General features: G+C 63.4%; 34 protein-coding genes and 1 pseudogene. 20 read left to right on the top strand and 15 right to left on the bottom strand.

Translation table 11 applies throughout. The annotated features are described in order from the left end of the window. The 5 genes from VIZ63_RS04140 to VIZ63_RS04160 all read left to right on the top strand — a co-directional run. A partial coding sequence (locus VIZ63_RS04140; RefSeq protein ID WP_331608237.1) for a TolC family protein occupies positions 1-187 on the top strand: 187 nt, incomplete at its 5' end. Positions 188-423: 236 nt separating this feature from the next. Then, positions 424-741, top strand: coding sequence for a hypothetical protein (locus VIZ63_RS04145; protein ID WP_331608238.1), 318 nt, complete (start codon positions 424-426; stop codon positions 739-741). Between the two features lie 173 nt (positions 742-914). After that, positions 915-3,011 carry a TonB-dependent receptor domain-containing protein gene (locus tag VIZ63_RS04150; protein WP_331608240.1) on the top strand — a complete coding sequence of 699 codons (2,097 nt, stop codon included), beginning with the start codon at positions 915-917 and terminating at the stop codon, positions 3,009-3,011. A gap of 150 nt (positions 3,012-3,161) precedes the next feature. After that, the gene (locus VIZ63_RS04155; protein WP_331608241.1) at positions 3,162-4,655 is read left to right on the top strand and encodes a CHRD domain-containing protein; all 1,494 of its coding nucleotides are present in this window, start codon (positions 3,162-3,164) and stop codon (positions 4,653-4,655) included. A gap of 283 nt (positions 4,656-4,938) precedes the next feature. Beyond that, a complete protein-coding gene (locus VIZ63_RS04160) occupies positions 4,939-6,135 on the top strand; it encodes an HD-GYP domain-containing protein (RefSeq protein WP_331608243.1) in 1,197 nt (398 codons plus the stop codon). On the opposite strand, the gene VIZ63_RS04165 is transcribed toward VIZ63_RS04160, so the two are convergent. Then, positions 6,099-7,244, bottom strand: a complete 1,146-nt coding sequence (locus tag VIZ63_RS04165; protein WP_331608244.1) for a hypothetical protein — start codon at positions 7,242-7,244, stop codon at positions 6,099-6,101. The genes VIZ63_RS04160 and VIZ63_RS04165 overlap by 37 nt on opposite strands. Positions 7,245-7,390: 146 nt before the next feature. Here VIZ63_RS04165 and VIZ63_RS04170 point away from each other — a divergent pair, with 146 nt between their 5' ends. The 5 genes from VIZ63_RS04170 to VIZ63_RS04190 all read left to right on the top strand — a co-directional run bounded on the left by VIZ63_RS04170 (position 7,391) and on the right by VIZ63_RS04190 (position 13,296). Beyond that, complete coding sequence (locus VIZ63_RS04170; RefSeq protein WP_331608246.1) at positions 7,391-7,624, top strand: hypothetical protein; 234 nt, start codon at positions 7,391-7,393, stop codon at positions 7,622-7,624. Between the two features lie 272 nt (positions 7,625-7,896). Further along, positions 7,897-9,021 (top strand): efflux RND transporter periplasmic adaptor subunit, encoded by a 1,125-nt coding sequence (locus tag VIZ63_RS04175; protein WP_331608247.1) that lies wholly within the window; start codon positions 7,897-7,899, stop codon positions 9,019-9,021. Positions 9,022-9,108: 87 nt separating this feature from the next. After that, positions 9,109-12,174, top strand: coding sequence for an efflux RND transporter permease subunit (locus VIZ63_RS04180; protein ID WP_331608248.1), 3,066 nt, complete (start codon positions 9,109-9,111; stop codon positions 12,172-12,174). Between the two features lie 178 nt (positions 12,175-12,352). Next, the gene (locus tag VIZ63_RS04185) at positions 12,353-12,802 is read left to right on the top strand and encodes a GFA family protein (protein WP_331608250.1); all 450 of its coding nucleotides are present in this window, start codon (positions 12,353-12,355) and stop codon (positions 12,800-12,802) included. 53 nt (positions 12,803-12,855) lie between these two features. Next, positions 12,856-13,296, top strand: coding sequence for a GFA family protein (locus tag VIZ63_RS04190; protein ID WP_331608251.1), 441 nt, complete (start codon positions 12,856-12,858; stop codon positions 13,294-13,296). A gap of 119 nt (positions 13,297-13,415) precedes the next feature. Here VIZ63_RS04190 and VIZ63_RS04195 read toward each other — a convergent pair whose 3' ends face one another. The 4 genes from VIZ63_RS04195 to VIZ63_RS04210 all read right to left on the bottom strand — a co-directional run bounded on the left by VIZ63_RS04195 (position 13,416) and on the right by VIZ63_RS04210 (position 16,520). Continuing rightward, positions 13,416-14,102, bottom strand: coding sequence for a glutathione S-transferase family protein (locus tag VIZ63_RS04195; protein WP_331608252.1), 687 nt, complete (start codon positions 14,100-14,102; stop codon positions 13,416-13,418). A 37-nt stretch (positions 14,103-14,139) separates the two neighbouring features. Continuing rightward, entirely contained in the window at positions 14,140-14,850 is a 711-nt protein-coding gene (locus VIZ63_RS04200) for a YceI family protein (protein ID WP_331608254.1), read from the bottom strand. A gap of 134 nt (positions 14,851-14,984) precedes the next feature. Next, on the bottom strand, positions 14,985-15,215 hold the full coding sequence (locus tag VIZ63_RS04205; protein ID WP_331608255.1) for a PspC domain-containing protein: 231 nt from the start codon (positions 15,213-15,215) through the stop codon (positions 14,985-14,987). A 153-nt stretch (positions 15,216-15,368) separates the two neighbouring features. Continuing rightward, entirely contained in the window at positions 15,369-16,520 is a 1,152-nt protein-coding gene (locus VIZ63_RS04210; protein WP_331608256.1) for a LacI family DNA-binding transcriptional regulator, read from the bottom strand. Between the two features lie 145 nt (positions 16,521-16,665). Here VIZ63_RS04210 and VIZ63_RS04215 point away from each other — a divergent pair, with 145 nt between their 5' ends. Beyond that, positions 16,666-17,940, top strand: a complete 1,275-nt coding sequence (locus VIZ63_RS04215; protein WP_331608257.1) for an MFS transporter — start codon at positions 16,666-16,668, stop codon at positions 17,938-17,940. A 120-nt stretch (positions 17,941-18,060) separates the two neighbouring features. Here the strand turns inward: VIZ63_RS04215 and VIZ63_RS04220 are convergent, their stop codons facing one another. Then, complete coding sequence (locus tag VIZ63_RS04220; RefSeq protein WP_331608258.1) at positions 18,061-19,482, bottom strand: amino acid permease; 1,422 nt, start codon at positions 19,480-19,482, stop codon at positions 18,061-18,063. A gap of 103 nt (positions 19,483-19,585) precedes the next feature. Between VIZ63_RS04220 and VIZ63_RS04225 the strand changes: the two genes are divergently transcribed. After that, entirely contained in the window at positions 19,586-19,924 is a 339-nt protein-coding gene (locus VIZ63_RS04225; RefSeq protein ID WP_331608259.1) for a lipid-A-disaccharide synthase N-terminal domain-containing protein, read from the top strand. A gap of 128 nt (positions 19,925-20,052) precedes the next feature. Further along, positions 20,053-21,657, top strand: coding sequence for a DUF2235 domain-containing protein (locus tag VIZ63_RS04230; RefSeq protein ID WP_331608260.1), 1,605 nt, complete (start codon positions 20,053-20,055; stop codon positions 21,655-21,657). Between the two features lie 220 nt (positions 21,658-21,877). On the opposite strand, the gene VIZ63_RS04235 is transcribed toward VIZ63_RS04230, so the two are convergent. Beyond that, on the bottom strand, positions 21,878-22,441 hold the full coding sequence (locus VIZ63_RS04235; RefSeq protein WP_349261122.1) for a TMEM165/GDT1 family protein: 564 nt from the start codon (positions 22,439-22,441) through the stop codon (positions 21,878-21,880). Between the two features lie 553 nt (positions 22,442-22,994). Here VIZ63_RS04235 and VIZ63_RS04240 point away from each other — a divergent pair. Beyond that, a complete protein-coding gene (locus tag VIZ63_RS04240; RefSeq protein ID WP_331608262.1) occupies positions 22,995-24,317 on the top strand; it encodes an efflux RND transporter periplasmic adaptor subunit in 1,323 nt (440 codons plus the stop codon). Between the two features lie 49 nt (positions 24,318-24,366). Continuing rightward, positions 24,367-27,609: an efflux RND transporter permease subunit gene (locus tag VIZ63_RS04245; RefSeq protein WP_331608263.1), complete on the top strand. Its 3,243-nt coding sequence runs from the start codon at positions 24,367-24,369 to the stop codon at positions 27,607-27,609. A 99-nt stretch (positions 27,610-27,708) separates the two neighbouring features. Here the strand turns inward: VIZ63_RS04245 and VIZ63_RS04250 are convergent, their stop codons facing one another. Both VIZ63_RS04250 and VIZ63_RS04255 read right to left on the bottom strand, forming a co-directional pair. Further along, the gene (locus VIZ63_RS04250; RefSeq protein ID WP_331608264.1) at positions 27,709-28,410 is read right to left on the bottom strand and encodes a 16S rRNA pseudouridine(516) synthase; all 702 of its coding nucleotides are present in this window, start codon (positions 28,408-28,410) and stop codon (positions 27,709-27,711) included. Next, positions 28,407-29,471, bottom strand: a complete 1,065-nt coding sequence (locus VIZ63_RS04255) for a class I SAM-dependent methyltransferase (protein WP_331608265.1) — start codon at positions 29,469-29,471, stop codon at positions 28,407-28,409. Before VIZ63_RS04255 ends, VIZ63_RS04250 begins: the two co-directional genes overlap by 4 nt. A gap of 53 nt (positions 29,472-29,524) precedes the next feature. Here VIZ63_RS04255 and VIZ63_RS04260 point away from each other — a divergent pair, with 53 nt between their 5' ends. Next, on the top strand, positions 29,525-30,631 hold the full coding sequence (locus tag VIZ63_RS04260) for an alpha/beta hydrolase (protein ID WP_331608266.1): 1,107 nt from the start codon (positions 29,525-29,527) through the stop codon (positions 30,629-30,631). A 92-nt stretch (positions 30,632-30,723) separates the two neighbouring features. Here the strand turns inward: VIZ63_RS04260 and VIZ63_RS04265 are convergent, their stop codons facing one another. The 5 genes and pseudogenes from VIZ63_RS04265 to VIZ63_RS04285 form a co-directional block, all read right to left on the bottom strand. Next, on the bottom strand, positions 30,724-31,830 hold the full coding sequence (locus VIZ63_RS04265) for a ketoacyl-ACP synthase III (protein ID WP_331608267.1): 1,107 nt from the start codon (positions 31,828-31,830) through the stop codon (positions 30,724-30,726). Positions 31,831-31,929: 99 nt separating this feature from the next. After that, positions 31,930-32,291: pseudogene (locus tag VIZ63_RS25355) on the bottom strand (hypothetical protein). Then, on the bottom strand, positions 32,288-32,965 hold the full coding sequence (locus VIZ63_RS04275) for a response regulator transcription factor (RefSeq protein WP_331608269.1): 678 nt from the start codon (positions 32,963-32,965) through the stop codon (positions 32,288-32,290). Before VIZ63_RS04275 ends, VIZ63_RS25355 begins: the two are co-directional and overlap by 4 nt. Beyond that, entirely contained in the window at positions 32,962-34,698 is a 1,737-nt protein-coding gene (locus VIZ63_RS04280) for a GAF domain-containing sensor histidine kinase (protein ID WP_331608277.1), read from the bottom strand. Before VIZ63_RS04280 ends, VIZ63_RS04275 begins: the two co-directional genes overlap by 4 nt. Positions 34,699-34,769: 71 nt before the next feature. Continuing rightward, the gene (locus VIZ63_RS04285; RefSeq protein ID WP_331608270.1) at positions 34,770-35,987 is read right to left on the bottom strand and encodes a DUF1624 domain-containing protein; all 1,218 of its coding nucleotides are present in this window, start codon (positions 35,985-35,987) and stop codon (positions 34,770-34,772) included. A gap of 148 nt (positions 35,988-36,135) precedes the next feature. Between VIZ63_RS04285 and VIZ63_RS04290 the strand changes: the two genes are divergently transcribed. After that, complete coding sequence (locus VIZ63_RS04290) at positions 36,136-37,278, top strand: fatty acid desaturase (RefSeq protein WP_331608272.1); 1,143 nt, start codon at positions 36,136-36,138, stop codon at positions 37,276-37,278. Positions 37,279-37,289: 11 nt separating this feature from the next. On the opposite strand, the gene VIZ63_RS04295 is transcribed toward VIZ63_RS04290, so the two are convergent. Then, entirely contained in the window at positions 37,290-38,069 is a 780-nt protein-coding gene (locus VIZ63_RS04295) for a polysaccharide deacetylase family protein (RefSeq protein WP_331608273.1), read from the bottom strand. Positions 38,070-38,434: 365 nt separating this feature from the next. Between VIZ63_RS04295 and VIZ63_RS04300 the strand changes: the two genes are divergently transcribed. The 3 genes from VIZ63_RS04300 to VIZ63_RS04310 all read left to right on the top strand — a co-directional run. Next, positions 38,435-38,767 carry a thioredoxin family protein gene (locus VIZ63_RS04300; RefSeq protein ID WP_331608274.1) on the top strand — a complete coding sequence of 111 codons (333 nt, stop codon included), beginning with the start codon at positions 38,435-38,437 and terminating at the stop codon, positions 38,765-38,767. 121 nt (positions 38,768-38,888) lie between these two features. Next, positions 38,889-41,600, top strand: coding sequence for a PAS domain S-box protein (locus VIZ63_RS04305; RefSeq protein WP_331608275.1), 2,712 nt, complete (start codon positions 38,889-38,891; stop codon positions 41,598-41,600). Between the two features lie 129 nt (positions 41,601-41,729). After that, the coding region (locus tag VIZ63_RS04310) for a D-aminoacylase (RefSeq protein WP_331608276.1) at positions 41,730-43,424 on the top strand (1,695 nt) is incomplete at its 3' end.

Genomic DNA, 43,424 nt, shown 5'->3' on the forward strand with positions numbered 1-43,424 from the left:
TGCGCGCGAGAACGCCGACCTCACGCGACGCAGCTATCAGGAAGGCGGAGTCAACGTGTTACAGGTGCTGGATGCAGAACGACGCTACCAGCAGGCACGACTGGGTTTCGTGCGCGCGCAGGCGCAGCGGTATATCGACACGGCTCAGTTGTTCCTCGCGCTCGGCGGATCGACGCCGCAAGGTTGAAGTTACGGAGGTCTCCTTCTGCGGCGCGCGCATCCATGGATGCCTGAGGAATCGCGATCGGCAGCGGCTCTTTGTGACGGGAAGAACAGGGCGAGTGGCTTGGCGGACCCGGATTGTGCCGCGGACAGAAATGCGTGACCAATGGGAGTTGGCAACCTCGCGGGTTTTTCCGCAGCCCTGACTCCTGCAAACAACCCTTGACGGACGCGTAAATCGCAGCTGACACTTGAACCGTCATGCGTGGCACGTTCCCATCCATTCCGGTCAGCTCGCGACCACGGCTCGAAGCCGTTTTCCTCGCGCTTGTGCTCGGGTTATGGCTGGTTGCGTACTCCTCCCATGTGCATGCCAGAGACGATCACGGCTCGCTCGGCGATCCTTCCACCGCATGTTCCTTCTGCGTGTCGCTGCCGGCCGGTGCCACACCGCCGACGCTGCCGGTGCTGCATGCACCGCAGGTCAGTGCCGAGACTGCGATCGTCGATCGAGTTCCTGCGCTGCGGTCGCAGGATGTTCCTTCCTTCTATCTGAGCCGGGGTCCTCCCGCGCATTGATCGACCGACGGGTGTACGTGACCTGGCTGCAGGTCTGCATCCTTTCCTCTGTCGATATCCGTCGTCGCAGCAGCGGTCGAGCGTCTCGAGGCATCGCCTCGATACATCGTTGCTGTGTGCGGTCATCCGCCGCGGGCTGAAGCTCGCGTGGACTTCAATGCATTGAGGCTCCCATGAATTCCCGGATTCAACGCGACCTGCGGCTTGCCGTCAGGTCGATTCTCGCCAGCTCGCTGGCGGCAGCGTGCTGCGCGAGCGCTGCCGATACTGACGATCCGATCGAAACGGTGCGGGTGTATGCCACTGCCGTTGATGAGGATCCCGAAAACATTTCGTCGGCGTACAGCATCCTCGGTGGCCGGCAGCTGCGCGAACGGGCGCAGGCGACATTGGGCGACACGCTCAATGGCCTGCCCGGCGTCAACGCCGACACGTTCGGCGGCGGCTCGGCGCGGCCGATCATCCGCGGCCAGACGGCCCCACGTGTCAAAGTGCTGTCCGACAGCATCGCCATCCTCGATGCCTCGGACATTTCGCCCGACCACGCCGTGGCCGTCGAGCCGTCCCTGGTCGATCGGATCGAAGTGCTGCGCGGTCCGGCAACGCTGCTCTACGGCAGCGGTGCAATCGGCGGCGTAGTGAACGTTCTGGATCGCAAAGTGCCGACGACAGTACCGGACGAGCGCATCACGGGTTCTCTCGCGCTGCGTGGCGGCACCGTTGCCGATGAAAGGGCCGGCGCCGTGGGCATCACTGCACGGGCGACCGATCATCTGATGCTGCGGATTGAAGGCGCGTCGCGCGATGCGAAGAACTACGAGGCGCCGCACTACGCAGAGCCGCGTGTCGACGGTACATGGGCGGAGTCTGCCAGCGGCAGCATTGGTCTGTCGTGGGTCTCCGATCGCGGTTACCTCGGTCTCGCCTACACCTATCGCGACGACGACTATGGCTTGCCGGGTCACCATCACGAGTACGAAGGCTGCCATCCTCACGACAACCTTCTGCATTGCGGCGACCACGAAGCAGAAGGCGAGGGCCACGAGTACGATGAGCACGAACACGGCGTCGCTCCGGGCATTGCACTGCTCAGCAAGACTTTCGAGTTGCGAGGCGAGTGGCATGGGCCGTTTGCCGGCGTCGAACGCATTCGTCTGCGAGCGAGCCAGACCGACTACCGGCATGACGAAATGGAAGAGGGCATCGTCGCGACCACGTTCAGCAACGAAGGCTATGAGGCACGGCTCGAAGTGCAGCACGCCGACGTGCTTGGCTGGCGAGGCGTGATCGGGGCGCAGTACGCGAACACGGAGTTCAGCGCACGCGGCGACGAAGCTTTCCTGCCCACCGTGAAGAGCGAGACTGTCGGAGCGTTCGCCGTCGAACACTTCGAGCTGTCAGACGCCTGGCATTTCGAAGCGGGCGCGCGCCAGGAGTGGCAGCGTCACGTGCCGGTGAATGATCCACGCAACCGACGGGTGTTCAGCGACTCTGCGACCTCGGTGTCAGCGGCAGTCATCTGGGAAGTGGTGCCGGACTATTCCCTGACCTTGTCCGGCGCGCGCTCCGAGCGTCTGCCGCACGCGCAGGAGCTGTATGCGCGCGGCGTCCATCTGGCGACCAGCACTTACGAATGCGGCCTGATTGCGCATCCGCTGACATGCGGTGGTCTGGAGAACAATGCTCCGCTCGCGACGGAGACATCGAACAATGTGGAGTTGCGCCTGAGTTCCGATGTCGGTGCGTTGAACTTCAGCATCGGCGCCTACTACAACAAGGTCGACGACTACATCTATGCCCGCACGCTGGATCGGTTCGAGGATTTTCGCCTGATCAAGTACACACAGCGCGACGCGGAATTCACCGGCGCAGAGGCGGAGGTCGGCTATCGATTCTCGGAGCGTCTGACGGCCACCGTCTTCGGCGACTATGTACGTGCCAGGTTCGATGACGATAGCTATCTGCCGCGCATCCCGGCATCGCGTCTGGGCACGCGTTTGAACGCAACGGTGCGCAACATCGGCGGCGAACTCGAGTACTACCGTGTCAATCGCCAGAGCGATATCGCGGACTACGAGTCGTCGACGCCGGGCTACGACATGGTGAACGCGACCGTGAGCTATCGGACCGGTGGCAAGGCGGGACTCGAAATGTACCTGCGCGGCAGCAACCTGCTGGATGAAAGCGCCTGGAATCATGCGTCCTTCCTGGCCGGTGTCGTGCCCTTGCCGGGGCGTAACGTTGTCGCCGGCGTGACGTTGCAGTTCTGACCGGAATTCCGGTTGCCTGCTTGAACCGGCGCACCGCTCGCATCCACTTACCTCCGCAAGCACGCATTTGACGAGCCCGCTGCACGCAGCGGACCTCGCGTGCGCGCTTCGCAACGCAATGTCGTCATTCGATGCGAAGAGGTTTTGGCCATGCGCTCGTTGCAACGACCCGGTCTCGCGGCGCGCGGGACGATTGCATTCCTGTGGTCCTTCCTGTTGTTGATCGTCGCCGGCTGCGGTGGCGGAGGAGGGTATGGCGGGGGCAACAATCCGCCGCCGGCACCGCCTCCTGCCGCACCCACGGTCAGTCTGGGCGCGTTGCCACCGGGCTCGGTGAATCGGACCGTAGCGCTCGAAGCGGCTGCAACTGCAAGTGCCGGCATCAGTCGCGTGGAATTCGTCGTCGATGGCACCGCCATCGGCAGCGTGACGATGGCGCCGTACCGGATCGACTGGGATACCTCGGCCGTTGCCGATGGCGCGCATTCGCTGACGGCACGCGTCACCGACGCGGCAGGCACTGCCGTCACCTCGGCGGCAGCGACGGTCAACGTGAACAATCATCCGGTCGTGCAGGTCACGCTGTCGCCGGATGAAACACTGCCGCGCCCGACATCGAGCGCCGGCGGCTCGGGAGAATTCACCTTCAATCTCATCGACGGCAGCGTCACGGGCGGGGTCAACACCACCGGCATCGTCGCTACCGCCGCGCATATTCACGATGGCTTCGCGGGCGCGACCGGTCCGGTGATCGTGCCATTCGTTCAGAGCGCTGCGGATCCGACGCGATGGGACGCGCAAGCCGGCGCCGTGCTGACGGGAGACCAGGTGACCGGATTGCTTGCAGGCCGGTTGTACGTGAACGTGCATTCGGCGGCGTATCCGGCCGGTGAGATTCGCGCGCAGCTGCGGTGCGAGAACATCACAGTGGTCTTCACCGCGATGACCGGCGCCGAGGTCGTGCCAGCGGTCACCACCTCGGCGACCGCCACGGCAGCGACCACGGTCGATGCCCAGGGCAGTACCGCGACGATCAACATCATCTCGACCGGAGTGGACGATGCGTCCGCCGCCCATGTGCACAAGGCGGCGGCTGGCGCCAACAATGACACTGCGCTCATCAGTCTCACCCAGGATGGTGCAGCGCCGGGCCGCTGGTCGGCGCAACTGCAACCGATTACTGGGGCAGATCGCACGGAGTTCAACGACAACGGCTGGTACGTGGACATGCACACACCCGCGAATGCAGGAGGCGAATTGCGCGGGCAGATCACGCCGAATCCGTCCGCTCCGCCGCCACCACCGCCGCCACCTCCGACAGTGACGCTGGCGCAGCTGCAGAGCCAGATCTTCACTCCGGTCTGCTCGGGATGTCACAACGGCAACGGTACGGGACTGCCCGGATCGATGAATCTCTCGTCTGCAGTGGCAACGTTCAATGCGCTGGTCGGTGTGGCCAGCAGCGAGCAACCTGCGGTCCTGCGTGTCGCGGCCAACGATGCGGCCAACAGCTACGTCATCCGCAAGCTCGAAGGTACGCCCGGCATCAACGGCAGTCGCATGCCGCTCGGTGGACCCTTCCTCGACCAGGCAACCATCGATCAGGTCAAGGCGTGGATCAACGCGGGCGCCGCGAACAACTGAGGATCCGCAGAAAATTTCACACGGAGGGCACGGAGGACACGGATAGCATCTCGCAGCGTCCCGACCTCCGTGATCTGCGCCCCGCGGGATTTCCGTTGGTCATGCTCTTCTGTGAACTCAGGTTCTTCGGGGCATGCGGCGAATGCCCCGACCTGGTCCCACCGAGACCCAGTTCTCACAATTGACGGCGGGGGCTTCTTCATTTCCAGCTCGCTCCTGCCGATGCAGCAACCACGTACCCGCGAAAGACGCGAGGCCATGGGCTGCCGGTGGTGCAGGATCGATGTTGAAAAAAATCCCGATATCGCAGGTTCGCAGGGGGATGTTCCTGAGTTCGATCGAAGGGTCGTGGCTGAATCACTCCATCTGGAAGCTGCGTTTCGTCATCAATGACGAAGAAACGCTGGCGCGCGTCCGCAGTTGCGGTGCCGCCGAATGCTGGATCGACACGTCCCAGGGCCTGGATGTTGAATCCGCACCCCCGGTCGTGCAGTCCGTTCGTGCACCGGCGCCGACGCCAACGACCGGAGTACGCAAGTCGATGGGCGACGAGCTGCAGAATGCAGCCAATGTGTTGAAGCGCTCCAGAACGGCCGTCAATTCCCTCTTCGCGGAAGCGCGCATGGGCAATGCGGTAAACACCAGCGAATGCAAGCCGCTGGTCGATGACATCGTCGAATCCGTCGACAGCAATGCCGATGCGCTCATCAGTCTGTGCCGCCTGAAACTGGCGGACGAATACACATACATGCACTCGGTGTCGGTGTGCGCGCTGATGGTGTCACTCGGCCGGCAGCTCGGCCTGGATGAAGCGACCTGCCGCGACGCCGGTATGGCCGGACTGCTGCACGATCTGGGTAAGGCTGCGATGCCACAGGACATCCTCAACAAGCCCGGCAAACTCACCGACGACGAATTCACCATCATCAAATCGCATCCCGCAAAGGGGTACGAGATGCTGCTGGAGAGCGGTGTCGACAACGAGCGGGTCCTGGATGTCGCGCGTCATCATCACGAGCGCATGGACGGCACGGGTTACCCGGACAAACTTGCCGCCGACGATGTCTCGCTGATCGCCCGCATGAGCGCGGTCTGCGACGTGTACGACGCCATCACATCGAACCGCCCGTACAAGGCCGGTTGGGATCCGGCCGAGTCCATCGCCAGGATGGCGTCGTGGCAGGGGCACTTCGATCCGACGGTTCTGCAGATGTTCGTGAAGACGATCGGCATCTATCCGGTCGGTTCCCTGGTGCGCATGGCCTCCGGCAAGCTCGCCGTCGTGGTCGAGCAGAACACGAAGAAGCTTACAGCGCCCAAAGTGAAAGTGTTCTTCTCCACCAGGTCCGGCATGCCGCTGCTGCCGAAGCTGCTCGATCTCGCGGACGCGCAGGTTCAGGAAAAGATCGTCGCGCGTGAACCGGCGGAGAACTGGAATTTCAGCTACCTCAACGACCTCTGGTCGAACCACATTCCCTGAGTCCAGGCGCGGGCGCCGTCCGCGCGCTGCTCCCGGTTCTGCGCGGTGGAGTCGAGGCTCTGCAGGATCTTCTGATCCGACGTCGGCTGGAAGCGGATGTAGCCCAGCTCCTGTGCAGCGGATTCCAGGCGCTCTTTCTCGCCGATGTTCAGGGGTTTGCTTCCCCGCAACGTCGCCATCATCGTCTGCGCGAGCAATGAGGTCCGCAGTTTCAGCGTGGCGGTGCAGCGCGTCAGTGGCGCAATGTCGGCGCCTGGCGCGAAGTCATCGAGCAACCGCAGCGAGTACTGGCGCAGATGTCCCACTTCGTTGAGGGCCACGATTGAATCGCTGGCCGGTGGTAGTTGCCAGTCGCGCCGCAGGCGTTCCATGCGCGCGAGATGGATGTCCGCGAGAAAGAGATGAAACCAGCAGCGCTGATAGGCGGAGATGCATTGCATGTCCGCCCGATCGCGCACCACGAGATAGCGGCCGCGCGTCACGTGGTGGTTCACGAGCTGCACCGACGACGTATCCGACAGTCGCATGCTGCCGCCGAATTTCCACGGGCCGATTCGCACCGAGTCGCGTCGCAGATCGACAGCGCACAACACCGTGCCCCGACCGTCTGCCAACTCCGCCCGGCACAGTACGACGTCCGCCACACTGGCGAGCGACATGTAGTCACAGGTCCCATCGATACGGATTCCGTCCGCAGTGGCCGTGGCTATCAACGGTGAGTCGACGGTTTGCGTACGTTCGCCACCGACGTTGGCAAGGATCAGCGATCGCTGGTGAACATCCCGCAACAGCAGGGCCCGCTTGAGTCGTGCCGGGCTCAGCAGCGGTATGGGCACGCACTGCAGGGCACAGAGCGGATACAGATGCATCACCACGGCCGTGGCCAGTGGCAGGCACTGAGCTGCGAGCAGGCGTGCGGGTTGCGCTGCGGACTCGAACAGCAGCGACGGTCTGGATACGGAGCGGGGATGCAGAGACAGATGTGCGCGCAAGCGGAGGAATGCCTTGCGATAGGTGGCGCGGGCGTCCAGTTCGCCGTTGGCGGTATCGACCTGCTTGACCATTGCGGCGATCAGATCGCTCACATCGTCGCGGACGGTAGCTTGCATACCTGGCCCCTGAAGTCGAACAGGAACTGACGATGCCGTAGTGACTGTGCCGGCGACAGAGCGATGGGACGAGTTGCGGTTTGCAGCCGGCCAGCTGCGTCTGCACCGGGCCAATGGCAGTCGAACGGTGCCATCGCCGCGCTCTGTTGACCTTCGAGGTAATCGCCAGCGAGTACGTGCGCCCTGACACTCGCGCGATGCTGCAGAACGCGCGAGAGAGTTCCGAGCAATCCACGCCACACGTTCGCGAGGATCCTGCTCGTCCGATGATGTGGCTGATTTCACGTCATACGTGGACGACCGACCAACCGGTCACGTCGCGCGGTGATCGTTGGCCGGTATTCATCATCGATGGTCCGTTTGCGGAGACGAAGGGTTAGAGGCAGGCTTTGTTCGCGCAAAAAAGTAGATCCCGGAGTGCGGAGTTCGCATACGAAGATCAAGGCCAACGGAAGTCCCGCGGGAATCGCATATCAGCATTCCGGAACTGTCCGATCGTCTCGGGTCAGCGACGCATGGCTGTGTTTGAAATGAGTAACGACGATTCATTCCTGCCGCCGCGGCAACTGTGACTTTCAGTTGCGCGCATTTCTCCCGGTCAACGCCGCCGCTAAGTTATCCGGCAGTTGTCGAATCAATCGGGAGAGTCCGGATGAAACGCAGATGGATCGCGCCGGCGGTGCTGGTCGGAGTCGTCGTCATGGCTGGATCGGCACTCGCCGCATGGAAGCACGCCAGCCTTGCAGAGGCTGATGCGCTCGCTGCGAGTCAACCGGAACCAGCGGAACTGGTGGCGATTGCCGTTGCGCAGCAGCGTCAGCACAGCCGCACGACCACATCGATCGGCACCGTCGTGGCGCTGCGCTCGATCAGCGTACGCAATGAACTTCCTGGAACGGTGAAGCAGGTATCGCTGGTGCCCGGGCAGATCGTGGAGGCGGGCACGGTGCTGGTGGCGCTGGATGTGTCCGTCGAACAGGCCGAACTGCGCGCCCTCGAGGCGCAGGCCGAGCTGGCACGAACCCAGTTCGCGCGCATGCAGCGCATGAGCGAGCAGCGCGCTGCCTCGGAAATGGAAGTGGACACGGCGCGCGCGGAACGCGAAGTGTCGCTGGCGCAGATAGAGAAAACCCGGGCGGTGATTGCGCGCAAGACCATTCGTGCGCCGTTCCGTTCGCGGGTGGGCATCGCCGATGTGCATCCGGGACAGTATCTGAATGAAGGATCGCTGCTGACGACGCTGCAGGGTGTCGACGATTCCGTCTATGTGGACTTCACCGTCGCCCAGCAGGTAGCCGCGGCACTTCGTCCGGGAACCAGCGTCGCAGTGCTGACCACCGGCGATCATGCGATCGAGGCGCACATCCTCGCCATCGATGCGAAGGTCGATCCGACGACGCGTAATGCCATGGTCCGGGCCCGAGTGCGTGATGTCGAAAGCGCGCCAACGCCCGGAGCCTCGGTTCGTGTGCAGGTTCCACTCGGCACGCCCACGGTCGCGGTGGCGATACCTGCCAGCGCACTGCGCAAGGGACCCTCCGGTGACCACGTGTTCGTGGTCGAGCAGGACGAGAAAGGCGACATGCGCGCCCGGACCCGCGCCGTGACCGTGGATGCGATGACAGGCGATGAGATCGTCGTGACCGCAGGGCTGTCGGCAGGCGAGCGCGTGGCAGCGTCGGGGTCTTTCAAGCTGCGTGAAGCGGCGCTGGTCGTCGCCGCGACGCCATCACCGGCGGTCGCCGCAAACACGGTTGCGACGACGACTCTCCAATGAGGGTCTGGTACCCGACTCTTTTCGTCATTCCCGCGCATTCGGATGGATTCCCGCCTGCGCGGGAATGACCACCTGACAGAGGCTGCCATGCGTTCCTTCACCGATATCTTCATCCGGCATCCGGTCCTTGCCGTCGTCGTCAACCTGGTGCTGGTGCTGGTCGGTACCCGGGCGCTGCTGACGTTGCCGGTGCAGCAGTTCCCGAGTGTCGAGAGTTCCTCGATCATCATCACCACCGTCTATACGGGCGCGAGTGCCGAGACGATCCGCGGCTTTCTGACGACGCCCATCGAGCGCGCGGTCTCCGCGATCAGCGGCGTGGACTACATCGAGTCCACCAGCCGCGCCGGTATCAGCACGGTGATCGTACGATTGAAGCTCGATCACGACAGCACCGACGCGCTGGCGGAAGTGACGGCGCGACTGCAGCAGGTCCGGGCTGAACTGCCCGCGGAAGCCGAGCCGCCGGTGGTGGACGTGCAGCGTGCGGACCGGCCATATGCCACGTTCTATCTTGGCTTCACTTCGACGCAACGCGATGTGCCGGCGCTGACGGACTGGTTGTCGCGCACACTGCAGCCGCAACTGACGACCGTCGAGGGCGTACAGCGAGTGAGCTATGAGGGCGCGCGGCCATTGGCGATGCGGGTGTGGATCGATCCGGACCGGCTCGCCGCACACAATCTGTCGCCGGGCGATGTGCAGGCGGCCTTGCAACGGAACAACTACCTGGCAGCGGTAGGCCAGACCAAGGGCAACCTGGTGCAGGTCAACCTGCTGGCCGATACGGATCTGCGTGCGGTGTCGGAGTTCGAGAACCTGATCGTTGCCGATCGCGGGGGCGCGATCGTACGGCTCAGCGACGTGGTGCGTGTCGAACTCGGCGCCGAAGAGGCGACCATGATCGCCAAGTACAAATCGCAACAGAGCGTGTATCTGGGCGTGTGGCCGCTGCCCGGGTCGAACGAGATCGAAGTGGCGCAGCATCTGCGTGATGAAATGCAGCGGATCGAGGCGAACCTGCCTGCCGATATCCAGATGCGCCTGGTCTGGGACGGCACGATGTTCATGCGCAGCGCGCTCAAGGAAATCACCAAGACGCTGGCGGAGACGGTACTGATCGTTGCGCTGGTGGTGTTCCTGTTCCTGGGATCGATCCGCACGGCGCTGGTGCCGCTGGTGGCCATGCCCGTGTCGCTGGTCGGGGCGGCCATCGTCATGCTGGCCTGCGGCTTCAGTCTGAATCTGCTGACGATCCTCGCCATCGTGCTGTCCGTCGGTCTGGTGGTCGATGACGCCATCGTCGTGGTCGAGAATATCGAGCGGCACATCCGCGAAGGAAAAACCCGCATCGATGCGGCGCTGCTCGGCGCGCGTGAGCTCTCGGGGCCGATCATCGCCATGACCATCACGCTGGCGACGGTGTACACGCCGATCGCATTCCAGGGCGGACTGACCGGATCGTTGTTCCTCGAATTTGCGATCACACTGGCCGCGGCCGTGGTGGTGTCCGGCATCGTGGCGCTGACCTTGTCGCCGGTCATGAGTTCGCGTTTCGCTCATGCGCATGGCAAGCAGGCGCGCCTGACGACCGTCGTCAACCGGGTGTTCGACGTGGTGAGCCGGGCGTATGCGCGGGGGCTGGACCGTGCTCTCGACATGCGTGCGGTGGTCGTCGTCCTGGCGTTGTGCGTGACTATCGCCGCCTGGCCGCTGTATCTGTACTCACGTCAGGAACTGGCGCCGGTCGAGGATCAAAGCCATATCAGTCTCTTCTTCGAGGCGGCGCCGGATTCGACGCTGGCGGCGACCGATCGCGATTCGCAACGTCTCGTCGAGGCCATCCAGTCGTTTCCGGAGACGGACTTCATGTGGTCGCTGACGGCCGACTGGGGCGGATTCGGCGGTCTGGTGGCGAAGGACTGGCATGAGCGCGAGCGGTCGACGCAGGAGATGTTTGGCGACGTGTACAACGCGACGTCCCAGGTGCCGGGTCTGCGCGTCTACACCCGGCTCGATCCGCCGTTGCCGACACCCGGACAGTACGACGTCGAGATGATCATCCAGAACGAATCGTCGCTCGAAGAGCTCATGAGCACGGTGCAGACGGTGCAGGAGGCCGGCATGCGCAGCGGCAAGTTCCTGTACGTCGATACGGATCTGAAGTTCGACCTGCCGCAGGCGCGGGTCGTGCTCGATCGAGAGCGGCTCTCTGATCTCGGCCTCGATCTGGCCACGGTGGGTCGTGAGCTCGGCACGATGCTCGGCGGCGCCTACGTGAACCGCTTCAACTACTTCGATCGCAGCTACAAGGTGATTCCGCAGATCGGCGACGCCGATCGCGCGACGCTCGAACCACTGCTGGATCTCAAGATCAAGACGCCGGACGGCAGGCTCGTGCCGGTTTCGACCTTCATGCGCATCGAGTCGGCAACGGGTCCGCGTACGCTGAATCGCTTCCAGCAACGCAATTCCGCACGCGTGTTCGCTGGTGTGCAGCCCGGCGTCACGAAGGATGAAGGACTGCGAGCTCTGGAGGCTGCGGCCGCGGCCACGTCGAATCCACTGATCGACTACGCGGGCGAGTCGCGGCAAATCCGGCAGGAGGGGGCGGCACTGACCGCGACACTCGCATTCGCGATCGTGCTGATCTATCTCGTGCTCGCCGCGCAGTTCCACAGCTTCCGCGATCCATTGATCGTGCTGCTGGGGTCCGTGCCTCTGGCGATTTCCGGCGCGCTGGTGTTCACGTTCCTGGATCTCACGACGATCAACATCTATTCGCAGGTCGGACTGATCACGCTCGTCGGGCTCATTGCCAAGAACGGCATCCTGATCGTCGAGTTCGCCAACACGCTGCAGGCGCGCGGCCTGCAAAAGCTCGCGGCGTTGCGTGAAGCATCGCTCACGCGTCTGCGACCGGTGCTGATGACCTCCGCCGCAACCGTCTTCGGGCACTTTCCGCTGGTGCTGGTCTCGGGCCCCGGAGCCGAGGCGCGCAACAGCATCGGCATCGTGCTCGTGACCGGCATGATCGTCGGCACCGTCTTCACGCTGTTCGTCGTGCCCGTGTTCTACAGCCTGATCGCGTCGGACCATCGCTCGGTCGACGCGAGCGAGGAGGTCGTTCAGCCCGCGCAAGTCCCCGCCTGATTTGCCAGTTCTGATGCCGCATCCTGCTGCGGCATACTCAGGTAAGGACTGATCAAGTCCTTACCGTGTCCCGTTGGAGAACGGGATCCAGGTCAAAACATCAAGTTAGCTGATCGAGTCGCAGCGAAAGCGGACTTGATCAGCGCTTACTCCGGACGCTTGCGATCAGGAGAGGCTCATGAGCGACTCGACGACAGAAGGCGGTTGCCTGTGCGGTGCAGTGCGCTATCGCATCGCAGGACAGCCCCGCACCAGCAGCATCTGTCATTGCCGTACCTGCCGGCGCGCCAGCGGTGCTCCGTCCGTGGCCTGGTTCGTCGTGAGGACCGAGCAATTCAGTTTGCTTCACGGCGATCTGTCGACGTTCGCCTCTTCGATGCCGGTCCTGCGGCAGTTCTGCGGCCGATGCGGCAGCCCGATTGCGTATCGGCATGCGGACGATCCGGCGTCGATCGAACTGACCACGGCGAGCCTGGATGATCCGGAGAGCTTTCCGCCCAGCCGCGAAATCTGGTTGTCGCACCGACTGTCGTGGCAGGCCATCGATTCGCGACGCGAACAGGACCCTGATGAAAGTCAGGTTCAGCCACAGCAGACCGACAGTAGAGGGAATAACAGCAGAGCGTAGACTCCGACGGATCGTGGTCAATCAATCCCGGGCGGACCGGGGGGAGTGCGCTCATGGCGAATGCAGGCGAAGGTCCCTACAGGGGCAGCTGTTTCTGCGGCGAGGTGCAGTTCGAAGTGTCGGGGAATCCGGCGGCCATGGGTTACTGCCATTGCAGTTCCTGCCGGCATTGGTCGGCCGGCCCGGTCAATGCGTTCACCCTGTGGCCGCTGCCGGCGCTGAAGATCACAGGGGGCGCGAGCAGCGTCGGCACGTACAACAAGACGCCAATCAGCTATCGCAACTGGTGCACGAAGTGCGGCGGCCATGTCTTCACCGAACATCCGACGCTGGGGCTCGTCGATGTGTACGCAGCGACGCTACCGCAACTGGTGTTCGAACCGGCGCTGCACGTCCACTACCAGGAGACCGTGCTGCGTATCCCCGATGGCAAGCCGAAGATGAAGGACATGCCGGCTGAGATGGGCGGATCGGGCGTGATGCTGCCGGAGTGAGCAAAGAGCGGTACACAAAGGAACGCACAGGAGCACAAAGGAGCACAAGAAAGTTCGAACCCAGAGTTTTCCAGTGTTCTGGCTTTGCGATTATTGCGGTCGTTTGTGCTCTTTTGTGGCTATGCCTTGGTTTCCACAAACCGGGCCGGGATCGCCTCCTGATACGGAAACATATGGAAGTACGGGCGCGCTGCGGCGAGTACGCGCTGGAATGACGCGCGCTGGACCAGGCGTTCAAAGTAGTCGATCAGATGCGTGTGCGACTGCGGAAACGGCTGCACGATCCCGGCGAAGAACAGCGCAGGCGCGGCGGAGCAGTCGGCGACGGTGAAGGCATCGCCCGTTGCCCAGGGCTTGTCCGCCAGTTGCCGATCGATCATGCCGTACGCGGTGGTCAGGATCGCGGCGGCTTCTTCGACGCCGGCGGGGTCGTTGCGTCCGGCGGGTCGGATGCGGTCGACCACGATCTTCTGCATGGGCACGCTCACATACAGATCGAAGAAGCGATCCCACAGGCGTGCGTTCAGCTGTTCGTCCGGATCGAGCGGAAGGAGCGGCTGTCGTCCCGGGTAGTGGCGATCCAGATACTCGATGATGATCGTCGTTTCAGGCAGCGTGCGGTTGCGACGGTCGTCGCGCAGGACCGGGATTTTTCCGACGGGCCACAGGTCGAGAAAACTGGCGGCGGCCGCGGGATCCATCAGATCGACGATGCAACTCTCGAACGGCGTCCCGTTCTCGTAGAGCGCGATCAGCGCTTTGTGACAGAAGGATGCGAGCGGGTGCAGGTACAAGGTCAGTGACACGATGGTTTCCCTGGGTTGCGTCCGGTCGAACCTGCGGCTATTCCGTCGCGGCGCTGGCGAGCGGTGGGCCGCTGAACTCTGCCTCGATGATCACCTCGACCGCATCGCTCACGCCCATGGTCGAACCCGCTTCCGGGATGCCGTAGCCCATACCGAAGTCGGAACGGTTCAGGGTGCCGCGCGCCGAGAAGCCGATGCGTGCGTTCGGGTCCATGGGATGACCGGCATAGCCGCCGTTGAATGTCGCATCGAGCGTTACGGGCCTGGTCACGCCACGCAGCGTCAGGTCGCCGTGAAGTTTCATCCGGCGCGGTGCGAGCACCTCGACGCTTGTGGATTGCCAGGTCATCTGCGGGTACTGCGCCGAGTTCAACCACTGTTCGCTTTGCAACTGGGCGTTGAAGTCGAGTTTTGCGACATCGGGGTAGTCCGTTTCCAGCGAGCGTGGATCCACGGTTACCGTCGCGCTCGAGGCAGCGAGATTGGCCGGGTCGAACGTCAGGGTGGCATCGAACCTGAGAAAGCGCGCCGTGTAGTTGGAGAAGCCGAGATGATCGACGCGAAAGAGCAGGCTCGCATGCGACTTGTCGAGCGTATACGCGCCGCCAGGAACATCGACCGGTGCGGATTCCACCGCCGCCGGCGTCGTCGTGGCGGGCTGCGGAGTCGCCGCAGGTACCGGCTGTTTTGAACAGGCGGACAGAGCAATTGCTGCGACCAGAATCAGAGGGAAGTTTGTCGATTTCATTGTGTTCCTGCCGGACGGAGAGGATCGATGGCGCAAGGACGGCCGGGTGCTTGCGAATCCGACATCTTGGCATTTCGCACAGTGAGAGCGAATTCCAATCGGGCCGACGCAGCCCGATTGGACGAAATGATTGGTTATTGAGTCGAGACGATGCGCGGATCGTCGGGTTCCTGTTCCGGCGTGAGGATCCAGAACAGGATGTAGACCACGATGCCCGGGAATGCGGCCGAGCAGATCGAAATCACGACGTAGAGCACCCGCGCCAGCGTCACATCCATACCGAAGTAACGCGCGAGACCGGCGACGACGCCACCGATCATGCGGTTCGAGCGGGACCGCCGCAGGGGAGCATTGAACTGGGTCATGGATTCGACCTCGCTGGATCAATTCCGTCGCAGTTCGACGAATGACGCAATGATGGGCTCGTTTCCGGACATGCGATACCACCGACCGGCGAATGACGGCTGACGACCGGCGGCAGCCTGGAGCGCGTCGGCGAGCATGCCGATGTGCCTGCCTCAGTCGTCGGCGGATCTGTGCACGCCCGTCGATGCGCGACTGATGAGCTTGTGCGGCAGTCGCGTGGATTCAGGTGCATTACCGGTCAGCAGCGATTTGATCAACAGATCGGCCGCGGAGTACGAGAGTTCGTACGTCGGCTGACTGATGGTGGTCAGCGGCGGCCAGACAGTACGGGAAATGGCCGCGTCGTCGAAGCCGGCCACCGACAGTTCGCGCGGAATGGCGATACCCATTTCATGCGCGGCCATCAGCGTGCCGGCGGCCATGTCGTCGTTCGCCGCGAAGATCGCTGTCGGCCGGGTCGGCAGCGCCAGCAGCTGTCGTGCAGCCTGCAGGCCGGAGTCGAACAGGAAGTCGCCCTGGCGCACGTAGTCCTGGTTGAACGCGATGCGGTGCGCCCTGAGCGCGGCCTTGTAGCCCTTGAGCCGCTGACCGCTCGCATGGTGGCCACGCCGGCCGATGATGAAGGCGATGCGGCGGTGACCGAGGCCGATCAGGTAGTCGGTCATTTCGCGCGCGGCCCCTTCGTCGTCCATGTCGGAATAGGGCGAGCGATGTTTCGTGTCGTTCGGTGCGATGCGTGCGAATGGCAGGCCGTGTTCGTCGAGCACCCGAATGATCTCGGCGGATTCGCTCAACGGCGGCGCCAGAATCAGGCCATCGATATGTGTCTGGTTGGCGAAGGCCATCACGTCCCGCGTCAGTTCCTCGCCGCCGCCGGTGACTTCGTGCAGGAGGAGCAGGAACTTTCCTTCGCGACAACGCGCCAGCGCACCGCGCTGCACCTCGATGGTGTAATTGCCACTGGGGTTGTCGTAGACGAGACCGATCAGGTACGAACGCCGGCTCGCCAGGCTGCGGGCCGAGGGGCTGGGGTGATAGTTGAGACGTTTGACGGCGACGAGCACGCGTGCGCGGGTTTCTTCGCGCACGTTGGGTTCATTGTTCAGAACCCGCGACACCGTCTTGATGGCGACGCCTGCGGCCCTGGCAACGTCGTTGATGCTGATCTTGCGTGATCGTGTACGGGACTCGTCGTGCTCAGCGGTCATGATCGTGCGTTCAAAAGCATCGGGCCGGGGCCCCTGGTCGATGTGCGGATCGATGTTGTAGGGACCCGCGCGGCGAGCCCGATTGTGCGCGCGCATGGTACACCGATGACCTGTGCGGGAGGCATGAGCGCTTTCGTCACCGGTGAGTTCCGATGTAAAACCTCGAGATCGCAAGGCGATGACGTGCGGCCTCCTGGAAGTCGACGGGCGCCAGTTCCATAAGAATGAGGGGGGAGGATCCATGGTCGAATCCGTTGCGGGCATCGGCGTGGCTGCGGTGCGCGCCGGCGATGAGTTGCCGCGCGTCAGGCCTTCGTTCGTATTCGTCTACGCCCTTGCGTACGCCGGCGTATGGCTGGCGCTGCTGACGCCCATGCTCGTCACGATCGCGCTGCGGGTCCGGCAGCTGTCGCCGGAGAATGCAGCGGGGCAACTTGCCCTCGTGCTCGGCGTCGGGGCGTTCTTCGCGCTCCTCGGTAACCCGGTGTTCGGACGCTGGAGCGATCGCACGACTTCGCGCTTCGGCATGCGACGTCCCTGGTTGATCGGCGGCATGCTGTGCGGCATGGCAAGTCTCGCCATCGTCGCCCTGGCGCCGAACATTCCCGTGCTGCTGCTCGGCTGGTGTCTGTCGCAGCTGGCATTCAATGCCGTGCTGGCTGCAATAGTCGCGGTTCTTCCCGATCAGGTGCCGGAGTCGCAGCGTGGCACCGTGGCGGGTGTACTGGGCATCTGCATGCCGATCGGCCAGGTCAGCGGCACCTTCCTCGTGCAGTCGTTGCCCACTTCCATGCTGATGATGTTCCTGACGCCGGCCATCGTCGGTTCGATCGCGGTGCTGTTCCTGGTCGCGTTGCTACCGGACCGGCGTCAGCTGCCCTCGCAGTTGCCGGCCTCGACGCTGCGCGATTTCCTGCGATCGTTCTGGCTGAATCCCGTGCAGCAATCCGACTTTGCCTGGGCGTGGCTGAGCCGGCTTCTGCTGGTGACGGGCACCGCATTCCTGACGACTTACCAGTCGTACTACCTGATCGACAAGCTTGGTTACGACGTCGCCGAGGTGCCAGGTCTGATTTTCAAATCGATGCTGGTGCAGGCGAGCATGGTCGTCATCTCGAGTCTGCTCGGCGGCCGGTTCTCCGATGCGACGGGTCGCCGCAAGATATTCGTGATCGTGGCGGCGGCCGTGTACGGCTCGGGGCTGTGGACCATCGCCGCCGCGGGCGACTATGCCGCCGTGCTGATCGGCATGGCGCTGACCGGTGTGGGCCAGGGCGTGTACTTCGCGGTCGATCTGGCCCTGGTGACGCAGATTCTGCCCAACCGCAAGCTGGATGCGGCGAAGGATCTCGGCATGTTCAACATCGCCAATGCATTGCCGCAGTCGATAGCGCCAGCATTGGGCCCGGTCATTCTGTGGCTCAGTCGCGGCGACTACACCTGGCTGTTCATCGTGGCGGGCTCCATCGCTTTGCTGAGTTCGATCGCGATTCTGCCACTGAAGGGCGTGCGCTGATGACGGCGTGAGGGCTGCTGGCCAGAATCGGAGCAAAGCCGCTGTTCTTCTCTGGCCAGCAGCCCTCACAGCAATCACGTCACTGCTTACGTCCTTCCGTTCGTGCTGAGGTTCGTGGAATTACCCAGCGCGTTCCGCCACGGCGATCACGCTCTTGTGTCGGGCGATGAACAGGTAGATCGCGAGGCCGAGGACGTTCCAGACCAGGAAGCGCAGGGTGGTCGCGAGCGGCAGATTCCAGAAGAGGTACAGACAGCCGAGAATGGCCACTGTGCCGACGACCCATGGCAAAGGCGTGCGGAACTTGCGCGGAAAATCTGGCGCGGTCCTGCGCAGCGTCAGCATGCACACGGCGACGGCGATGAAGGCGAACAGTGTTCCGGCATTGGCGAGGGCGGCGATTTCATTGAGCGGCAACAGGCCGGCGATGATCGAAACGATGACGCCGGTGATGAGCGTCATCAGTACGGGTGAACCGGTGCGCGGGCTGAGAGCGCTCAGACGTTGCGGCAGCAGTCCATCGCGAGCCATCACGAAAAAGATGCGCGACTGGCCGTACATGAACGCCATGATCACCGTCGGCAGCGCCAGCACCGCTGCGCCCGCGATCAACGTGGCGGCGACCGGGTGATTGAGATTGCGCAGTACCATGGCCAGCGGTTCGGGGCTGGCCGCCAGCGACTGATAGCTCGCGCCGCCGAGGGCGACAGCCGCGACCGCCATGTAGATGACGGTGCAGATCAGCATCGAGCCGACGATGCCTATCTTGAGGTCGCGGCTCGGGTTGCGCGTTTCTTCCGCGGCTGTTGATACGGCATCGAAGCCATAGAACGCAAAGAAGATGATGGCCGCGGCCGCCATGACGCCGTGCTTCACCCCATCGATTTCCGTGCCTGCAAAACCAAACGGCATGAAGGGCTGAAAGTTTTCGGCATTGAACGCGGGCGCGGCTAGCCAGATGAACAGCCCCAGTGCAATCAGCTTCACGAAGACGAGCACGAGGTTCACCGTGGCGCTTTCGCGCGTGCCGAGCGCGAGCAGGCCGGCGACAGCAAGTGAAATCAGCACCGCCGGAACGTTCAGGATCCCGCCGGCATGCGGTCCTGCGAGCAATGCGTCGGGTACGTTCCAGCCGGCGGATTTGATCACGCCGGAGGCGTAGCCCGACCAACCGACGGCCACCGCACTGCACACCACCGTGTATTCGAGAATCAGCGTCCAGCCGACAACCCACGCGAGCAGTTCGCCCAGGACTACATAGCTGTACGTATAGGCACTGCCGGCCACCGGCATCATCGTTGCCATCTCCGCATACGCCAGCGCAGCGCAGGCGCAGACGATGCCCGCGATCACGAAGGACAGTACGACTCCGGGCCCCGCGAGTCCGGCGCCTACCCCTGTCAGCGTATAGATCCCGGTGCCGACGATCCCGCCTACGCCCAGTCCGATCAAATGGGGCCAGCTCAGCGTGGGCTTCAGCGTATGACCGGAGATACCGGTCGTGAGGGAGTCGAGTCGCTTGCGCCGGTTCCAGTAGGCCACGTCTTGCTCCAGCTTGAGTTGTTATGAACGGATTGTAACGGTACGGAGGGAACAGGACGGTTGCGTTTGCGATTGAAAGCAAAGGTATACAGCGTCCAACGCCATGAACGACATCATCGCAGTGGTCTTCGGCATTGCCGTCACTCCCTGGAAGGTCGTCGGCTACCTCGGCGTTGTGTTGTTCGCCGGCCGTTGGGTCGTGCAGGTGATCGCAACACGAGCCCGGGGTCGTCCCGTCATTCCCACATCGTTCTGGCTCATGAGCGTGTCCGGCAGCGCCATGCTGCTGGCGTACTTCATCTGGGGCAAGAATGATTCCGTCGGCGTGCTCTCGAATCTGTTTCCGATGGCGGTCGCCGTATACAACCTGATGCTGGACCTGCGTGCGCGTCGCGAGGACGCAATGCGCGACTCCGTCCAGGGTCATGCCGCCGGTCGGTGAGTCGCTGACCGGCCGAATGCCCTTTTCGGCCATTCATTTCTGCAGGTGATGCTCATACGCTGCAACCCAGCCTGGACTCGGGCTGGTCGCAGTCATTCGCCGCGACCCCACCACGGCTACGCGGTGCGATGGGCAAGAACATCATCATCTGTTCCGATGGCACGGGCAACACGGCCATCAAGGGTCGCGGCACGAATGTCTTCAAGATGTTCGAATCCGTCGATCTCAACTCGCATCGCTTTCATCCGGAGCGAGCCCCGCAGGTTGCGATCTACGACGACGGCGTCGGCACCGAGAGCCTGCGCCTCATGCGCCTTCTCGGCGGCGCCGCCGGCTACGGCCTGAGCCGCAACGTCCGTCAGCTCTACAAGGAGTTGTGCCGCATCTACGATCCGGGCGATCGCATTTTCCTGTTCGGCTTCAGTCGCGGCGCCTTCACGGTGCGCAGCCTGAGCGGCTTCATCGGTACGTGCGGGATCATCGACGTGAACCGGCTCGAAGGTCCCGGGGATCTCGATGCACTGGTGAAGCAGGCCTACGAGGTGTACCGCCGCTGCTATCGCACCTGGCTGATGAAGAAAATCCTCGGCCCGCCCGAGCGCGGCGCCACCACGCAATTTCGCGAACGTCATTGCCATGGCGGCGAGCGGATTCATTTCCTCGGCGTCTGGGATACGGTCGATGCCGTCGGATTGCCGCTGCACGTGTCCGATCTGATCAACACGCTGGTGTACCAGTTCAAGTTTCCCGACCTGGTGCTCAGCACCAGCGTCGACCGCGCGGTGCATGCGCTTGCGATCGATGACAAGCGTCAGTCCTTCCAGCCGCTGATATGGGACGAGAGTGTGCCGCTGCAACCGGGTCAGTCCATCGAACAGGTGTGGTTTTCGGGTGCGCATTCGAATGTCGGCGGCGGGTATCCCAAGCAGGGCATGTCGCTGGTCGCGCTCGACTGGATGATGCATCACGCGGAACAGGCCGGGCTGCGCTTCGTTGCGAGCGAACGCCAGTACTATCGTGAACACGCCAACGTGGACGACAAGCTCTACGATCCGCGGGCGGGATTGGGAACGTTCTATCGCTGGTTGCCGCGTGATATCGCCGGCACGTGCGAAGCCAGCGGGGTGACACCCAGGTTGCACCTGAGCGTGCTGGAACGCATCGCGCATGGCACCGACGATTATCGTCCGGGCAATCTTCCGGCCCACTCGCAGGTGGTATTCACGCACACGGGCGATCCCGCCAAGGATGCTGCGGCGGGTGAGCGTGCCAAAGCGGCGGAAACGGTGCTGCGCGAAGGCCATCCCGAGGCGGCTTCGCTGCTCGGCCTGGTGAGGACGCGGCTGGCAGTCGGAAGACTGTCATACCGCATCTTCATGCTGACCCTCGTTGCGGTGCTGCTGATCGCCGCGTCAGCGGCGCCGCAGGCGACGACCTCGATGAATGCCTTCCTGTCGAGCCTGGGATCGCTGTTGTTCGCGCTGGTCACCAGTCCGATCGACACAGTGCGATCGCTGTTCTGGCACGGGTCGAACTCGTGGTGGCTGGCGGGTGTGCTGAGCGCGGGACTGCTGCTGGCCTGGTTGCTGTCGGCCTGGTCGTCGCGCGGCATGAACCGCGTCTTTGCGCAGTTCTGGTTTACCCATCAGCAGAAACTGCGCGATGGCCTGAAACGCGCGCGTGCGCGTAGTGCCGAAGTGCTGCAGTGGCGCGATCGGAGAGTGGAGAGTTGAGAAAAACAGCGGCCGACTACGTCGGCAAGGGGGCCGTCGGCAAGGGGGCCGTTGGCGAGGAGGCCTTCGGCAGGGCAGAGCGGAGCGAGACATTTCTGCCCTGCTGACAACGTCAGCCACCCTGCCGAAGGCCTCCCTGCCGACGCAGTCGGCCGCCATTTAGAAATCCCCGCTATCAACTGTCCACTATCCACTATCCACTATCCACTGCGGCCTGTGGCTACACGCCGCCACGCAGGACCAGGACTCCCATGACGATGAAGATGGCTGCTGCCGTGATGTGAATCGGTCGTAGCGGCAGCGACTTCGCCGCCATCTGACCCAGCAGCACCGCGGGCACGTTCGCCAGCATCATGCCGAGGGTCGTGCCCGCAACCACCGCAATCAGCGATTCGTATCGGGCGGCCAGCGCAATGGTGGCGATCTGGGTCTTGTCACCCATTTCCAGCAGGAAGAAGGCGACGAGCGTTGCCGCGAAGATGCCAAAGCGGGGCGGACGGGCCTCCTGTTCTTCGTCGATTTTGTCGGGGATCAGCGTCCAGATGCCCATCGCGATGAACGACAGTCCGAGAATCCAGCGCATGGCGGACGGTCCGATGGCCGCGGCCAGCAATGCGCCGACGGCACCGGCCAGGGCGTGGTTCAGCAGCGTCGCCACCAGGATGCCGAGGATGATGGGCAGCGGTTTGCGGTAGCGGGCCGCGAGCACGAGTGCGAGCAGCTGCGTCTTGTCGCCGATTTCAGCCAGGGCGACGACGCCGGTGGAGACGAGGAGGGCTTCGATCATTTTGTAGTCGCGTACCGGGTCGAGCGGACGATGGAGCCAATATCGCAACTTTCCCGCTCGATCCACGGCTAGCTGCAGGCGGGGAAATTGCATCATCGGTCTCGCCCGACTCTGGCCTTGCGGCCCGCGCCGATCGCATCGTGACTGAGCTGGCGGTCAAGCCTTGAGGCGATCTCCGCCAGGCCCGGACAGGTCTTTCGCGGCAGCTGCTTCCCGACGAACGGCGCGCAGCTTAGGTAGCCCCCTTTGAAGGGTCAATCGGGTACAGCATGAACTGCGACAAGGAAGCGGGAACCTTCGCCGGCCACACTGTCTGATCCGGGGTCCGTCAGGGTTCCCCCGTCATGGATTCCTGTAACTAACGGCGACGTGCCCGTGTTATGCGATCGAGTGAGGGCGGCGGATCTCCCGCAATCGAGAATGGACGCTGTAACCTTTTGGTGAGTCCGGGCGTCCAAGGGTGCATTGTGGGGTTGATCAGAGAGTCCGGCTCGCAGGGGTGTCCGATTCCCCTCCGCAGAAGCCTGAGGACAAAAGAAGAGGAAGCGCAGTGAAAAGTCATGCAAGGCAGCAATCCACAGCCGGGGCGCCCGGAACCGACAATGCGGCAAGTCTCCATCCGGATGCGGGGCATCGAGCCACCATCGCCCGACTGGCGACGGTGCAGTCCGCCGATGAGTTCACGACTTCTGGACCGACTGACGTCGGCTACGATAGCGGGGTGCGGGATACTGGCAGGAAGTCGATGCGCGTATGGATTATTGCGGCTCTCGTACTCGCCGCTGCGGTTGCGACCTGGATGGTCACTCGCGGACCGGAGGTGCCGGCAGCGGACCTGGCAGCAGCCGCGGCTGCCGTGCCCCTTGAACTCGCGCAGGTCGACGTAGCGTCGGTGCAGGAGCGCGTACTGGCGCGTTCACTGCCGCTGTCCGGTTCGATGTCCCCCGTTGTGCAGGCTACCGTGAAGTCGAAGGTGAGCGGCGAAGTCGAACAGGTCACTGTCCGCGAAGGCCAGGACGTCCGGCAGGGTGATGTCATTGCCCGCATCGATACGCGCAACGTCCAGGCGCAGTACGATCGCGAACTCGCCGCCGTCGAGAAGGCCCGGGCCGACCTCGACCTGGCAACGCTCAACCGCGACAAGAACCGGTCGCTGCTCGAGCAGAAATACATCTCCCAGAACCTGTTCGAGCAGACCGAAAGCGCCTATGCCGCCAGCGTGGCCAGCTTCAAACTGGCCGAAGCCCAGGCGCGGATGGTGAAAATCGATCTCGACGATGCGGTCGTGCGCGCGCCGTTCACCGGCACGATCGCCAGACGGCTGGTGCAGCCAGGCGAGAAGGTCTCGCAGGACTCGTCGATCGTGACGATGGTCGATCTGCGCCAGATGCTGCTCGAAGCCGGGGTGCCTGCTGCCGAAATTCCCTCGGTGCGCATCGGCCAGTCCGTGCGTTTCAACGTGGGCGGTTTCGGCGAACGCGCATTTACCGGCGAGGTACAGCGCATCAGCCCGACGACCGTGGAAGGGTCGCGCTCCATCACCATCTATATCGCCGTACCGAATGCGGATAGCGCACTCAAGGGCGGCATGTTCGCGCAGGGTCAGCTCGTCATCGATGCGACCCAGCCGGTACTGTCGATTCCGCAGATGGCGGCGCGCGAGGAAGCAGGCGCCACGTTCGTGTACACGCTGGAGGACGGCAAGATCGTGCGCAAATCAGTGACCCTGGGGCCGCGGGTAAAGGGTCAGGATTTCGTCGAAGTGCGTGAAGGGTTGACGGCCGGCCAGCGTGTCATCGTTGCTGACATCGGCGCGGCCAAACCCGGGGCGCGCGCCTTCGTGCGTGGTGAGCAGGTCAGTGAAGGCGCCTGAAAGGCCTGAACAGTTCGAGCGCTGAATAACGGATCAGGCAGGCAACGCCATGTGGATTACGCGCGTCAGTATCAATCAGCCGGTCTTCGCGACCATGGTCATGCTCGCGATCGTGGTGCTGGGCCTGTTCTCGTACCGGCTGCTGCCGGTCGAGCAGATGCCGGATGTCGCGATTCCGCAGGTCTTCATTACTGTCGCCTACCCCGGTTCCTCTCCCGAGGCGATCGAGAACGACGTCATCAAGCCGATCGAGAACGTCGTCAACTCGATCAATGGCGTGAAGAACATCTATGCCACGGCCCGCGAAGGCATGGCGTTCATGCAGGTGGAATTCCGGCTCGATGTCGATATCGCCGAGTCGACACAGGAGGTGCGCGACAAAGTGGCGCAGGTCCGCGCTGCCATGCCGCGCGATGTCCGCGATCCGACCATCGGTCGCGCCACCAACGATAGTTCCGTACAGCCCATCGCGAGCATCGTCGTCTATTCCACGACGCGCAGCCTGCGTGAAGTGTCGACGCTGGTCGAGCAGCAGGTCGTCAAGCGTCTGCAGAACTCCTATGGCGTCGGCAACATCGGCGTTGGCGGTTCGGTCGAGCGCCAGGTGCAGGTGTTCCTGAAGCCCGAGCAACTGCAGAGCTACCGCGTCGGCGTCGATCAGGTGATCTCCGCCATCCAGGCGGCGAACCAGGATCTGCCCGCAGGCACCATCGCCAACGGCACGCAGGAACAGCTCGTGCGCGTCGAGGGCAAGATCAAGGATCCGGTCGGTTTCGAACGCATCATCGTCGCCAACCAGGGCGGCACTCCGGTCTACCTGCACCAGGTCGCGAGCGTCGTCGACGGCGAAGCCGAGGAAACCTCCATCTCGCGCGTCGACGGCCGCCGCGCAGTCTCTCTGTATATCTACAAAGTGCAGCGGGCCAACATCGTGGAGGCGGGTGAGGGCCTCAATGAGGCGATTGCCGATCTGCGCACCCGCCTGCCGGAAGACATCAAGATCGACACGCTGTGGTCCGAAGCCGAGTTCGTCAAAGGCTCGCTCGATCGCGTCAAGAGCACCATTCTCGAGGGCGCACTGCTCACGGTGCTGATCGTGTTCCTGTTCCTGCATTCGTGGCGCTCGACCATCATCACGGGCCTGACGCTGCCGATTTCCGTGATCGCGACCTTCATCGCGCTGAATTCCTTCGGGTTCACGCTCAACTTCATGTCGTTGATGGCCCTGTCGCTGAGCATCGGCCTGCTCATCGACGATGCCATCGTGGTGCGCGAGAACATCGTGCGGCACGCGGACATGGGCAAGGACCACCGCACGGCTGCCTTCGAGGCGACCAACGAGATCGGTCTGGCCGTCATGGCCACGACCTTCGCCATTCTCGCCGTGTTCATTCCGGTGGCCTTCATGGGCGGCGTCATCGGACGCTTCTTCCTGCAGTTCGGCCTGACCGTGGCGGTGGCCGTGCTGGTGTCGCTGTTCGTCAGCTTCACGCTCGATCCGATGCTGTCCGCCTACTGGCCCGACCCGAAGGAGGGCCGATTCCGTCGCGCTCCCTGGCTCGCTCGCCTGATGGACAAGATCGAAGAGGGCATCGATGCGGCGCACGCCATCTACGACCGCATGCTGCGGTGGGTCCTGGGCGATCGGCGTTACGGCATTCCTGGTCTTGCACGGCTCGCGCGGCGTTCCCGCGGCGAAGACGTCACGTTGCCGCGCTGGGCGAGCGTCAGTCCGCGTGCGCTCATGTTGCTGCTGGCCGCTTTCACCTTCTTCGGCAGCTTCCTGGTGCTGCCACTGGTGGGCAGCGAATTCATGCCCGAGACCGACAACGGCATGGTGCAGATGCGAGTGAACACGCCGCTGGGCTCGAGCCTGCAGTACACCGACGCCAAGATTCGTGATGCCGAGGAGGTGCTGTCGAAGATCGACGGCGTCAAACATGTGGTGACGCAGGTCGGCACGGACGAAGGCAAGAACTACGCAAGCATCATGCTGCGCCTGACGGATCTCAAGGACGGGCCACGCCCGTCGCAGAAGGAAGTCGAAAAGCTCGTGCGCGAACGCCTGTCGCACATGGCTGGCCTCGAGACCAAGATCCAGGGCATGAACCAGCCGGTCTTCATTTCGATCCTCGGCCCGGACACCGGCAAGCTCACGGAACTCTCTGAAGCGCTGATGGCGAAGCTCGCCACGATCCCCGGCATCGCCGATCTCGAAAGCAGCGAGAAGGGCTCGAATCCGACCATTGCGGTGCGGATCAACAATGAGCTCGCAAGCGACATGGGCATGACCACGGCACGCATCGGCAACGCCCTGCGTCCGCTGATTGCCGGCGACCAGATCAGCACCTGGCTTGGTCCGGACGGCCAGGACTACGATGTCATCGTGCAGCTGCCAAAGAACCGGCGCGAGATCAAAGCCGATCTCGGCGATCTCTACGTCAGCAGCACGCGGGTCGACGAGAACGGCACACCCGTTCTCGTGCCGCTGCGCCAGGTGGCGGAATTCGTCGAGACCGGCAGCCCGCAACAGATCAAGCGACTCAATCTGCAGCGTCGTATTTCGCTGTATGCGAACGCTGAGGGCCGTCCCTCGGGGGACGTCGGCAAGGATGCAGAGAAGATCGTCGCGGCAACCACGCTGCCGCACGGCTATCGCTTCGATGTCGGCGGCGGTCAGCAGGAAATGAACGAGATGCTCGGCGCCGCCGGCGCAGCGCTTGGTCTCGCGGTGATCTTCATCTACTTCGTGCTGGCGTCGCAGTTTGGCAGTTTTCTGCAACCGGTCGCGATCATGATGTCGTTGCCGCTGTCGCTCATCGGTGTGCTGCTCGCGCTGCTGTTCACCGGCACGACGCTGAACATTTTTTCGATCATCGGCTTCATCATGCTGATGGGACTGGTCACCAAGAACGCCATCCTGCTCGTGGACTTCACCAATCACGCGATGCGCGAAGGGCGCAGCGTGCGCGAAGCGATCCTCGAGGCAGGGCAGGTCCGTCTGCGGCCGATCCTGATGACGACGGCGGCGATGATCTTCGGCATGCTGCCGATGGCCATCGGCGTGGGCGAGGGCGGCGAAATTCTGGCGCCGATGGGTCGCGCCGTGATCGGCGGCGTCATCACCTCATCGATGCTGACGCTGTTGATCGTGCCGGTGCTGCTCACCTACATCTTTGGTCTCACGCGTCGTGTGAAGCGCCGGCTGCACAAGGAGTCGCACGAGACTGCGCAGGTGGCGCCGCCCGCCGGGCTCGTGCCGCAGAGTCCGCACATGCCGATCAAGGATTGATGCTGAACGGATCAGACGACCAGTCTGACGTCGCCTGGCGTTGCGTGCGTCCGCTCCCGGAGCGATTCGCGTTGCGGTGCCCGTCCACCCGACGGATCGCTATCCGCCGAACACCTTCTGCAGGTCCTCGCTGGCCAACACACGCCATTGACCTTCCGGCAGATCGCCGAGTTCCAGTCCGCCGACGCGGCTGCGATGCAGCTTCTCGACATGGTTGCCGACGGCCGCAAACATGCGTCGCGCCTGGTGATAGCGACCTTCGGTAAGCGTGAGCCGTGCCTGTCGTGGTCCGATGACTTCCAGGGCGGCAGGCGCGAGGGGCTCGCGCTCCGATTCGAGCATGAGTTTGCCGCTCGCGAAAATCGTCGCTTCGTCGCCGCGCAGATCGCGGGCCAGCGTCGCTTCGTAGATCTTCGCAATCGCGGATTTCGGATGCACGATGCGATGGAGCAGCCCGCCATCGTCCGTCATCAACAGCAGGCCGGTGGTATCCCGATCGAGCCGCCCGACGGTGGCCATGGTTGGCGAGCGCAGGCGGAAGCGTGGCGGGAACAGGTCGTAGACGATCTGGCTGGGATCCTTCATCGAGCACGTGTAGCCAGCTGGCTTGTGCAGCATCAGGACTACGCCGGTCGGCGGGTCGAGTGGCTCGCCATCGACCCGGATGCGCTCGTGCGGAACGTCATCGTCGGTGTAGAGGATCTCGCCATCAGGATCCGTGATGCGGCCGTCACGGACCATCGCCGTGACTTCCTTGCGGCTGCCGTAACCGAGATTGGCGACCAGTTTGAGAAGTTTCATCGTCTGCCTGTCGTGCGCGTTGCTTCGATGATCTTGAACCCGTCGCTTTGCGTCACAGTGCGCACTGTGCCGAAGCTGGCATTCAGCACGGACTCGTAGGGCAGATGGCGATTGGCGACCAGCCAGAGGCGGCCGCCCGGATTCAGCGACTGTGCGGCAATAGTGATGAAACGACGGCCGATATCCGGACGGTCGCCGTGCATGCTGGTATGAAACGGTGGATTGGTCACGATCACATCGTACTTGCGCGGCAGGCCGGAAGTCACATCGTGCCAGCGATAGGCGATCGGCACGGTGGTCTCGAGCGCCTGCAGGTTTTCCCGCGCCAGATCGAGTGCACGTGACTCGGCCTCGTACAGATCGAGAGAGCGGATACGCGGACAGCGATTCAATAATTCGACCGACAGATAGCCGAAGCCCGCGCCGAGATCCGCGGCGTCACCGGTCAGATTCGACGGCAGATGCGCTGCCAGCAGTGCGGAGGCTGCGTCGATCCGATCCCAGGCGAAAATACCGGGGCGGCTGACGAAGCGGCCTGCCTCGATACGTCGCGGCTCGTCCAGGGTCAGCCAGGTCGCTGCGATCTCGCGATCCGCGGGGCCGTTCAGGGGCGCCGTCCACACCGCGCGGCAATGATTCTTCGTCAGCGCGCTCACGGGGCCGGCGATGCGCTCGAGATCGCTCTGCATGGACCGCGCGCCTTCGCTGTTGGCCTGGCAGGTGAGCACTCGTCCGCCCGGCGCCGTCATGGCCACGGCGCGCGCCAGCAATGCGCGGGCTTCGTCGCGCTGACGCGGTGGCAGCACCAGGACCAGCGGATAGGTCGATCGTTCACCTCGAGCGATGTTGAAGTTCGCAGCGGCGAGCGCATCCGCGTCCGGCTTGAAGCTCTGTTCGCAAACGAGGCCCGGGAAATTCCCGTCACGCAATGACCACCCGTCGCGTGCGCGCAGGAACAAGGCGCCATCCTCCGGCCATTGCAGCGTTGCCTGCCGGAAGGGCAGCAGCAGCGTGTCGAGCACGGGATCGGCTGCGGGTGTCGTGATACTGGGAAGACTCATCTAGGGATTTGCCTGGCGTAGACTCTGAAGCGAAAATTCGCAGGGACTATTGTATGGCTCTCAAGCGTCCGAAGTGGGACACGGGCACGCTCGTCGTGCTGGAACATCATTCCCGCGTGCTGCGAGACAATCCGCTCGGCGATCCGAGCGTACGTAATCTCGCTGTCTGGCTGCCGCCCGGCTATGACGAGGGTGCAACGCACGGGCGCGGCAAGCGCTTTCCCGTACTGGTCGACATGGCCGGATTCACCGGTTCGGGCCTCGGCCACGTCGGCTGGAAAAACTTCAGTGAGAATGTTCCCGAGCGTGCCGCGCGCCTGGTTCATGAAGGCCGCATGGCGCCGGCGATCCTGGTGTTTCCGGATTGCTTCACCGCGCTCGGCGGCAACCAGTACATCAATTCAACGGCGATCGGCGCCTACGCCGATTACATCACGAAAGAGATCGTGCCGTTCATCGATCGCGAATTCCGCACGCGCGCCGCGCGCGACCATCGCGGCTGCTTTGGCAAATCGTCAGGAGGTTATGGCGCCATCGTCCACGGCATGAAATATCCCGCCATATGGGGCGCGATCGCCGATCACTCCGGCGATGCCTATTTCGACTTCGTCTATCGCAGCGACTGGCCGAACACGCTCAACGAACTGGCGAAATACCGTCCCGGGGCCCGCACGCCCGGAGCGCTCCATGTCAAAAAGGCCGAGCGCGGCATGGACCGCGGCCTCGACGATGGTCGCGTACGCTCATTTCTGGAAGCGGTGTGGAAGAAGCGCAAGCTCAGCGGCAGCGAGGTGCATTGCCTCATGAACATGTGCATGGCAGCGAGCTACGATCCGGACCGGCGTGCACCCAACGGTTTTCGCCTGCCGTTCAATCTCGAAACCGGCGAGCTGATCGAGAAGCGCTGGCAGGCATGGCTGCGGCACGATCCGATCAACCTGGTGAAGAAGCACCGCAGCAATCTGCGGTCGCTGCGCGGCATCTACATCGATTGCGGTTTCCGCGACCAGTACCAGATCCACTACGGTTGCCGCATCCTGTCGAAGCGCCTGGCGGCCGCGGGCATCCGCCATGTCTACGAGGAGTTCGACGATAACCATTCCGACATCGACTACCGCATGGATGTGTCGCTACCGTTTCTCACACGCGTGCTGCGCTGATAGCTGATAGTGGAAAGTTGATAGTGGATAGCGACGACGGCCCGCGGTGCCGTCCAACCTCTTCGCTATCCACTATCAACCATCAACTATCCTCAACGCGCCGCAAGCTGCACCTCGAAACCTCTCGACGTATTGCCTTTGCGGCGAATGATGTCCTGCACCAGTTCCACTCCTGTCTGATTGCAGGGCGGTAGTTCGAGGTCGCAGGTGCCCAGCGGCGTGACCCGGTCGCCCCAGCGGATGACATGAGCGCACCAGGTCAGGCCGCCGCCGAAGGCCGGCGTGAGCAACAGTGATCCGGGTTTGACGCGGCCTTCTTCGATCGCTTCTACCAGCGCCACTGGCACGGTGGCGGACGACATGTTGCCGTAGCGGTCGACGGTGACGAACACTTTGTCCATCGGTATGCCGGCGCGTTTGGCCACTGCCTCGATGATGCGCAGATTCGCCTGGTGGGGAATGCAGAGGTCGATGTCTGCTTGCGTAACGCCAGCACGGGAGAGCGCGTTTGCAGAGGCTTCGCTCATGCCGACCACCGCGCGCTTGAATATTTCCTGGCCGTCGAAGTCCCAGCGCGTGTCGCCCAGCTGCAGCTCGTGGTTGCACCATGCAGCGCCCATGCCGCGCACCCGCAGTGTGTGTCGTGCATCGGCGTAGCAGCCGAGCTTCTCGGCGATCACGCCTTCGGGGCGGTCGGTGGCCTGGATCACGACGGCGGCGGCGCCATCGCCGAACAGCACCGCGACATTGCGATTCGACCAGTCCATGTACGGGCTGATGCCTTCGACGCCGATGACCACTGCGTTCCTGACGACACCGGTGCGAACCATCGCCGTCGCGCTCGTCAGGCCGTAGAGGAAGCTCGTGCACGCCGTGTTGATATCCATTGCTGCCGCGTTGTTCGCGCCGAGCAATAGCTGCACGGCGGAGGCGGTGTTCGGTACGTGTTCGTCTGCCGAGACGGTTCCAAGCACGATGAGATCGACATCGGCCGCGTCCAGGCCGGCGCAGGCGAGGGCACGCGCCGCCGCGGCGTGCGAGAGCACCGTCATCGGTACGTGCGAGATGCGTCGCTCGCGGATGCCGGTGCGGCTGATGATCCAGTCATCCGTCGTATCGAGAAACGTAGCGAGTCCTGGATTGTCGAGCACGGCCGGTGGCATGCATTTGCCCCAGCCTGTAATGGCAGCGTACTTCATGAAAAAACCGTCCGGCGACAGACACCTGCGATGAGCCGGAATGGTACACGAGCGACACCGACCCGAGTTGGTGCCGCGGCGCAGCTGCGATTGTCTGCGCTATTCAGCGCGAGGAGCGGTGTCGTGCAGAGTGAGCAGTTGGTCAGCCGTGACGATGGTGGCGTATCCGTCCTGGAGATTGGCGAGCGACATCGCGTGCACTTAGGACGGCGTGCGCAGAGTGCCGTTGAGGTCCCGCTTGTCGAATGTGTACGTGGCGTCCGCTACGACATATGTCTTGAAGCCCAGGTTGCCCGTCGTGCGCGCTGTCGCTTCCACTGCATTGTTCGTGCGTCCCGCCATGCGTACAGGAGCTTCGCGATGTTGGCTTCCGCGTCGGGATTGTTGCGGCGGCCGAGTGCCGGATCCGCGATCGCGCGTTGCATGTCGATGATGATGAGGGTCTGGTTTGCTGCTGTCATCGCGCAGGCATCTCCCGCTTCGGCTTGCCCATGCCACGTTCGGCGGCGAACAGCGCCGCCTGCGTGCGATCTTCGAGTTTCAGTTTCGCCAGGATGATGCTGACGTAGCCCTTCACCGTACCTTCCGTGAGGTTCAGGTCGGCGCCGATCTGGCGGTTGCTCTTGCCGCGCGCAATCAGCTCCAGGACGCTGCGTTCGCGGTAGGTGAGCGTTGCCAGCGGGTCGGCGGGCTTGCCGGCGCGCAGCTGCTCCATGAGCGATCGCTGTGCCTGGGGATGCAGCCACGGATGGCCGTTGGATACGGTGCGCAGTGCTTCGAGGAAATCGGCCTTCGACACTTCCTTGAGCACGTAGCCCATGGCGCCGGCCTTCATCACGTCGCGCACCTGCTCGTCTTCTGCGTAGCTGGTCAAAGCCAGCACCTTCACGTCCGGCACGATGGCGCGCAGCATCCGGATGGCATCGGGCGCGTGCATGCCGGGCATCTTCAGGTCGATGAGAACCAGGTCCGGATGCAGCTGCGGGGCCATCCTGCAGGCCTCATCGCCGTTGGAGGCCTCGCCGACGATCGCAAATTCTTCGACGTCGCTGAGCAAGGCGCGCAGACCTTCGCGCACGATGGCGTGATCGTCGACGAGCATCAGTCTTCTCGGAGTGGTGACTGTCTGGTTCATGGCGCATCACGCTCTGTGGGTGAGTAGGGGACGGAGATGTCGACTGCGCTGCCAAGGCCGACGCGGCTCGCCACATGGCAGGAGCCGCCGAGCGCCCGCGCTCGTTCATGCATGGTCAGCAGGCCGATGCCGTGATCGGGACTGTCGGCGCCGGCCTGCTGTTCCAGCGGATCGAAGCCGGAGCCATCGTCGGATACGACGATGTTGATCCGCTCGACGCTGCGGCTCGCGTGAACGCGCACGACGCGCGCCTTGGAATGCCGGATCGCATTCGACAGGGCCTCACGGCAGATCATGTACAGCTCTTCTTCGACTTCCCGCGGCTGCGAGTGGTAGTCGCTGAAATCGAGCCGGATGCTGGGCGTTTCCGGGGCGAGAATCGCCGCCAGCTTGCGCAGCGCCACCTGCAGGCCGAAAGCCTTCACGTCATCGACGCCGGCCTTTACGGCAGTGCTGCCGGCAAGGCCGGTCGCCGGCCGTAACTCGCGCAGCAACGCACGCATTTCCGCGAAGGCCAGGCGCGACAATTCCTCGAGACGATGGGTACGGCGTTCGCCCTCGGCCGGATCGCGCTGCCAGGCGGATACCAGGGATTGCGCCGTCATGCTGATGGACGACAGTGCCTGACTCACCGAATCGTGCAGATCGCGCGCGAGACGCTGACGTTCGCGCATCACAGCGGCGTGTCGCGCCTCGGTCCAGAGCCGATTGTTCTTGATGGCGACCGCGAGATGATCGGCAATGATCTCGATGCTGCGCACGTCGTCTTCGTCGAAGGGCTCGAGGCCCTCGACGTTCACGCAGCCATAGACCTCGTCGCCCAGCACGATCGGTACTGCAAGTTCAGCGGATACGTCGATGGGCTCGGGCGGCGGCACGTAGCGCGGATCGCGGGACACGTCGTTGACCATCTGCGAGGCGCGCTGCGTGATGGCAGCGCCGATGATCCCTAGCGATACGCGCATGCGATACGGCTTGGTGAAGATCTGCGCGTAGGCGCCCGCATGTGAGCGGAACACCAGGTATTCGCCATCGTCATCGTGCTCGATCAGGGGGATGACGACATTCGGATAGCCGAGCACGGTGTGAATGATGTCCGCGGTCGTTGCCACCAGTTCTTCCGGTTCCAGTTCCGAGGACACCAGTCGCGACACCTGGGCGATCAGCGCCATGCGTTCGCTGCGACGTTGCTCGCGTTCGTAGCGGACGGCGTTCTGGATCGCGATGGCCGCGTGGCGCGCGAACAGCTGCAGCATCGCAACATCGCTGGCTTCGAAGCGTCGCGGCGGCTGCGCCCCGATGCCGAAGGCGCCGATGAGCTGCCCCGTGCCGCCGAAGATGGGTACGCCGATCACGGCATTGTCGGCCAGTTCGGGCACGGTCATGCCTTCCAGGTCGCCATAACGATCGAGGACCACGGGTTCGCGGGTCTCCAGGATTCGGCCCATCAGACCGCGGCCGGCGGCGAACTCGGTATTGAGTTCGATCTGCGGCAGGCGATGAATGGCTTCGACGCGGATGACTTTTCTGGTTTGCTGGTACAGCCCGATGGCGCCGTCGTCGGCGCGCAGCAGCTCACAGGCATGGCGCGTGATGCTGGTCAGCAGCGGACGCAGCGCCAGCTGATGGGCGATGTCTTCGAGAATGCGGCCGAACGCCTCCAGCGCATCGCTGGATCGCATCCTGCGGCGTTCGGGGATGTGCATCGGCGCGGGTTCACCGGGAATACCCATAGACAAGCATTTGGCCTGACGTTGTCTGCCGTCAAGCGGCGGTGTCGCGGGGTGTCGGGTAATGGCCATGATTACAGGTAGGACAGCCACCAATCGTTCCGCCGCTCCTTGAGCCTGCAGAACCAGAGGCACAGCGGATAGCCGAGGGCGAGGACCAGTACCCAGACGGCGTAAATCATGGGCAATCCAAAGCCCCAGCCCGGCGGCTGCCGGAAGAGGTCGTAGAACAGCAGGGCTCTTGCATCGAATCCGCACAACCAGGCGACGGCCGCTGCCAGCAGGTGAGCCATCGGGATGTGCAGCACGTAGAAGAAGAGCGGGACACGGCCGAAGGTGCGCAGCACGTCGCGCAGGCGTGCTGCCCGTTGCCGCAATTCCAGCCCCTCGAACGCCGCCAGCAGCAGCGCCGCGATGCCCAGCGTCGCCAGGACGTACAGCAGCGAAGGCGGATACTTCTGAACGTTGAAGAAGGCGAATGCGGTCTGTTCCAGCGTGGCGTGTTCAGTCCACGGCGTCGTATCGCCATAGCCATTGAGCAGACGCAGGACGAAGAAGGCTGCGAGCGCCATACCGCCGCCGGCCACGAGCAGCGTTCGTCGCGTGTCCGCGGAGCCGCGATACATCGCTCCGGCGCAGTAACCGAGCGCCATCACGCCAATCCAGGGAATCACCGGGTAGGCGACAAAGCCGAACGATACGGGGCCGGCGACATGCAACAGATTCCACAGCGGCGCCCAGACGCCAAACTGGCCCGGGGCAATGCCATCCAGCAGGTTGTGACCGGCGATGAGCGCGATGGCGACGCACAGCACGGCCTTGGACGGCAGTCGCGCCAGCGCCGCCATGGCGACCATGGCAGCGCCGATCGCCCAGATGACCTGCAGGAACACACCGTGGGGATAGGACGCCATGAAGGTCCACGAGATGTTGATGACGGTCAGTTCCAGCGCGATCAGCCACAGACCGCGAGTCAGCAGGAAGCGGCTGAGTTGCGACGGCGACAGTCGCTGCGACATCAGGAACGCGCTGACACCGGCAAGGAAGACGAACGTGGGTGCGCACAGGTGCGTGATCCAGCGCGTCAGGTACAGCGGCAGACTCGTTTCGTCCGGATTCAGCGGATCGATATGGCTGTCAGTGAAATAGTGACGTACATGGTCCAGTGTCATCAGAACCATCACCAGCCCGCGTACGACGTCGATGGATTGCAGTCGTATCCGTGCGCGCGTAAGCGCACCGGCATGTGATGGGGCTGCTGCTGCCTGCAGGTCGAAAGGGGTGCTCGACATGTCCGCTCCTGTCTGAACCGGCAGGGTAGGCGTCTCCTGTTTTTGCGGGCACTGCAAGGCGTTGGCTGGCGCCTCTCACTTTCGTCAGGTAGTGTGGCCCTGCTAGGATCGACTGTCCGTGCAAACCCCTGAATTGATGGAGATATCGATGACCGAAGCCCGCGACGCCGTCAAGGCGCCGTTCAACTGGCCGGCTGTGTTCATGTTCGCGATCACGACGTTGCCCGCGGTGACGGTGTTCCCTTGGTACGCCTGGAAATACGGTTTCGATGCCTTCGAATGGACCTGGTTCGTGGCCCTGTGCTTCATCACCGGTATCGCCATCACCGGCGGCTATCATCGCCTCTGGTCGCACCGCAGCTACGAGGCGTCCAAGCCGCTGCAGATTTTCTACATGCTGTTCGGCGCCATGTCGCTACAGAACAGCATCCTCGTCTGGGCATCGATGCATCGTGTCCATCATCGTCATGTCGACGACGTCGACAGCGATCCTTATTCGATCAAGCGCGGCCTGTGGTTCGCGCACATGGGCTGGATGCTGCGTGACTACCCGGCCGGCAAGGCGAATACGACCAACGCGCGGGATCTCGAAGCCAATCCGATCGTAATGTTCCAGCAGCGCTACTACCTGTGGCTCGCCGTCGGCATGAACCTGGGTATTCCGCTGCTGCTCGGCTGGTGGCACGGCGACATCTGGGGCGCACTGCTGCTGCCCGGACTCATGCGCCTGGTCGTGAGTCATCACGTGACGTTCTTCATCAACTCGCTGGCGCACTACTGGGGCCGTCGCCCGTACACCGCGGAGAACACCGCGCGCGACAACGATGTGCTCGCGCTGTTCACCTACGGCGAGGGCTATCACAACTACCACCACATCTTTCAGTGGGACTACCGCAACGGCGTGCGCTGGTGGCAGTACGACCCGACCAAGTGGTTCATCGGCCTGTGTTCATGGCTCGGCCTGGCCGGTGGCCTGCGCCGGGTGCCGGAGTTCCAGATCCAGAAAGCCCTGGTCGAGCGGCAGATCGAACAGGCCCGCGAACGCGTCATTGCCTGCCAGGACCCGAGCATGCTCGCGCGTCTGCAGGCGCAGCTCGAACACGAGGCGGCGCATCTGGCGCAGCTCATCGGCGACTGGGCGGCCCTGCAGCAGGAAAAAATCGAAGCCACCAAGCAGAAGCTGCTGGATCAGTGGAATGAAAGCGAAGCGCATCGCCGCCTGATGGCGATCGAAGAATCGCTGCGCCTGCAGCAGCGTCGCGTGCGGATGATCGGTCAGCAGGCCGCGTAGTCCGCGCTGCTTCAGCGGCGCAGCAGTTCCGATACTGTCGTCGCCTGCAAGCCCTGCTGGCGCAATCCGTCGAGGATGAGCGGCAGGGCGTCTAGGACGACGTGTCGCCGCGCTCCCTCGATATCGTGACCGTCGTGCAGCAGCACGATGTCCCCTGGCTGAATTTTCCGTAGCACCCGTGCCGCCACCGCGCGCGGGTCGCGTATCACCGTATCGCGACTGTGTAGCGACCAGGCGACGATCGTCAGCTCGCGTCTGGTGGCCACTCGCGCCAGCGCCGGACTCTTCAGGCCGACCGGCGGTCGATACAGCGGCTCGCGATCCGAGCCGGTCAATTTCTGGATGATGGATGTATTGCGCGCAAGGTCTTCCGTGTGCGCGCGAGGGCCATAGAAGTTCTGCAGGCGCGAGTGCTGCCAGGAATGGTTGCCCAGTTCATGGCGCTCATCGACGATGCGCTGACCGATCGCGGCGTGGCGCTGCAGATAACGACCGATCGTGAAAAACGTACCGCGCGCATCGGCGGCGCCGAGGATGTCGAGCACTGCGGGAGTGACTGCGGGGTCGGGACCGTCATCGAAGGTCAGCGCCACTTGCGGTTGATCGCGTGGACCATGCGCTATGGTCGGATAGAAGACGCTGGACGTCGGGCGAAAGATGCCATCGAGCATGACGGCAGCCAGCGCCGCTGCCGGAACGGCAAAGCCCAGCGGAACACCGAACAGCGCAGAGCCACCCAGTACAGCGGTCCCTCCCCCCAGGAGTACCTTGTCGGCTCGACTGATGTTCACACGCTCGTCCCGGTTCTTAGATCCGGCGACGAGAATAGAGTGAACGGGCAGGTCAAGCCACCCGTTCACCCGATAGCGGGTGGCAGAAATCGAGTTCCTTCTCCAGCTCGTCGGCTTTTTTCGCGTTTGCCGCAGCATTGGTCTGCTTCTGCTGTTGCAGGCGCTTCTCTGCGGTACGAGTTGCGGATCGCCGGAAGGAGCCATCCCTCGGCCGGAGCGCCACAGGCCTGCGGCGTTGTGCGAGGCAGCAGTCAAATCGTTTCTTCCAATCGGCGGAATCGTCAGCGCAGATTGGTGATTGGCTGGCAAGCCCCGATGATCGTCGGACACACCGCTTTCGTGCGGTGCGACTACCAGGAGAAAGCATGAGTCACGCCAACATCATTTCTGTCAGCGATGCGACCTTCGAAGCGCAGGTGCTGGCCGCGGACGGTCCGGTCCTCGTCAAGTTCGAAGCCGACTGGTGCGGTCCGTGCCAGGCCATGAAGCCCGCGATCAACGATCTGGCCGAGGAGTTCGGCGCCAGCCTGACCATCGCCACGCTGGACATCGATCAGAACAATCAGACGCCGTACAAATATGGCGTCCGCGGCGTCCCTACGGTGATCCTGTTCGACAAGGGCAAGATCGTCGGGCAGAAAGTGGGATTGGCACGCAAGGCAGATCTGGCGGAGATGATCAGTCAACGGCGCGCCTGACGTCGTCATTTCGCCAGCCTGCGGGCGTAGCCCCGCAAGGCATTCCTGGAGGAAAATGCGGACGGGATGCCCGGGAAACGTCACGTAGGATCTTCCGGAGCGCGCGAAACCGGGAGAGAGGATGGTGAATGGCAGCGATCCGGCGAAAGTGCATGGCTTACGGATCGAACTGGGCCTGTCCGCTTTGGCTCACGGCGCGCTGCTGGTCGACGGCGACGGTCTTATCCTCGCCGCCAATCGCGCCGCCAGCCGGATTCTCGCCTCTGACGACGCACGCCTCGAGGGCCATTCGCTGTCGGAGTTCATTCCCGATCTGAAACGCGACGACCTGCAGACGCTGTTCCTGAGTAAGCCCCAGGAACGCAAGCGCGAGATGCCGCGCAAGCGTGAGATGCTGGGTGCGCGCCGTGATGGTGTCCGCCTGCCGCTGCGCGTGAGCGTCAGCAGCGTTCGCAGCAGCGGTTCGCCAGCGCTGCTGGTGATGGTCAGCGACCTGAGCCGTCGCAAGTTGCTGGAAGCGGCGGATCGCGACAGTCGCCACGGTTTTCGCCTGCTCGCGCAGGCCCTGCCACAGATTCTCTGGACCTGGTCCGCCCGCGGCGACGTCGAGTTCGTCGGTCCGCAATGGATCGAGTACACGGGGCTGCCGCTGGAGTCGCATCTCGGCTCGGGCTGGCTGAACCAGGTTCATCCTGACGATCGACCGGGCCTTGTCGATGCAAAGCGGGCTGCCATCTCGGGCGAGCGAACGCTGAAGGCAGAGTTTCGTGTGCGTCGGTACGACGGCGAGTATCAATGGTTCGAGAGCACGATCGTGCCACTGCGAGCCCGCGACGGCACGTTCGTGCGCTGGGTCGGCACCATCGACAATATCCATGAAGCACGCGCCAACCGTGTCGCGTTGATCGCCGAGCGCGATCGCTTCGCCAGGCTGGTCTCCAGCGTCCCCGGCGCCGTGTATGCGTTCCGTCGCGCTCCCGACGGTTCCGCGGCATTTCCCCTGTCGACCGGCGGCATAGCGAATTTCGTCGGCCTGTCCCGCAAGGCCGCGACAGATCGCGATCCTCGCAGCATCCCGTACATCCACACCGACGACCTGGCGGCGATGCGGGGCTCCATCGACGAATCCGCGCGATCGCTGACGGCCTGGCACGGAGAATGGCGAGTGCAGCATCCTGAACGCGGCGAGATATGGGTGGAGGCGCGTTCGATTCCAAACCGCGACGACGATGGCGGCACGACCTGGTACGGCATCATGATGGATGTCACGCAGCGTAAACGCGCCGAGGAGGAACTGCAGCGTTCGCAGGCACGACTGCAGGCGGCGCTGATGGCGAGTGGCATCGGCACGTGCATCTGGGATGTCGCGAGCGGACGCGTGTGGTGGGACGACGCGCTGCTCGAGCTGTTCGACAGGACCCGCGAGGAAGTCGAAGGCAACAGCATCGAGCACGCCATCAATTTCATACATCCCGAGGATCGTGTGCAGGTCACGAACGCAATCATTCCAGTGTGGCAGGGTCGGGGCGACACACTGAATGTCGAATGCCGATCGTTGCGGCGTGATGGCGCATTGCAGTGGATTGCCGTGAATGCTCGCGTCGATCGCGATGCCGGGGGCAAGGTCATTCGCGTCACGGGCGCCTGTACCGATATTACCGAACGCAGGCGCGCCGAGGAATCGCAGCGCAACCTGCAGCGTATCGAATCGCTGGGGACGCTGGCCGGTGGTATCGCACACGACTTCAACAATCTGCTGCTGGCCATTGCCGGCAACGTGCAGCTCGCCATGGCGGATCTGCCGCTCGATCACGAGGTACAGCACAGCCTGGAGGAGATCGAACGCGCTGCTGCGCGCGCGTCCGACCTCGTGCGTCAAATACTGGCGTTCAGTCATCAGAGCGAGCCGCGCCGCGCCGTCATCGCCTTGCGCCCGACCGTCGAAGAAGCATTGCGCCTGCTGCGCGCCTCATTGCCCGCAATGATCGACATCCAGGCCGACTTCGGCGAACAGCCGCTGGCGGTCGATGCAGATTCGACGCAGATCCACCAGATCGTCATGAACCTCGTCACCAACTCGGCTCATGCGATCGGCGATCGGGCCGGCACTGTCACAGTGACCACACGGAGCGTGACGGTCGGTTCGGGACACATTCAGCCCGCTGCCGAACTCGCGTCCGGTATCTATGTATGCATTATCGTGAAGGACACGGGCAAGGGAATGGACGAGGCCACGCTCGATCGCATCTTCGATCCCTTCTTTACGACGAAACCGGTCGGGCACGGGACGGGTCTCGGCCTGAGCGTCGTACACGGCATCGTGCGTGCTCATGGCGGGGCTATTACGGCCACGAGCCAGCCCGGGGACGGCGCCACGTTCCATGTATACCTTCCTGCTGCGACTCGTGCCGCAGAGAGCACCGATGCGGTCGTGCAGACGGTGACGCAGGGACGCGGGCAGCGCGTCATGTATGTCGATGACGAAGATGCACTCGTCTTCCTGGTCTCGCGGGTGCTGGAGCGCCTGGGATATGGGGTGACCGGGTTCACCGAGGCGAGCAAGGCCCTGACCGCGTTCCAGGCACACCCCGACAACTACGATGTCGTCGTCACGGATCTGTCGATGCCCGGGATGTCGGGCTTTACGCTGGCCCGCTCCATGCTCGAGATCCGACCGGATATTCCCGTGCTCATGACTTCCGGCTACGTCCGCCCGCAGGATCGCGAAGCGGCCGAACAGCTCGGAATCCGCGAACTCATTCTCAAGCCCGATACCATCGACGAATTGGGAAGCTCGCTCGAACGCCTTTTCAAACTGTATAAAGCGACCTGAAAGCAGGCTAGAGTCGCTGGCGCCCGAGTCAAGCGCCGACGAAGAAGAATCGCAGATAAGGTCCTTCGGTCATGTTCTCCGTGGCGATTCCTTGTCCTTGGATCGCCCCCGCTGTGGAGGGGTCTCGCTGTGTACAAAAAGAACGATGCGCCGTGGGTCGCATGTATTGCCGTGGCTGTGCTCAGCCTGGCCGCGCTACCGCTGCTCGCGACGGCGGAGTCGGTCGATCTGTTGATCCGCAATGGTGCGATCTACGACGGTCATGGCAACGCTCCGGTTCGCGGCGACCTCGCGGTCGATGACGGGCGCGTCGTGGCCATCGGCAACCTGACGCAATACAAAGGCAGGAAGGAGGTCGACGCACGGGGCATGGCCGTGGCGCCGGGATTCATCAACGTGCTGTCGTGGGCGCCGGAATCGTTGCTGCACGACGGCCGCGCAATGAGCGACGTGAAACAGGGCGTGACGCTGGAGATTTTCGGCGAGGGTGATTCCTACGGCCCCGTGAATCGTGCGATTCGCGAAGAAATGATCCAGACCCAGGGCGACATTCGTTTCGACGTCACCTGGAAGACGCTCGATGAATTCCTGAAGACGCTGGCGAAACGCGGTGTCTCCCCGAACGTTGCGTCGTTCATCGGTGCAACAACGGTGCGCGAGTACGTGGTCGGGTTCGAGGATCGTCCGCCAACGTCGGCGGAACTGGAGAAAATGCAGGAACTGGTGCGCGAGGCGATGCGCGAAGGTGCGCTGGGGGTCGGCAGTTCGCTGATCTATGCGCCGGCTGCGTATGCGAAAACGGATGAACTCGTTGCGCTTGCCAAAGTGGCCGGCGAGTATGGCGGTGCCTACATCTCCCACTTGCGCAGCGAAGGCGACCGGTTTCTGGAAGCGCTGGATGAGTTGATTCACATCTCGCGCGCAGCGGGGGTGCCGGCGGAGATCTATCACCTCAAGGCGGCGGGAGAGAAGAACTGGCCGAAGATGCAGCAGGCCATCGACAGGATCAAGGCGGCGCGCCAGGAAGGTCTCGCGGTCTCTGCGAACATGTACACCTACACGGCCGGTGCGACCGGTCTGGATGCGGCGATGCCGCCCTGGGTGCAGGCCGGTGGCATCGATGCCTGGATTGCACGGCTGCAGCGCCCCGAGATTCGCGAGCGTGTACTGCGCGAGATGCGCACGCCGGCGGCTGATTGGGAGAATTTCCTGCTCGCTGCCGGTTCGCCCGAGCGCGTGCTGCTCATCGGCTTCAAGAACGACAAGCTCAAGCCGCTGACCGGCAAGTCGCTGGCCGAGGTGGCGAAGCTTCGGGGCACCTCGCCGGAAGACACGGTGATCGATCTCGTCATCGAAGACCGGACGCGCGTCGGCACCGCCTATTTCCTGATGTCCGAAGAGAACGTGACGCTGGGACTATCCCAACCCTGGGTCAGCCTCGGCTCCGATGCGGACGCTCCAGCCAACGAAGGGGTGTTCCTGCAGAGCAATCCGCATCCGCGGGCGTACGGAAACTTCGCCCGGTTCCTTGGCCGCTATGTTCGTGAGCAGCGGGTGACGTCGCTGCCGGATGCGATCCGGCGCATGACCCATCTGCCGGCGCTCAATTTCAAGTTGAAGGATCGGGGCTGTCTGGATGTACGCTGCCACGCCGACATCGTTATTTTCGATCCCGCAACGATCAGCGACCATGCAATGTTCGCCCAGCCGCATCAGTATGCGACGGGTGTCGTGCATGTATTCGTCAACGGGGAGCAGGTGCTGCGCGACGGTGAGCACACCGGCGAGATGCCCGGACAGGTGGTGTATGGGCCGGGGCGTAAA

The organism is Povalibacter sp., from assembly GCF_036520495.1.
Lineage (GTDB): Bacteria > Pseudomonadota > Gammaproteobacteria > Steroidobacterales > Steroidobacteraceae > Steroidobacter.

What these genes read in the sequence shown, in the direction of transcription:
- VIZ63_RS04145 (WP_331608238.1), top strand. Translation starts at nt 424, where the DNA reads ATGCGTGGCACGTTCCCATCCATTCCGGTCAGCTCGCGACCACGGCTC.
- VIZ63_RS04150 (WP_331608240.1), top strand. Translation starts at nt 915, where the DNA reads ATGAATTCCCGGATTCAACGCGACCTGCGGCTTGCCGTCAGGTCGATT.
- VIZ63_RS04155 (WP_331608241.1), top strand. Translation starts at nt 3,162, where the DNA reads ATGCGCTCGTTGCAACGACCCGGTCTCGCGGCGCGCGGGACGATTGCA.
- VIZ63_RS04160 (WP_331608243.1), top strand. Translation starts at nt 4,939, where the DNA reads ATGTTGAAAAAAATCCCGATATCGCAGGTTCGCAGGGGGATGTTCCTG.
- VIZ63_RS04165 (WP_331608244.1), bottom strand. Translation starts at nt 7,244, where the DNA reads ATGCAAGCTACCGTCCGCGACGATGTGAGCGATCTGATCGCCGCAATG.
- VIZ63_RS04175 (WP_331608247.1), top strand. Translation starts at nt 7,897, where the DNA reads ATGAAACGCAGATGGATCGCGCCGGCGGTGCTGGTCGGAGTCGTCGTC.
- VIZ63_RS04180 (WP_331608248.1), top strand. Translation starts at nt 9,109, where the DNA reads ATGCGTTCCTTCACCGATATCTTCATCCGGCATCCGGTCCTTGCCGTC.
- VIZ63_RS04185 (WP_331608250.1), top strand. Translation starts at nt 12,353, where the DNA reads ATGAGCGACTCGACGACAGAAGGCGGTTGCCTGTGCGGTGCAGTGCGC.
- VIZ63_RS04190 (WP_331608251.1), top strand. Translation starts at nt 12,856, where the DNA reads ATGGCGAATGCAGGCGAAGGTCCCTACAGGGGCAGCTGTTTCTGCGGC.
- VIZ63_RS04200 (WP_331608254.1), bottom strand. Translation starts at nt 14,850, where the DNA reads ATGAAATCGACAAACTTCCCTCTGATTCTGGTCGCAGCAATTGCTCTG.
- VIZ63_RS04205 (WP_331608255.1), bottom strand. Translation starts at nt 15,215, where the DNA reads ATGACCCAGTTCAATGCTCCCCTGCGGCGGTCCCGCTCGAACCGCATG.
- VIZ63_RS04210 (WP_331608256.1), bottom strand. Translation starts at nt 16,520, where the DNA reads ATGCGCGCGCACAATCGGGCTCGCCGCGCGGGTCCCTACAACATCGAT.
- VIZ63_RS04215 (WP_331608257.1), top strand. Translation starts at nt 16,666, where the DNA reads ATGGTCGAATCCGTTGCGGGCATCGGCGTGGCTGCGGTGCGCGCCGGC.
- VIZ63_RS04225 (WP_331608259.1), top strand. Translation starts at nt 19,586, where the DNA reads ATGAACGACATCATCGCAGTGGTCTTCGGCATTGCCGTCACTCCCTGG.
- VIZ63_RS04230 (WP_331608260.1), top strand. Translation starts at nt 20,053, where the DNA reads ATGGGCAAGAACATCATCATCTGTTCCGATGGCACGGGCAACACGGCC.
- VIZ63_RS04245 (WP_331608263.1), top strand. Translation starts at nt 24,367, where the DNA reads ATGTGGATTACGCGCGTCAGTATCAATCAGCCGGTCTTCGCGACCATG.
- VIZ63_RS04250 (WP_331608264.1), bottom strand. Translation starts at nt 28,410, where the DNA reads ATGAAACTTCTCAAACTGGTCGCCAATCTCGGTTACGGCAGCCGCAAG.
- VIZ63_RS04255 (WP_331608265.1), bottom strand. Translation starts at nt 29,471, where the DNA reads ATGAGTCTTCCCAGTATCACGACACCCGCAGCCGATCCCGTGCTCGAC.
- VIZ63_RS04260 (WP_331608266.1), top strand. Translation starts at nt 29,525, where the DNA reads ATGGCTCTCAAGCGTCCGAAGTGGGACACGGGCACGCTCGTCGTGCTG.
- VIZ63_RS04265 (WP_331608267.1), bottom strand. Translation starts at nt 31,830, where the DNA reads ATGAAGTACGCTGCCATTACAGGCTGGGGCAAATGCATGCCACCGGCC.
- VIZ63_RS04275 (WP_331608269.1), bottom strand. Translation starts at nt 32,965, where the DNA reads ATGAACCAGACAGTCACCACTCCGAGAAGACTGATGCTCGTCGACGAT.
- VIZ63_RS04280 (WP_331608277.1), bottom strand. Translation starts at nt 34,698, where the DNA reads ATGGGTATTCCCGGTGAACCCGCGCCGATGCACATCCCCGAACGCCGC.
- VIZ63_RS04285 (WP_331608270.1), bottom strand. Translation starts at nt 35,987, where the DNA reads ATGTCGAGCACCCCTTTCGACCTGCAGGCAGCAGCAGCCCCATCACAT.
- VIZ63_RS04290 (WP_331608272.1), top strand. Translation starts at nt 36,136, where the DNA reads ATGACCGAAGCCCGCGACGCCGTCAAGGCGCCGTTCAACTGGCCGGCT.
- VIZ63_RS04300 (WP_331608274.1), top strand. Translation starts at nt 38,435, where the DNA reads ATGAGTCACGCCAACATCATTTCTGTCAGCGATGCGACCTTCGAAGCG.
- VIZ63_RS04305 (WP_331608275.1), top strand. Translation starts at nt 38,889, where the DNA reads ATGGTGAATGGCAGCGATCCGGCGAAAGTGCATGGCTTACGGATCGAA.